The 57,671-nt window shown below is 42.7% G+C and carries 53 protein-coding genes and 1 tRNA gene (1 of these 54 cut by a window edge); 26 read left to right on the top strand and 28 right to left on the bottom strand.

What is annotated here, in order from left to right; genetic code table 11:
- Together V7K61_RS02050 and V7K61_RS02055 are read right to left on the bottom strand one after the other, a co-directional pair.
- On the bottom strand, nucleotides 1-1,019 hold the 5' portion of the coding sequence (locus V7K61_RS02050; RefSeq protein WP_335050496.1) for a WD40 repeat domain-containing protein. Its footprint begins 43 nt before the window's first position; only the first 1,019 of its 1,062 coding nucleotides appear in the window; its start codon is at nucleotides 1,017-1,019; the stop codon falls past the left edge of the window.
- Between the two features lie 78 nt (nucleotides 1,020-1,097).
- On the bottom strand, nucleotides 1,098-2,069 hold the full coding sequence (locus tag V7K61_RS02055; RefSeq protein WP_292810706.1) for a CobW family GTP-binding protein: 972 nt from the start codon (nucleotides 2,067-2,069) through the stop codon (nucleotides 1,098-1,100).
- A 369-nt stretch (nucleotides 2,070-2,438) separates the two neighbouring features.
- On the opposite strand from V7K61_RS02055, the gene V7K61_RS02060 reads away from it, so the two are divergent.
- Nucleotides 2,439-2,939, top strand: a complete 501-nt coding sequence (locus tag V7K61_RS02060) for a hypothetical protein (protein WP_335050498.1) — start codon at nucleotides 2,439-2,441, stop codon at nucleotides 2,937-2,939.
- 134 nt (nucleotides 2,940-3,073) lie between these two features.
- Here the strand turns inward: V7K61_RS02060 and V7K61_RS02065 are convergent, their stop codons facing one another.
- From V7K61_RS02065 to prfC, 7 genes are all read right to left on the bottom strand, one after another.
- On the bottom strand, nucleotides 3,074-3,988 hold the full coding sequence (locus tag V7K61_RS02065) for an alpha/beta fold hydrolase (protein ID WP_335050500.1): 915 nt from the start codon (nucleotides 3,986-3,988) through the stop codon (nucleotides 3,074-3,076).
- Nucleotides 3,989-4,163: 175 nt separating this feature from the next.
- Nucleotides 4,164-4,904: a DUF1963 domain-containing protein gene (locus tag V7K61_RS02070; protein ID WP_335050502.1), complete on the bottom strand. Its 741-nt coding sequence runs from the start codon at nucleotides 4,902-4,904 to the stop codon at nucleotides 4,164-4,166.
- Between the two features lie 199 nt (nucleotides 4,905-5,103).
- Complete coding sequence (locus V7K61_RS02075; RefSeq protein ID WP_335050504.1) at nucleotides 5,104-5,544, bottom strand: SufE family protein; 441 nt, start codon at nucleotides 5,542-5,544, stop codon at nucleotides 5,104-5,106.
- Between the two features lie 416 nt (nucleotides 5,545-5,960).
- Nucleotides 5,961-6,392, bottom strand: a complete 432-nt coding sequence (locus tag V7K61_RS02080) for a hypothetical protein (protein WP_335050506.1) — start codon at nucleotides 6,390-6,392, stop codon at nucleotides 5,961-5,963.
- A gap of 622 nt (nucleotides 6,393-7,014) precedes the next feature.
- Complete coding sequence (locus V7K61_RS02085) at nucleotides 7,015-7,527, bottom strand: RNA recognition motif domain-containing protein (RefSeq protein WP_335050508.1); 513 nt, start codon at nucleotides 7,525-7,527, stop codon at nucleotides 7,015-7,017.
- A 687-nt stretch (nucleotides 7,528-8,214) separates the two neighbouring features.
- A complete protein-coding gene (locus tag V7K61_RS02090; protein ID WP_335050510.1) occupies nucleotides 8,215-10,497 on the bottom strand; it encodes a M48 family metalloprotease in 2,283 nt (760 codons plus the stop codon).
- 211 nt (nucleotides 10,498-10,708) lie between these two features.
- A complete protein-coding gene (gene prfC / locus V7K61_RS02095; RefSeq protein WP_335050512.1) occupies nucleotides 10,709-12,337 on the bottom strand; it encodes a peptide chain release factor 3 in 1,629 nt (542 codons plus the stop codon).
- Between the two features lie 124 nt (nucleotides 12,338-12,461).
- Between prfC and V7K61_RS02100 the strand changes: the two genes are divergently transcribed.
- Complete coding sequence (locus tag V7K61_RS02100) at nucleotides 12,462-12,821, top strand: DUF4870 domain-containing protein (RefSeq protein ID WP_335050514.1); 360 nt, start codon at nucleotides 12,462-12,464, stop codon at nucleotides 12,819-12,821.
- 354 nt (nucleotides 12,822-13,175) lie between these two features.
- On the top strand, nucleotides 13,176-14,156 hold the full coding sequence (gene hemB, locus V7K61_RS02105; RefSeq protein WP_099100363.1) for a porphobilinogen synthase: 981 nt from the start codon (nucleotides 13,176-13,178) through the stop codon (nucleotides 14,154-14,156).
- Nucleotides 14,157-14,478: 322 nt separating this feature from the next.
- Here hemB and V7K61_RS02110 read toward each other — a convergent pair whose 3' ends face one another.
- Entirely contained in the window at nucleotides 14,479-14,769 is a 291-nt protein-coding gene (locus V7K61_RS02110; RefSeq protein WP_335050517.1) for a putative toxin-antitoxin system toxin component, PIN family, read from the bottom strand.
- Nucleotides 14,766-15,032, bottom strand: a complete 267-nt coding sequence (locus tag V7K61_RS02115; RefSeq protein WP_335050519.1) for a hypothetical protein — start codon at nucleotides 15,030-15,032, stop codon at nucleotides 14,766-14,768. Before V7K61_RS02115 ends, V7K61_RS02110 begins: the two co-directional genes overlap by 4 nt.
- A 61-nt stretch (nucleotides 15,033-15,093) precedes the next feature.
- Here V7K61_RS02115 and V7K61_RS02120 point away from each other — a divergent pair, with 61 nt between their 5' ends.
- The 6 genes from V7K61_RS02120 (at nucleotide 15,094) to V7K61_RS02145 (ending at nucleotide 20,333) form a co-directional block, all read left to right on the top strand.
- A complete protein-coding gene (locus V7K61_RS02120; RefSeq protein WP_335050521.1) occupies nucleotides 15,094-15,240 on the top strand; it encodes a hypothetical protein in 147 nt (48 codons plus the stop codon).
- Between the two features lie 170 nt (nucleotides 15,241-15,410).
- Nucleotides 15,411-16,394 carry an alpha-ketoacid dehydrogenase subunit beta gene (locus V7K61_RS02125; protein WP_099100369.1) on the top strand — a complete coding sequence of 328 codons (984 nt, stop codon included), beginning with the start codon at nucleotides 15,411-15,413 and terminating at the stop codon, nucleotides 16,392-16,394.
- A gap of 161 nt (nucleotides 16,395-16,555) precedes the next feature.
- Nucleotides 16,556-17,968 (top strand): protein translocase subunit SecD, encoded by a 1,413-nt coding sequence (gene secD / locus V7K61_RS02130; RefSeq protein ID WP_335050715.1) that lies wholly within the window; start codon nucleotides 16,556-16,558, stop codon nucleotides 17,966-17,968.
- Entirely contained in the window at nucleotides 17,965-18,954 is a 990-nt protein-coding gene (gene secF, locus V7K61_RS02135) for a protein translocase subunit SecF (RefSeq protein WP_335050523.1), read from the top strand. Before secD ends, secF begins: the two co-directional genes overlap by 4 nt.
- Before the next feature lie 318 nt (nucleotides 18,955-19,272).
- Nucleotides 19,273-19,686, top strand: coding sequence for a hypothetical protein (locus V7K61_RS02140; protein ID WP_335050525.1), 414 nt, complete (start codon nucleotides 19,273-19,275; stop codon nucleotides 19,684-19,686).
- Nucleotides 19,687-19,865: 179 nt separating this feature from the next.
- Nucleotides 19,866-20,333 (top strand): GNAT family N-acetyltransferase, encoded by a 468-nt coding sequence (locus V7K61_RS02145; RefSeq protein WP_335050527.1) that lies wholly within the window; start codon nucleotides 19,866-19,868, stop codon nucleotides 20,331-20,333.
- Nucleotides 20,334-20,466: 133 nt separating this feature from the next.
- Here V7K61_RS02145 and V7K61_RS02150 read toward each other — a convergent pair whose 3' ends face one another.
- The 6 genes from V7K61_RS02150 to V7K61_RS02175 all read right to left on the bottom strand — a co-directional run bounded on the left by V7K61_RS02150 (nucleotide 20,467) and on the right by V7K61_RS02175 (nucleotide 25,515).
- Nucleotides 20,467-21,402 carry a sensor histidine kinase gene (locus V7K61_RS02150; RefSeq protein ID WP_335050529.1) on the bottom strand — a complete coding sequence of 312 codons (936 nt, stop codon included), beginning with the start codon at nucleotides 21,400-21,402 and terminating at the stop codon, nucleotides 20,467-20,469.
- A gap of 97 nt (nucleotides 21,403-21,499) precedes the next feature.
- The gene (locus V7K61_RS02155; RefSeq protein ID WP_335050532.1) at nucleotides 21,500-22,105 is read right to left on the bottom strand and encodes an L-threonylcarbamoyladenylate synthase; all 606 of its coding nucleotides are present in this window, start codon (nucleotides 22,103-22,105) and stop codon (nucleotides 21,500-21,502) included.
- Nucleotides 22,106-22,175: 70 nt separating this feature from the next.
- Nucleotides 22,176-23,066, bottom strand: coding sequence for a peptide chain release factor N(5)-glutamine methyltransferase (gene prmC / locus V7K61_RS02160; protein ID WP_335050534.1), 891 nt, complete (start codon nucleotides 23,064-23,066; stop codon nucleotides 22,176-22,178).
- Between the two features lie 25 nt (nucleotides 23,067-23,091).
- Entirely contained in the window at nucleotides 23,092-23,910 is an 819-nt protein-coding gene (locus V7K61_RS02165; RefSeq protein WP_335050536.1) for a Tic22 family protein, read from the bottom strand.
- 671 nt (nucleotides 23,911-24,581) lie between these two features.
- A tRNA-Pro gene (locus tag V7K61_RS02170) sits at nucleotides 24,582-24,655 on the bottom strand.
- Nucleotides 24,656-24,963: 308 nt separating this feature from the next.
- Complete coding sequence (locus V7K61_RS02175) at nucleotides 24,964-25,515, bottom strand: GNAT family N-acetyltransferase (RefSeq protein WP_334842811.1); 552 nt, start codon at nucleotides 25,513-25,515, stop codon at nucleotides 24,964-24,966.
- Nucleotides 25,516-25,987: 472 nt separating this feature from the next.
- On the opposite strand from V7K61_RS02175, the gene V7K61_RS02180 reads away from it, so the two are divergent.
- Nucleotides 25,988-26,707 (top strand): hypothetical protein, encoded by a 720-nt coding sequence (locus V7K61_RS02180; protein ID WP_012410214.1) that lies wholly within the window; start codon nucleotides 25,988-25,990, stop codon nucleotides 26,705-26,707.
- 115 nt (nucleotides 26,708-26,822) lie between these two features.
- A complete protein-coding gene (locus V7K61_RS02185) occupies nucleotides 26,823-27,740 on the top strand; it encodes an alpha/beta fold hydrolase (RefSeq protein WP_335050539.1) in 918 nt (305 codons plus the stop codon).
- Nucleotides 27,741-27,803: 63 nt separating this feature from the next.
- On the opposite strand, the gene tsaD is transcribed toward V7K61_RS02185, so the two are convergent.
- Complete coding sequence (gene tsaD, locus V7K61_RS02190; RefSeq protein ID WP_335050541.1) at nucleotides 27,804-28,853, bottom strand: tRNA (adenosine(37)-N6)-threonylcarbamoyltransferase complex transferase subunit TsaD; 1,050 nt, start codon at nucleotides 28,851-28,853, stop codon at nucleotides 27,804-27,806.
- A gap of 280 nt (nucleotides 28,854-29,133) precedes the next feature.
- Here tsaD and V7K61_RS02195 point away from each other — a divergent pair, with 280 nt between their 5' ends.
- From V7K61_RS02195 to V7K61_RS02205, 3 genes are all read left to right on the top strand, one after another.
- Complete coding sequence (locus V7K61_RS02195) at nucleotides 29,134-29,628, top strand: Photosystem I reaction center subunit III (RefSeq protein WP_335050543.1); 495 nt, start codon at nucleotides 29,134-29,136, stop codon at nucleotides 29,626-29,628.
- Between the two features lie 39 nt (nucleotides 29,629-29,667).
- Nucleotides 29,668-29,817 (top strand): photosystem I reaction center subunit IX, encoded by a 150-nt coding sequence (gene psaJ, locus V7K61_RS02200; RefSeq protein ID WP_094339707.1) that lies wholly within the window; start codon nucleotides 29,668-29,670, stop codon nucleotides 29,815-29,817.
- A gap of 276 nt (nucleotides 29,818-30,093) precedes the next feature.
- Nucleotides 30,094-30,615 (top strand): photosystem I reaction center protein subunit XI, encoded by a 522-nt coding sequence (locus V7K61_RS02205; protein WP_292745206.1) that lies wholly within the window; start codon nucleotides 30,094-30,096, stop codon nucleotides 30,613-30,615.
- A gap of 80 nt (nucleotides 30,616-30,695) precedes the next feature.
- Here V7K61_RS02205 and gmk read toward each other — a convergent pair whose 3' ends face one another.
- The 6 genes from gmk to tyrS form a co-directional block, all read right to left on the bottom strand.
- A complete protein-coding gene (gene gmk, locus V7K61_RS02210) occupies nucleotides 30,696-31,295 on the bottom strand; it encodes a guanylate kinase (RefSeq protein ID WP_335050717.1) in 600 nt (199 codons plus the stop codon).
- Between the two features lie 166 nt (nucleotides 31,296-31,461).
- The gene (gene remA, locus V7K61_RS02215) at nucleotides 31,462-31,728 is read right to left on the bottom strand and encodes an extracellular matrix/biofilm regulator RemA (RefSeq protein ID WP_073639751.1); all 267 of its coding nucleotides are present in this window, start codon (nucleotides 31,726-31,728) and stop codon (nucleotides 31,462-31,464) included.
- Between the two features lie 256 nt (nucleotides 31,729-31,984).
- Complete coding sequence (locus V7K61_RS02220) at nucleotides 31,985-32,434, bottom strand: DUF29 domain-containing protein (RefSeq protein WP_335050547.1); 450 nt, start codon at nucleotides 32,432-32,434, stop codon at nucleotides 31,985-31,987.
- Nucleotides 32,435-32,476: 42 nt separating this feature from the next.
- On the bottom strand, nucleotides 32,477-33,157 hold the full coding sequence (locus V7K61_RS02225) for a hypothetical protein (protein WP_335050549.1): 681 nt from the start codon (nucleotides 33,155-33,157) through the stop codon (nucleotides 32,477-32,479).
- A complete protein-coding gene (gene pyrF / locus V7K61_RS02230) occupies nucleotides 33,154-33,885 on the bottom strand; it encodes an orotidine-5'-phosphate decarboxylase (RefSeq protein ID WP_335050551.1) in 732 nt (243 codons plus the stop codon). Before pyrF ends, V7K61_RS02225 begins: the two co-directional genes overlap by 4 nt.
- Nucleotides 33,886-33,899: 14 nt before the next feature.
- Nucleotides 33,900-35,090 carry a tyrosine--tRNA ligase gene (gene tyrS, locus V7K61_RS02235; protein WP_335050719.1) on the bottom strand — a complete coding sequence of 397 codons (1,191 nt, stop codon included), beginning with the start codon at nucleotides 35,088-35,090 and terminating at the stop codon, nucleotides 33,900-33,902.
- 173 nt (nucleotides 35,091-35,263) lie between these two features.
- Between tyrS and V7K61_RS02240 the strand changes: the two genes are divergently transcribed.
- Nucleotides 35,264-37,189 carry a transglycosylase domain-containing protein gene (locus V7K61_RS02240; RefSeq protein ID WP_335050554.1) on the top strand — a complete coding sequence of 642 codons (1,926 nt, stop codon included), beginning with the start codon at nucleotides 35,264-35,266 and terminating at the stop codon, nucleotides 37,187-37,189.
- A gap of 57 nt (nucleotides 37,190-37,246) precedes the next feature.
- On the opposite strand, the gene V7K61_RS02245 is transcribed toward V7K61_RS02240, so the two are convergent.
- Together V7K61_RS02245 and V7K61_RS02250 are read right to left on the bottom strand one after the other, a co-directional pair.
- Entirely contained in the window at nucleotides 37,247-37,570 is a 324-nt protein-coding gene (locus V7K61_RS02245) for a DUF1825 family protein (protein ID WP_094349476.1), read from the bottom strand.
- A gap of 126 nt (nucleotides 37,571-37,696) precedes the next feature.
- Nucleotides 37,697-38,629, bottom strand: a complete 933-nt coding sequence (locus V7K61_RS02250; protein ID WP_335050556.1) for a J domain-containing protein — start codon at nucleotides 38,627-38,629, stop codon at nucleotides 37,697-37,699.
- Nucleotides 38,630-38,855: 226 nt separating this feature from the next.
- On the opposite strand from V7K61_RS02250, the gene V7K61_RS02255 reads away from it, so the two are divergent.
- Complete coding sequence (locus V7K61_RS02255) at nucleotides 38,856-39,230, top strand: NINE protein (RefSeq protein WP_292724826.1); 375 nt, start codon at nucleotides 38,856-38,858, stop codon at nucleotides 39,228-39,230.
- 14 nt (nucleotides 39,231-39,244) lie between these two features.
- Entirely contained in the window at nucleotides 39,245-39,778 is a 534-nt protein-coding gene (locus tag V7K61_RS02260) for a ComEA family DNA-binding protein (protein WP_335050558.1), read from the top strand.
- A gap of 79 nt (nucleotides 39,779-39,857) precedes the next feature.
- Here V7K61_RS02260 and lepB read toward each other — a convergent pair whose 3' ends face one another.
- A complete protein-coding gene (gene lepB / locus V7K61_RS02265; protein WP_335050560.1) occupies nucleotides 39,858-40,430 on the bottom strand; it encodes a signal peptidase I in 573 nt (190 codons plus the stop codon).
- 1,589 nt (nucleotides 40,431-42,019) lie between these two features.
- Here lepB and V7K61_RS02270 point away from each other — a divergent pair.
- Nucleotides 42,020-42,925: a polysaccharide deacetylase family protein gene (locus tag V7K61_RS02270; protein ID WP_335050562.1), complete on the top strand. Its 906-nt coding sequence runs from the start codon at nucleotides 42,020-42,022 to the stop codon at nucleotides 42,923-42,925.
- A gap of 76 nt (nucleotides 42,926-43,001) precedes the next feature.
- Nucleotides 43,002-43,448, top strand: coding sequence for a hypothetical protein (locus V7K61_RS02275; protein WP_335050564.1), 447 nt, complete (start codon nucleotides 43,002-43,004; stop codon nucleotides 43,446-43,448).
- 295 nt (nucleotides 43,449-43,743) lie between these two features.
- Here the strand turns inward: V7K61_RS02275 and gltB are convergent, their stop codons facing one another.
- Nucleotides 43,744-48,456 (bottom strand): glutamate synthase large subunit, encoded by a 4,713-nt coding sequence (gltB, locus tag V7K61_RS02280; protein WP_335050566.1) that lies wholly within the window; start codon nucleotides 48,454-48,456, stop codon nucleotides 43,744-43,746.
- A 782-nt stretch (nucleotides 48,457-49,238) separates the two neighbouring features.
- On the opposite strand from gltB, the gene V7K61_RS02285 reads away from it, so the two are divergent.
- The 7 genes from V7K61_RS02285 (at nucleotide 49,239) to tuf (ending at nucleotide 57,631) form a co-directional block, all read left to right on the top strand.
- Nucleotides 49,239-51,296, top strand: a complete 2,058-nt coding sequence (locus V7K61_RS02285; RefSeq protein ID WP_442936286.1) for a phosphodiester glycosidase family protein — start codon at nucleotides 49,239-49,241, stop codon at nucleotides 51,294-51,296.
- Nucleotides 51,297-51,593: 297 nt separating this feature from the next.
- The gene (locus V7K61_RS02290; protein ID WP_099099760.1) at nucleotides 51,594-52,013 is read left to right on the top strand and encodes a cupin domain-containing protein; all 420 of its coding nucleotides are present in this window, start codon (nucleotides 51,594-51,596) and stop codon (nucleotides 52,011-52,013) included.
- Nucleotides 52,014-52,256: 243 nt separating this feature from the next.
- Complete coding sequence (locus V7K61_RS02295; RefSeq protein ID WP_335050721.1) at nucleotides 52,257-52,583, top strand: HesB/IscA family protein; 327 nt, start codon at nucleotides 52,257-52,259, stop codon at nucleotides 52,581-52,583.
- A gap of 132 nt (nucleotides 52,584-52,715) precedes the next feature.
- The gene (rpsL, locus tag V7K61_RS02300; protein ID WP_012410236.1) at nucleotides 52,716-53,099 is read left to right on the top strand and encodes a 30S ribosomal protein S12; all 384 of its coding nucleotides are present in this window, start codon (nucleotides 52,716-52,718) and stop codon (nucleotides 53,097-53,099) included.
- A gap of 593 nt (nucleotides 53,100-53,692) precedes the next feature.
- Nucleotides 53,693-54,163, top strand: coding sequence for a 30S ribosomal protein S7 (gene rpsG, locus V7K61_RS02305; RefSeq protein WP_069070112.1), 471 nt, complete (start codon nucleotides 53,693-53,695; stop codon nucleotides 54,161-54,163).
- A gap of 136 nt (nucleotides 54,164-54,299) precedes the next feature.
- Entirely contained in the window at nucleotides 54,300-56,378 is a 2,079-nt protein-coding gene (gene fusA / locus V7K61_RS02310) for an elongation factor G (RefSeq protein WP_335050570.1), read from the top strand.
- 23 nt (nucleotides 56,379-56,401) lie between these two features.
- Nucleotides 56,402-57,631 carry an elongation factor Tu gene (tuf, locus tag V7K61_RS02315; RefSeq protein ID WP_099099763.1) on the top strand — a complete coding sequence of 410 codons (1,230 nt, stop codon included), beginning with the start codon at nucleotides 56,402-56,404 and terminating at the stop codon, nucleotides 57,629-57,631.
- Nucleotides 57,632-57,671 lie beyond the last annotated feature (40 nt).

Raw genomic sequence — 57,671 nt, forward strand, 5'->3', positions numbered from 1 at the left:
ACAAGTAATTCGCCCTGTTCACCGCCTGCGGCCAATAACTTGCCTTGGGGATGCCAAGCGAGGGTGGAAAATCCTGCTGAGACACCTGTGATAATTTGGGATACTTCCTTGGCTTTGTTCCACAAACATAACCAACCGTCAGCCGCCGCAGAAGCGAGAAGGAAGCTTTTAGGTGCAAAGGCGATCGCATTGATCACACCCACATGATTTGTTAAAACTCGTGCTTCCCAACCTAAAGTATCATCCTCTAACTTTTCCCAAACTACAATACCTTCAACGCTAGAAGATGCCAGTATTGGCGCACCCACTTTAGTCATAGCTTCTGACCATGCCAATTGGCGAATTTTACCAGGGAAGCCACGCATTACCCAAGGATCGGGGTTGTTCCATTCCAAAACGGTGACGCTACGATCCATGTTGCCAGAAGCCAGAAATTTGCCATCGGGCGACCAAGCCATAGCTAAACTGACAGTAGTCATATCTAAGCTGTATGGTTCTTCATCCCAGTTTTGACTATGCCAAATCTTCACTCCTTTATAACCACTAATGGCTAAGTATTCCCCGTCAATGCGCCAATCTATACCCAATACTGAAGAGTTGTCGAAATTCAGTGTCACGACAATTTCACGAGTATCTGCATCCCAAACTTGGACGTAACGCCCTAAACTAAAAGCCAGTTGGTTACTGGTATAATTCCAAGCTAGCTTGTCAACCCATGCAGGGGCATTTTCTAACGTGGCGATTAATTCAGTGTCGCGCCAAATTTTCACCTGTCCATCTTGTCCACCAACGGCTAAAAATTTGCCATCAGGCGAAAAGGCGAGACAGTCTACTGATTTACCGTTAACAGTTTGTAAGCTTGTGAGTTCGCCATCATTCCACAAAACTACTTCCCCGGCGGCGGAAGTTGCTGCTAAAGTTTTACCTTGTGGCGACCAAGCGATCGCAGTTACATAATCTGAAAGTGTGCCGGAATAGTGTTGTTCAAATTCCTTAGATTTGCTGGTTGTGGTGTTCATATTTTCTATAGGAGTGAGGAGTTAGGAGTTAGGAGTTAGGAATTTTTAACTCATCACTCATAACTCCTAACCCGCTTTTTAAGCTAGACAAGCGAGAAAATCTTGCTTGAGTTGGACTGCATCAAGGTTACGACCGATGAAGACTAGTTCGTTTTTGGGGGTTTCACTTGCTTTCCAGGGGCGATCGGGTTTGCCATCGAATATCATGTGTACTCCTTGGAATACAAATCTATTCTCTTCTCCAGCAATATTTAAAATGCCTTTCATCCGAAAGATATCTGGGCCTTGGGTACGCAGTAACTCGGAAATCCAAGCGTTTAATTTTTCTCCATCGACTGCACCTGCTTCTACTAAAGCCACAGAAAAGACACTTTCATCGTGTACGTGGGCATCTTCGCCTAAAAAATCTGGATCAATTTCTAATGCACGATCTAAATCAAAGGCTTTTACACCCAACAAAGCATCCATTCCTAGTTCAGAATTTTGGGTACGGTAGATTTTAGCGATCGCATTCATCGCCCGAATCCGTTTTTCTAATTCATCCAACTCTTCTGGCGCTACCAAATCTGTTTTATTAAGTAAAATTACATCCGCAAAGGCAATCTGTTCTTGTGCTTCGTCTGCATCCCAGTGCTGCCAAATATGCTTCGCATCTACGACTGTCACCACTGCATCTAGAGACAGTTGGCTTTGCAAATCTTCATCAACAAAAAATGTCTGAATCACTGGTGCAGGATCGGCTAATCCAGTTGTTTCAATTACTAAATGGTCAAATTTATCGCGCCGCTTCATCAAATTGCCAATGATGCGAATTAAATCGCCGCGCACTGTACAACAGATACAGCCATTATTCATTTCAAAAATTTCTTCATCTGCATCGATAATCAATTGATTATCAATACCCACTTCCCCAAATTCATTGACAATCACAGCAACTTTTTTGCCGTGTTCGTAGGTGAGGATGTGATTGAGTAGAGTCGTTTTACCTGCTCCCAAATAGCCTGTAAGAACAGTAACGGGAACTGAATTGTTGATTACGTCAGCCACCATACTCTAAATTCCTCTTGTCTCACCTTATGGATAATCATTATCGCCCATGATAAATCTTTTTATATTTTTGTGCTAACTTGCTGTTATTTTAGGTTTCAGCAAAATAATCACATAATTTCATCACGAAATATTTTATTTTATGTATAGGAATCCTATTTGATTTTTGAAAAGAGTACGAGATCATACGGTTGAGTGTACAAGTGTAAAAGTAGACTCTGATAAACCAGCATCTACACAAACTGCAATACTAAGGGCGGAAGTGGCAACTAGTTTATTCGACACCTATCTTTGATTTTGACACTCTTGGAATGTACAAAGTTTTTTCAAAAATAAAATAGTAGTGCTGTAGCTTAACTAAAAGAGGAAAAAATGCTAAAACCTAAAACTTACGCTCAAAAATACGCTCAAGAATTGCTTGTAAAATGGTTGAGAAATGAAGCTGAATCGGCAGGAGACGATAGTTACGTCGAAAGTAGTCTATTACCACCAATTACTTGGCGTGTAAATAGAGGTGAACCGTTTTGGGGTATTTTCCCAGACTACCCAATTACAACAGAAGGTGACGGATGCAATGGTGTTGTATGGGATGAATACCGTTCAAATAACCAACTAACAAGACTAGATGGAATCCCGTCTTTAAAGGAACTGTGGGAATTTGGATTAAAACTGGAAACGGTTTTTGATATTGCGATTCAGCATAAAGGACATATAAAAAACGCTATTTTCTTAGATGAAGTCCCTGAACACGCTAAAAAATTCTTTAAATCTAACAGCAACTTTGAAGTAGTAATAGTCAAATCTAACGATGTCTTAAATCAGCCTTTAACACCTTGGGAAAACAATTCAATACCAATTGAAGTTTTTAAATAAGTACCTGCTTAATCAGAAAATTATCCTTTGATGCAGTGTGGTAGTTTTAAGAAAACACTGTCTGAACTGCCACAAGGTTTTATACTGGTGATCGCACCAAGGTGCAAAATCATTTTGCATTTTGGTGCGAGGATTTAATTTTCTGAAGATAACAAAAAATCTTGAACTGCTTCTAAAACAACTGCTGGGTATTCTTCATGCAATCCCAGAGAACCAGGAATAACAACGCTTCTCACTCCTGGTAAGGCTACTAAAGCGTTCATTTCTTCTCGTGATTTGGGAGGGCTAGATTCCCCAATTACTACCATGAGCGGTACGGTTAAAGACTGCACAAGTTTCAGAAAATCTGATTGTTCGTGTACAGCATCGAGATTACCAGTTACAAAGGCAGCAGATGCAAATCGCGCTCCTGGTTGTTGAGTCGTGTACCACTTCTTCTCAATGAAACTGGGTGTAATATTAGCTGCGTCAGTAAAGACATGACGGCGGTACATAAAACTTAAGAAAGATTGGGTAGTGTTGAGTTTGTAGAGAGCTTGGCCAAGTATAGGCGATCGCACCAATTCTCTCACAAAGCCAGCTATCTGTTGACTTGCTCCCATTGTCGGTAAAGGGCCACGCCAAGTAGGAGCTAACAATACAATCCGTGAAAAAGTAGCAGGTTGTTTCACAGCTAATTGTAAAACATAACTAGCAGCATGACCAGCCGCCACCACAGTAACAGAAGTATTAAAAACAGCTTTGACAAAATCTTCCAGAAATTGCTGATATATTTCCGGTCGATAATTCAAATTAGGGCGAGAAGATTCACCAAATCCAGGCCAGTCTAAGGCTACAACTTGAAAATTGGGAGCTAATAACTTGGCAAGTTCGCCGACTTCCAAACGCGTCGAAACACTGCTGAAAGATGGTAGTAGCAATAGCGGTGAACCTTTACCGAGGGTTTCATAAACAACGCGCAATTGCTGATTTTCAAAATTCCAGAGATATTCTTGAACTACTCCACCAAAGCCAATAGCAGCAGGGGTAGATAATAGATTGGTTGACATGAGACTAAATTTATTATTCGGAGTTAGGAGTTAGGAGTTAGGAGTTAGGAGTTAGGAGTTAGGAGTTAGGAGTTAGGAGTTAGGAGTAAAGCAGGGCTATTTCATTTTCATCTAGTCCGCTTGGGACTGCCTATGCAGCCGTAGATTAGCCACTGTCAGCCCTATTTACTGGCTATTAACCAGCGTCCGATCTTAGATTTGAAAAGTCGTGTTTTTTGAGTCGTTCAATCTCGATGAAGATCATGAGCTTATCACCATCGTGCCAATCCCAGGCTAATTCCTCATCCGAATTAGCTGTAAATAACGAAATCCACTCTGCTCCCGGAGTTGGATCGTATGCAAGGGTACAATGCGATGGATATCCGAGAAGATAGTCATTACTCTGGTGTAAAGCATTCCGAAGATCGCCATAAGATGCACATAGCTCATCTGTCTGAAATGGCCACTCGTCAACTTGATATTCGTCAAATGGGAGATCGAATGTCTGTCTAAATGTGATTGTGCAGCTAGAGCCTCTTGCAACCGAATCAGGCGGTACAGTAGGAACAAGTTTTGTTATGTCACTAAAGAATTCTGCATGAATATAGCCCGGATCTCCCCAAAAAAGCTCGTTTTCACAATCAGGATCGTCAGCTACGAAAAGGCTCAATAGTCCACGCTCAGGCAAACCAGCATTAACTTGTGGAATTTCTGCAAAGTTAAACTGGCCAAGGAAGCGGTAAAGTCCTAGATGGTGAGTTGGCCACTCGAACCTTTCTGGCAAATCAGGCGATCCACCATAATGACTTCCAGCTAAGTTAATACCAGAGTCAGATCGCATAATTTCTATCGCGGGGCGGAGAACACGACATAAATAGTCTTGGTGTAATGCTATCGGTGTTCGCTCAAACATCTGCAAGAAGTTTGTTACGTCCATCTTTATTCAATCAGTTCTGGAATTGTCCAGATAATAGCTCAGGTCAGCCACAAATATCCTAAATCTCCTAGTCAGCTTCGTGGCAAGCTTCATCTTTACACAAGACTTTGACAAAATAAGTTATGAAGCCTTGATGCATCGAGTACAACATACAAATGTTTTTGCTGAGGTAGAACCATAATTATTTGCATTTATCTGTTTAGCTAGGCAAATCTAACTTACATTCCAATGCTTTTTTTTGCATGGTTTTAAAAATGTTGTAAAACCCATTCGCACGGGAAGGTGTCAGGCTAACATTTAAACCTGTTTCTTGAATAAAATCTGGAGTAAGTTGGACAATCTCAGTTGGCGTTAGTCCATGTAATCCTTCAACCAGAAGCCCTACTAATCCTTTGGTTAACTGAGAATCGGAATCGCCCTGAAATACAACCTTACCGTCATCCAAGGCTGCGGTGATAAAAACTTGAGACACGCAACCAGGAACTTTATTTTCGGGTAATTTCTCAGCTTCTGGGAACTCATTGAGCTTCTGAGCATACCAGATTAGCTGTTCGTAGCGTCGCTTCGGTTCGGAAGCGCGTTGAAAGCGCTGGACAATTTTAGCGAGCGCAGGTGGCAAAGAATCTAGAGTTGAGGACATAAACAGAAGCTGAAAACGATCGGTATCTCTTTGAGTGTAGATTATCTTTAGAGCGATGCCTACGGCCAGCTACGCCTACGCGCCTCCGGTTCGCTTGGCATTATCAAGCTTGCCATTACTGACTATAATTTATCAAATCCAGATAATTACTGCGATCGCATTGATAAAGATCAGGTTTTTTATGTGTGTAATCAGGGGGTAATGAGCAATCGAACAGAAAGTTACGCTAAGGCTGTAACCCTTACTGGATAAGCATTATATCAATCAATATTTTTGGCACTTCTCAATGTACCAATTAAGCTATTATAAGCACTGCTGCAATTTTTTGTTTTCACGCCGTCTGCCATGATTGTTTTATATAACAAATCATGGCAGACTAGTATTTTAAAAAATATTTGCAACTAAGAAGCGTTGCATTAGACGAGACTTAGTATCCCAGTGGGACCTAAGACAAAAGCATAATTTCCAGGAGCGTTGACGGTAGTTTTATTTAGTTGAATACCAGCTGTGTTCAAATCTCCATCAAACCTAACATCAGCTATTATTGCTTGGTCTGTAAAGACTATTGAATTACCGGGTTTTAGTTGAAGGTCTTGCGAAATTGTATTACCAAAGCTTAAATCAAAATAGAGCGGAGAAGAAGTCCCATTGTATATGTCAAGTGAATTTTTCGATCCGTTTGGATTGGGATTGGGTGTGAGTGTTGGGTTGGCTGTGAGTGCAAAGGGTCCAGGGTTGGCTCCACCGCTAATAACTTGAGAGGTCTCGTTATCTAACTTTTTGATTAAACCTAGAGCTTCTAAATCTGTTTTATTGTCTGAACTAAATTGCGAGTGTTGAGAATTCATACCTAATACTCCAATTAAATGCAATATCCAATGCTAGGGATATATTTATTCATCCCATATTGTTTAGTACAATGCATTTTCTGATTTATGCACTCAATAGAAACATATCCCCACACCCCTCCCATTTGTCACAAGTTAAAAATAAGTGAATTTTGTCAATACATCTTTGAGCATAAATTTGTAGGGGATTGCGGTAGGGTTAGTGAGTGCGATCGCCCTCTAACACGGTATCACTACTCATTTGACTCCAATCACAAAAACTTAATTTTATTTTTTTATCAGCAAGCTTTAACCATAAGTCTACAGAAACTATAGGTGCATCAATATATACTTTTTTATTACGTAAGTATAATGAATTCGTGAAACTTATGTCTCGTTTGATTTGATTAAAATCCAGATAAATTTTATTGAGGTTGGGCGGTTTGCACGCTCCTAACTGCTAACTCTCAGGTACGCTTTAGTGTGACTAGTGGCGATGCGATACCTACGGCGGGCTGCGCCTACGTACCTACAAAATTAGCTGCAAGTTCATTAAACTAAGCAGCTAGATAATTATCAACAATTAAAAATTAAAAATCAAAAAAATTCTGATTTTTAATTTTTAATTTCTCTCCCTTGAGGATTAATTCGTAGTTTGTGCAGCTAGCATCTGCTTCAGCTTTTCTAATTCCGAAGCCCAACGAGGATCTGGACGAATAGCGTCCGAATCGGTGGTTGTAGTGCTGGTTTCGCGAGAACCTCCGCCACCGCTGCCACGACGAGGCTTCTTAGAGCTTTTCTCACGACGGCTACCTTCTCTGTTCGGGCTAGGAGTCGGGGTACTATTACTAGTACTAGCAAGAGTAACTGGTTTAGGAGCTTGCTCGTCGCCCTCTTCACCCTTTGTCCGAGGTAATGCCTTCTCTAGCTTAATGGGAGTGTCTTTGAACATCTGACCATTATACTTTTCAATAATTTCGTCAGCTTGTTCGTCATTGTTGACTGTAAGAAAACCGAAACCACGGCATTTGCCAGTTTTGCGGTCTTTAATTAATTTAGTAGTTACAGCATCACCTTCTGCTGCAAAAACGGCTTGCAGATCTTGACGATCTATTTCATCTTTAGGCAAATTACCTATATATAGGCGAACGGACATGAACTATACCTCCAGAGTTGAATGAACATGGCAAGGCAAGAAAACAATCACTTAGCTTTGGCTTTTAAATAGATGCTATTGACCAAGACTGCCATAAACCAATTTTTTTGCTAGAAACTGTCAACCTATACAACAATACAGTTTTTCGTCGGGATCAAGCTTGTTTAATCCAAAGGCTCACACTATGGTGAGCTAATAACACCTTAATTCTAAGAATTGTAAATTTAATAGCCTATTGCCTGCTAAAGTACACGCTTTCTTCTATGCCCTTTTTCGCAGAATCAAATACCATTCCTTACATTACCACGGTATTTTCTACGTAGCTAGTTTAGCGCATATCTTTTCGGCATTAGTATTACTGCATCGTAACATAAAACACATTTTTTTATTCAAGTGAGCATATTTTGAAACAAAAACCAGCCACTGGCTGGTTAATTTACTGCTGTGTTGGGAGGATAAAAAGGTATAGAGAGGGGAAAAAGCACCTAAATTTATAACTAAGCGGTGATACTGAGTTATGTCGGTTGCTATTGTTTGTGTAAATAAATGTAACACTTGTTAAGAAAACCTGCAACTTTTGTTTACATTCCGATTTGTCCTTTGTCTTTTGCTAATGACTAATGACCAATGACCAATGACCAATGACCAATGACCAATGACCAATGACCAATGACTAATGACCAATGACTAACCAGTTAGAAAGACGTATGCGCCCCAAGCCTGTGCTGCAACAGCTAAAAAAGTAGACCAAATGGGATGAGGGCTATGAATGGTTTTACCACTTTGAGTTTCTAGGGTTTGGATATCGATCCAAGGTGTTGCTCCTCGGCGAAACCAACCTGTGACGATAATTTGCCGCCCGATTAGATCCTGGTGATTGACTGACTGTCCTAGCCAAGAAATGTGGTGTAATTTCACCAAACCTGCGCTGGATTGCAAGATTAAATCTTGCGCTAGGGTGTTACTAGTGCCTTGACGACCTAATAATTTACCCACAAGACGCACGCTGACGCTATCAATAGGTAAGGCAGAAGGGTCAGCTAACAGGTTGGGTAAGCTGTCGTCAGTTTGCACAGTGGCAGGTTTAATATCGGGGAAGAAAGAATTAATCCGCATCACAGTACCGATGCTAAAGCCAATCAGAAGGCAGCCTGTAATGAAAGACCAATCTTCATATATCCACTTTAGATTTAAAAACTTGAGTGTGAATGCTAGTTGCCAGGTTAGCCAAACTAAAGCTGCAAACAGAACCCCTAAAGGAATTCCCAACCAGGGAGCGACTTGTAATAGAAAAGACTGACGCTTAACTTTTGATGGTTCGCTAGCAAAATGTAGTTCGGTGTCTAGATGCCAGTGACGAGCTATTTGGCAGAGGCGTTCGATGCGATCGCCCATTAAAGGATGGCTATTATTAATGGTAAACCATCGGCGATAGGGATTGGCAGTATCCCACTTCAAAAAGGATTCAAAAGATAAATTACTGGCAATAGTGCCCAAAGATAAACTCTGTTGGTAGCTGACTGGTGTTAAAAGATTTAAGCTTTCTAGTTGCCAACTGGTGTGTTCTTGTTTTTGGATATCAGCGGCAATGCCAATGGCAATTTTGAGTAAGGCACGAATCAGGGCATTGGGATTACCAGTAATTTCAGCGGCGACGCGATCGCTATAATAAAGCCGCAACCGCGACAACCACAATGCAGTTCCAGTCAGCAAACACCAAATTCCATAAATCAGACTCGCCAGAATTGTTACTGGCCAGCGCCAAATTTTCGCTGATATTTTGTCTCCCAACTCCGACACTTGCTGATATAGCTTATTAGTTGGTAGTGTCACCAGCAGCAACAAAGACATTACAGCAAAATCCCAGTGAGCAATATGTCCTAGTTGCGTGGCGTAAATAACGGCGATTTCATCATCTGCCAGCTGCTCTAATAGCCCTTGACTCACAACAATCCTGGCATTACGTGGTAAACTACCATAAGTCAGAATAATTGGTGCAGCCGTTGGTAAAATCCGCAGTTTGGGTAACGGCCAGTGCCGCTGTTGGCAACAACGTTGTAGCACCCGAACAGCTTCGCGGCTATGGGTATTCAATACATCTTTCGGAAATTCTCTCTGACCATACAAATTCGCCAGTAGCAGATCCAGCAACCAAGGTGATACTCCAATTAAAATCACCAATGCTACTAGCAACAGTTGAGTAGGATCTTGGTATAAAAACTGTATCGGCTCCAGATAAGGTAGTTTAACTAAAGTCTGGTTGATTAATCCCAATGCTAACTTGAGGATTTCTCGGATCACCCAAAACAGAGCGATAAATGTTCCGGCGGACAGTAGCCGCAAGGGAATTAATTTTGGTTTACGTAGTGGTTGCCATGCTCTGGCGCGTTGTGCTTGTCGCCAGTAAATAACACCGAATAATTTGGCTTGGGTGCGAGTAACAGAACCCATGAAGCCACTTAGGGATGCAGCCAGTGGTGGTGGCGGTGTCGCTAATGTAGCTTTGAGTCTAGCTAGTGGCACCATCGGCGGGATATCGTCGCTTTTGGTTTCTATTACTCGATCGTCGTTTGGCTTTTCCTCTGATGTGGGAGTTTCCGGGGGAGTAACTGGGGTTGAATCTGGTGTTGAATCTGGCGTTGAATTCTCAAAAGCAACAAATCCAGTTTCGACTTTTTTTGATTCTTGCTCGGTTTTTTTACGTTTTGTCAGGTGTTCGAGAGCGCGTGTTGCCCACTCTTGAACTTGCGGATTGTTACTCTCAATGAGATTCTGGGAAATAGCGATCGCTTTGGGAACTTCGCCAGTGCGAGCATAAGCCATCACTAAACCAACCTGAGCTTGTAAGCTAGCAGTCCCATTATTTTGGCTGCTAGCAATAGGTTCTAGTTGGGCGATCGCTGTTTGGTAATTTCCCTGCTTGAGGGCAACTAAACCAGCCTCCAAAGACGGTTTGGCATGTGAAGGCATACAAATTCTGGCACTCCAATCTCTTCTAAATGATCCACGTTTGTGCAAAAGCGCGAACCTCGGATGCCGTGGAAATCAACCGCGCTCAAGTTTTGTTTGTCAAGTGAACGATAAAGGCTGAATTCAGAAGTCAGGAGTCAGGAGTCAGAATTCAGTTAGCTCTTTTGTAGGACTAATTCTGAATTCTGGATTCTGAATTCTGTATTCTTCTTCACTCCTCCACTGGTTGTTGACTAGAAAATACTGGAGCGATCGCGCTTAATTTTAACTCTGGATGGTCGCCCAGTAACTGTTGACAATTCCATTCATTGCGGAATAGCAACACTGGTCGTCCCATACTGTCTTTAACTGTAGTGGTATTGAATATTCGTCCCACTTTTTCTAATGCTTCCCAACCACCCTCAACCCAACGGGCGACACTGTAGGGCAATAAATCTAATATGGTTTCTACACCATACTCATTTTGTAAGCGAAACTGTACTACCTCGAATTGCAACTGACCCACCGCCGCCAAAATTGGATCGCGCTTGGCTTCATCAGTTGAATACATAATTTGCACAGCACCTTCTTCTCGCAATTCCGCAACGCCTTTTTGGAATTGTTTAGACTTCGAGGGGTTGGGATTCCTCAAAGATGCGAACAGTTCCGGCGAGAAATACGGAATCCCCTCATATTCGAGCTTTTGTCCCGTGTAAATTGTATCCCCGATCGCAAAAACACCGGGATTATTCAAACCGATCACATCGCCAGGATAAGCCACATCAATCGATTCTCGCTCTTGAGCAAAGAGTTTTTGCGGGCGAGATAGACGGATGAGTTTACCAATGCGAGCGTGATTCACCATCATATCTTTTTCAAACTTACCAGTGCAAACCCGGATAAATGCGACGCGATCGCGGTGTTTCGGGTCCATATTCGCTTGCAGTTTAAAGACAAACCCCGAAAACTCTGGGTATGTAGGGGGAACTTCGCCAACACTGCTGATATGAGAACCGGGTTTGAGGGCATAGTCGAGGAAATACTTGAGGAATAACTCTACCCCAAAGTTAGTCATGGCGCTACCAAAGAACACAGGCGTCATTTTGCCTTCGTGTATCAGCGGTAAATCTAGCTCTGGCCCAACTCCTTCTAACAGTTCTAGATCGTTTTTCAGTTGGTAGTACAGGCTTTGTTCTAGCTGTTCTTCAATTCTCGGATCGCCTAATTCCACTATTGTATCGCGGGCTTCTCGGCTACCGTGGGCGCTGCGTTCAAACAAGTGTATTTGTTGCTTGTGTCGGTCAAAAACACCTTTAAAGCGATCGCCCATACCAATCGGCCAGTTGACTGCATAAGTTTGCAATCCCAATTCTTGCTCAATTTCATCCAACAGTTCCAGAGGTTCCCTTCCGGGGCGATCGAGCTTGTTGATAAATGTAAAAATCGGGATACCGCGCAACTTACATACTTCAAACAATTTGCGCGTTTGGGGTTCCAAACCTTTTGCCGCATCAATCAGCATCACGGCATTATCGGCGGCAGCAAGGGTACGATAAGTATCTTCACTGAAGTCTTGGTGTCCGGGAGTGTCTAATAAATTGATTTGACAATTCCGGTATTCAAATTGCAACACTGTGGAGGTAATGGAAATACCCCGTTGTTGCTCCATCGCCATCCAGTCAGAAGTTGCTTTACGCTGTGCCCGTCGCGCCTTAACTGCCCCAGCTTCGTGAATCGCACCCCCGTACAGGAGTAGCTTTTCAGTTAGTGTAGTTTTACCTGCATCGGGGTGAGATATAATCGCAAAGTTGCGGCGAAGTTCAACTGCTTGAATAAGTTCAGACTGAAGTTCAGTAGACATAAATGTATTTGTTTGTTAGCTAGCTTAATTTTTTTTGACTCTGGCAAGTCTTTTAATCTTAAGACAACGATGCTCATGATAGGGTCGTAGTGTAATCAACAATCTGACTAAATAGGAGAAAGCAATGTACGACACAGACAAGCGAAAGCTTCTATCTGCCTTGTCTCATGGAGCGATTTTTTTCAGCACAACATTGGTATCTGTCGGTGTACCTATCGCCATACTGCTTGTATCTGACGATCCTGTTGTTAAAGAAAACGCCAAAGAATCCATCAATTTCCACTTTAATGTCTGGCTTTACGGAGGAATTCTGGGAGCATTGTTTTTTATATTCGGTTGGTTAGTATTACCTCTATTATTGCTGGGGCCACTAGCCGGTCTGGGATATCTATTACACTGGGGATTAACAATTTGGGCGCTCATTGGAGTTTTCAGCAATCCTGATATACCCTTCCGTTATCCCTATATTTTTCGAGTTTTTTAACACAAATTTATGGGATTAGGCATAGAGCATTGGTAATTGTCAGTTCTTTACTACCAAGCACAACATTTCATTAAACTTAGTAGCAAATTCTTTGCGTGCCTCTGCGTTTACCTTTGCGCCACTTTGCGTTTAAATTTTTGAATTTTGAATTTCTTCATAATGTTGTTTTTTTTCCAGTCCGTCGGATAGGTGCAACCAAGCTGTAGAATACAAAATTGCCCCACAACTTGATTAAGAGTAGGGCAAAGGCAGTTAAGCACTGTTTGTAGTCTGTCTGACGGCAGGAAAATTTTAGCCTGCTTCTGTGACGCTTTGTTTTGTGTCTATTTGGGTTGTTTTTCTTCATAAAATTTTATGTTTCCTACACATCGCCCCCGTCGTCTGCGTACTCATCCTCAACTGCGTCGGATGGTTCGTGAAACTGTTTTAACAACAAGTGATTTAATCTACCCATTATTTGCTGTACCGGGTGAGGGAATCGCTAATGAGGTGAAATCGATGCCCGGAGTCTACCAACTTTCGGTAGATAAAATTGTTGAAGAAGCAAAAGAAGTTTACGACTTAGGAATTCCTTCTATTATTCTATTTGGTATTCCAGCTGATAAAGATGTGGATGCGACTGGCGCTTGGCATGATTGCGGAATTGTCCAAAAAGCGGCGACGGCGGTAAAAGCAGCAGTGCCAGATTTGGTTGTAATTGCTGATACTTGTTTATGTGAATATACCAGTCACGGTCATTGTGGTTATTTACAAACTGGTGATTTAACAGGACGAGTTTTAAATGACCCAACTCTGGAATTGTTGAAGAAAACAGCGGTTTCTCAAGCAAAAGCTGGTGCTGATATTATCGCGCCTTCGGGAATGATGGATGGTTTTGTACAGGCAATTCGTCAGGGCTTGGATGAAGCAGGATTTCAAGATACGCCGATTTTATCTTATGCTGCTAAGTATGCTTCGGGTTATTATGGCCCATTTCGGGATGCAGCAGACTCGACACCACAATTTGGGGACAGAAGAACTTACCAAATGGACCCAGGTAACGCCCGCGAAGCGATTAAAGAGATTGAATTAGATATCGCTGAAGGTGCTGATATGCTCATGGTTAAGCCAGCCTTGGCATACATGGATATTATTTGGCGCGTCAAGGAAGCAAGTAACTTGCCAGTTGCAGCTTACAATGTTTCTGGTGAGTATGCGATGGTGAAAGCTGCGGCTCTCAATGGTTGGATTGATGAAGAGCGGGTGGTTATGGAAACTTTAACTGGGTTTAAACGCGCTGGTGCAGATTTGATTTTGACTTATCATGCCAAAGATGCGGCGCGATGGTTAAAGTAGGCTAGGCATATTGAATACTAATTTAGTGGGAAATCTCACGCAGAGGCGCGAAGACGCAGAGTTGTGTTTTGGTGTTTGGGCGTGAGATTCTTTGTTTATGGCTAGTGCGATGTCTATGGCGGCTACGCCTAGACCAGCAATTATGACATGGTTATTAAGGTACCATTTTACTAGCTTGATGAACTTCTAATTATGAATTTGAGAAATAACGACTTAAAAAATCTTGCGGAGTTAAAATGGGAATTCCGTTAAATTCTATCAACACCAATAAATCTAAATCACCAGTAACAATTGCTTCGGCATTTGCCGCAACAGCCGCACCTCAAACTACAGTATCTTTTGGATCGCGTAATTGAGGAGCATCTACAGAGATAGTTGGACAAAACTCTAATACATCTTTTGTGGCATTAATAACATCTTCCAAATTTAAATTTAAAGACTGTATTTTGGACTGAAACTTTGGGCGACGTAAAGTAGTTTCTAGTTCCAGAAATAAAGCATCAGAAGCAAATATAGTTATTGTCTGTTCTTGTGCCAGTATCACAACTTTATCTGGCACTCCTCCCCACAGTAATGCTGAAATCCAAATATTGACATCAACTACAATCCTCATTTGTCAGTCCAAAGTTCTTGTCTAACTTCTTTGACTATTTGGCTGATTTCTTCAAGCGTTGGTTGATTTGGATCTGAACCAGCCTCTTTCACTCGCTGTCTTAATTCTTTTAGTGTTAATTGTTTATAAGTTTTTTTGAAAACTATCTCATTTTCTGTAATCGAGACTTCATATTCAGTAGAGGGCTGAAGCTGTGCTAACACTTCTGGAGGAATTTCTAGCTTTCCATCAGCCGTTACTTTGGCAATAATAGCTGTTTTCATAATTTTCATATTTGAGTCTGATTCAATTTTATCCTTTTATCCCTCTCCTAAGAAACAGTATTTGCTTGGGGCTGAGGAGAGGGATATCGCAGGAATTGCCTCAGCTTATAGTCCAATTGCATTAGGCGAACCTCAAAAGGCATTAGATTACTATAATCAAGGGCTATTGCTCGTGCGTCAAACGGGCGATCGCTTATCAAGCTCATAAAACCTCTAAAATCGAAATTAACTAGCTTTGATATAGTTATGGCAATCACTCGCTCTATGCTAGGGGCCGTTTATTTAAAAAACCTAAACTCTAACTAGTGCGATCGCTCACTGTATTTGCGACAGCAGCACGATAAAATTCTAAAACCATAATCGTACTAAAAGGTCTAAATGGCAGAAACACTATTCTTCAACGCCTTACGGGAAGCCATTGATGAAGAAATGGCGCGTGATTCCAGCGTATTCGTTCTCGGTGAAGATGTTGGACACTACGGCGGTTCCTATAAAGTTACCAAAGACCTGTACCAAAAATATGGCGAACTCCGCATTCTAGATACCCCCATCGCTGAAAATAGCTTTACTGGGATGGCTGTGGGAGCCGCAATGACTGGGTTACGTCCGATCATTGAAGGCATGAACATGGGCTTTTTACTGCTTGCCTTTAATCAAATATCCAACAACGCTGGGATGCTCCGCTATACTTCTGGCGGTAACTTTAAAATTCCAATGGTAATTCGCGGCCCTGGAGGTGTAGGACGGCAGCTAGGCGCAGAACATTCCCAACGACTAGAAACTTACTTCCAAGCTGTGCCAGGGTTGAAGATTGTTGCCTGCTCCACACCAAGAAACGCTAAAGGACTGCTGAAATCCGCTATCCGCGATGATAATCCAGTGTTGTTCTTTGAACACGTTTTGCTTTACAACTTGAAAGAAGATTTACCAGAAGAAGAATACTTGCTTCCCCTAGATAAAGCAGAAATTGTGCGTGAAGGGAAAGATGTAACCATTATTACTTACTCGCGGATGCGCCATCATGTGCTGCAAGCGGTAAAAACTCTTGAAAAACAAGGATACGATCCAGAAGTTATCGATTTAATATCCCTCAAACCATTAGATTTTGATACCATTGGTGCATCAATACGTAAAACCCATAAAGTCATTGTTGTGGAAGAATCGATGCGCACTGCGGGTATTGGAGCAGAAGTCATCGCCTCAATAAACGATCGCTTATTCGATGAATTGGATGCGCCAGTACTCCGCCTTTCTTCCCAAGATATTCCCACACCTTACAACGGTAATCTGGAACGGCTAACAATCATCCAACCAGAGCAAATCGTAGAAGCTGTGGAAAAAATGGTGGCGTTGCGAGTCTAAAAGTTAGGAGTTAAAAGTTAGGAGTGAGGAGTTAAGAATTCAATATTGAATTTACAACTCCTAACTTCTAACTCTCAACTACTAACTCCTAACTCTCAACTACTAACTCATAACTCCTCAAAAGAACGCTATTATAGCGTTTGTCAGTTGCGAGTTATGGTATGCAAAGACAGCGATCGCTATTAGTTTTGATTTTAGTCCTGATAATCGCCGCTATTACGGTGATTGCCACAATTCCGATACCTCTTGGGCTGGACTTGCGCGGAGGTTCACAGCTCACAATTCAGGTGAAACCATCAGCGGATATTCCCAAAATCACCGAACGAGAATTAGAAGGTGTGAAGAAAGTTGTCGAAGGCCGGATTAATGGTTTAGGTGTTTCTGAACCAGTAATCCAAACAGTCGGCGCAGATAAAATATTGGTGCAACTACCAGGAGTCAACGATCCAGAACAAGCTGAACGGGTGCTAGGGGGTACAGCACAGTTAGAATTTCGTACCCAAAAGGCGAATACAGAAACTCAACTGCTTGCTTTTCAAGCATCAAGAGCCGAATTGAAATTTAAGCAAGAAGAATTAAGAAAGAGTACCGACAAAGCGGCAATTGTCAAGAATCAAGAAGACTTACAAAAAAATAATCAAGCGATCGCAGAATTGTTTGAAAGCACTGATCCACCGCTAATTGGCAAATACCTCAAGGATGCCTATGGTGAACCCACTCAAGGTAACAACTGGAATGTTGCTATTCGCTTCGACCAAAAGGGTGGTGAACTGTTTGCCAATTTGACGAAAAATCTCGCCGGTACTGGGCGTAGCATTGGTGTTTTTCTGGACAATGAACTAATCAGCGCTCCCACCGTAGGTATAGAATTTGCCGCTACTGGTATTACTGGTGGTTCTGCCGTGATTACAGGACGTTTTACCGCCCAACAAGCCAATGACTTAGGCGTGCAGTTACGCGGTGGCGCATTACCCGTACCTGTAGAAATCGCAGAAAGGCGGACAGTCGGGGCAACTTTGGGTAAAGATAGCATTCAAAGTAGTATTTATGCTGGAGTCGGTGGTTTGACTTTAGTATTAATATTCATGGTGGTTTACTATCGACTACCAGGATTGATTGCGGATGTATCACTAGTGATCTACTCCCTCTTAACTTGGGCAACCTTTGCTTTGTTGGGCGTTACCCTGACTTTGCCAGGAATTGCTGGTTTTATTCTCAGTATTGGGATGGCAGTTGATGCCAATGTGCTAATTTTTGAACGGACGCGGGAAGAATTGCGGGCGGGTAAATCTTTGTATCGTTCCGTGGAATCTGGTTTCTATCGGGCATTTTCTAGTATTTTAGATAGCAACGTCACTACATGGATTGCTTGCGCTGCCCTGTTTTGGCTGGGGTCTGGTTTAGTCAAAGGCTTTGCTCTAACCTTAGCTTTGGGGGTAGCTGTGAGTATGTTTACCGCAATTACCTGTAGTCGGACATTGCTATTTTTGGCAATTTCAATTCACTCCTTGCGCAAGACAGAACTTTTCTGTCCAAACCTGCCAGCATCAAATAAGGCAGAGGTGACTCCATGAAACTAAGTATTAATAAATCGCGATCGCTTTGGTGGAGTATTTCTGCTGCTATCATCATCGCCGGTATCATCTCAATGGTGATTTCTTGGCAACAACCCAGTATTCGTTCCCCCTTACGCCCCGGTTTAGATTTTATCGGTGGTACGCGGTTGCAGTTTGTCCGAGATTGCACCAAACCCGGTAACTGCGATAAACCAATTGATATCAATGCTGTTCGGGAAGTAGCAAAAGCACAGGGACTAGGTGATAGCAGTATCCAACTTGTCTCAGAAAATGGTGTAGAAAATGGTGTACTAATTCGGTCAAAAGATTTGGGTGTCGATCAGCGTACCAAATTACAAAACGCTTTGAGCGAAGAAATCGGCGTTTTTGACCCACAAAAGAACCAGATTGACTCCGTTGGCCCCACATTAGGAAAAGAACTGTTTACATCTGGGATGTTAGCTCTGATAGTTTCCTTCATCGGTATTACTATCTACATGAGCTTCCGCTTCCAGTTAGATTATGCTGTGTTTGCGATCGTTGCCCTATTCCACGATATCTTGATCACAGTTGGGGCTTTTTCATTTTTGGGTTTGGTGGCGGGCATCGAAGTAGATAGCCTGTTTATCGTTGCCTTACTTACGATCACAGGTTTCTCTGTCAACGACACAGTGGTAATTTACGATCGCATTCGGGAAACCCTTAAAATCCATCCCGACCAGCCGATTGCCGAAATTGTAGATGATGCGGTTAACCAAACATTGACAAGATCCATCAACACTACCTTAACCGTATTACTGACATTATCTGCAATCTTTCTATTTGGCGGGGAAACACTGAAATACTTTTCCCTTGCTTTGATTGTTGGCTTCACAATGGGAGCTTATTCGAGTATTTTCATCGCCAGTACTCTTCTAACTTGGTGGCGAGAGCGTAAAGGGGAATCTCAGGTGTTAGACAACCCTGATTCGATTGATACATCTCCCAGTTCCCAGGATAGTTAAACTTGTGTATATTTCACAATTGGGTGAAAGCATTTTGAATTGCTCACCCACGCCTTGCAATTTTATAAGAAGAATTCAGAACTCAGGAGCGCAGCCGGAGACGCTCCGCCTCCGGTCAGAATTTAGTATGAATTCTGTATGACTGGGTAATGAATATTGGTTTAAAACCAAGCCGAATTGTGGGCGAAAGCAAATTCAAACATTATCGCCTTAAAACTCTATCCCTTCATGGGTCGAGTATTCAGAATTCTGTTAGCGCAGCGGGGCGTAGCCCATTCTGAATTCTGACTCCTGAACCCTGACTCCATTTATTCCCCTATGGATCAACCAGAAGAACCATTAAATTCTGTCCCAGACTCGGAGAAATCTGACCCATCGTTTGCTCAACAAGTACAAAGGCTACATCAGCTAACAGTATATGGCAGGTGGCTATTTGTGGGCTGTTTATGGCTGACCATTGCGCCTATCTCTTTGTGGGGTCTACGTGGAGAAATTGCTCTGTGGCAACAATATTTTACCTGGGTGGCAGTGAGATTTGGATTATTTTACCATCCGCTGTCTACCTTCGGTCTAGCCTTTTGTTTGGGGATGACTGCCGCTGTTTTAGTTTGGCAAAGTCGGAATATTCTACTCGGACTACCACAGCAGGAAAAACAACGTTTAGAAAAACAAGTTTATCGGATACGTCAACAGGGAGCAACTCATCCTCTATGGAAGTGGGTTTGTCATTAAATTTTCTTTCTCTACACGTACAGTAATTTATAGCAAAATATGACTTAACCATACTAGACATCTGCTGAAAAAGAATGTAGAGACTTAGCACTACTAAGTCTCTACAAGATTTCTGGATCATGCATATTTAATTTCACCAAATGTCTGCTCAAAGATACTGCTAAAAGTGGATGCCATACATGAACGATCTTCAGATTCAATTTAGCGAACGCAAGTCTGAAATTGACCTTTATCAACTCCAAGAACTGTTAAATGTTTCCGCTTTCTGGGCAAAGGGACGCAGTATTGAAGATTTAGGTATAGCCATTGCCAATAGTGAGCCAGTAATTTCTGTTTGCGATCGCGATCGACTCATTGGCTTTGCAAGAGCAACATCTGATGGCATCTATCGCGCCACAATTTGGGATGTTGTGATTCATCCAGAGTATCAACATAGTGGCTTGGGAAGCAATTTAGTAGAAACTGTTTTGAGACATCCCCGCATGAGGTCGGTTGAGCGTGTTTATCTGATGACTACTCACCAACAGGGTTTCTACGAAAAGATTGGTTTTCAAACCAACAGCACCACTACGATGGTGCTACACAATCAAGCTAATCGTGCTTTCGTTTCTGCTACAGAAGTTCAGCTGCAAGAATCATCGAAATAGTTCCGAGTGCTGAGTGCTGAGTATAAGAACTGTTGTAGTAGTAGGATAGTCAAAAAGCAAGATTTCGTCTCTACTACTCAGCACTACTCACTCAGCACTCAGCACTCAGCACTCAGCACTCAGCACTCAGCACTCAGCACTCAGCACTACTCACTAGGGGGATAGAGATTTGTAGTCTGGTAAGCTGCTGAAGTGGTTCCTTCACAGTAGTCGAGGGCAAGATTTCTAACTTTCCTCCCATAACTTCCACCAGAGTCTGATTCATTAATAGCCTCATTCCTGGGGAAAGAACAGCGTTCGTTTGCTCAATCTGGGCCAACCGATCTTCAAATTTGAGCAAATCAATCGGTTCGCTCCAGGGTAGAGCATGGGTTGGTAAATCTAGCCAAATGTTTACAAAATTATTTGTAGGTAGGGTGCTACTGGAAATACAAATGCTGCCTTCCTCCATCTGAGTAATGGCAGTATCTATTAAACTTATCAATACTTGGCGGAGCCAGAGGTAATCTGTCAAAACATAAATTTCTGAGTCGGCGGGTAATAATTGTAAGGGAAAATTGCGATTTGCCGCCAGCATATAAGTTAAGTCATGAACCTCATCTAAAATTTGGGCTAAGGGTCTGGGCTGAATATCTAATTTATTAGTGCCGTGTTCCGCTCTAGCAACGTTGAGAATTTCATCCATTAGCTTCAGCAACTTCAGTGTTCGCTCGTGAGCTTGGGCAATAAATTCTCGCTCTTCAGCTGGATTTTCACACAAATCTGACAAAATTAATTGATGTAAGCCAATCAAACCATTAAAAGGCGATCGCAATTCATGGGTAGTCCGCGCCAAAAAACCAGCTTTAAACTGGCTCATTTCCCTTGCCATCAGATATGCCAGCTGTGTTTGCTGTAGCTGTTGTGATATTAGTGACATATCCTGTTGAGCTAATGGCGCTACTGGGGATGAGCTAGATGAAACATTTGGCGATGCCTGCTTTGGACGTAGCCACCGCCCAAATAACTGACGGAAAACCATACCTAGTGCTATTCCTGCTCCTAGATATATCCAGTTGCTCCAATTCATATCTGGCAATTATTAATTTGCTAATTAAGTACAACAGCGCAAACTAAAGTTTCAGATTTCTCTGTTGTTAACACCACGAAAACAACATTATAGCTACCTATACTTGGTTATCACTCGAAATCTCTAACTCGATCGCACCTTGTCGCAAAATTTGCCAATTTCTCCCTGTCCATTTCGCAACGGTGGAAGGTACACCTATCCCCTGCATTTCACCCTGGTATTCTGTCGTTGCTATCAGAACCTGGGGAAACTGAGTCTCAATTTCTGTCATTGTTTGCAAAGGCGGCTGACCAGAAAAATTGGCGCTAGTGGTGGCAAGAGGGCCTGTTTGCGCCAAAATAGTTTGAGCGATCGCACTGTTTGGTACTCGAATCCCAATTGTTGTTGGATCGATGGGATTCATCACTTTTGGTAAGCGTTGACTCGCTGGCAAAACTAATGTCAGCCCTCCTGGCCAATATTTATCTGCTACTTCTTGCCAAACTTTATATTCATTCTCACTACCTTTGACATACGGCCACAAATCTTCAGCACTAGCGGCCATCAAAATCAAAGGTTTGTCTTGACTGCGTTGTTTCGCCGCAAAAATTAATGCTGCTTTTTCTGGTATCGCTGCAAGTGCCGGAACAGTATCCGTCGGAAAGCTTACCAAAAGACCAGCGCGTGCGCCAGCTATTAAATTTGTTAGAGAAACTTGGGTCATGTTTACAAAGTTAGGAGTTAGAAGTTAGGAGTGAGGAATTTCATAACTCATAACTCATCACTCATCACTCCTAACTTTTGTAGGCCAAGGCAAAGCGTTCAATTCCAGCTAAATCAGCGTGAATTTGAATTTTACAATAGCTACCTTGATTTTGCAAAAGTTCTCGCACCACATCCGCTTGTCCAGCCATCATCTCAATTAGCCACACGCCACCCGATTGCAAATAACTAGGGGAGACTTCGATCAAATGACGAATGCAATCTAAGCCATCAGCCCCACCATCCAAAGCCAGATGTGGTTCGTGGTTAACTACTTCTGGTTGTAAAGTCGGTAAGGTGCTGGTGGGAATGTAAGGAGGGTTGGACACCATACCACTGAACTGACCTTTTAACAATGCCAGTGGCTCCCACCAAGAACCTTGATAAAATTGAATCCGGTCAGCAAGACCCAAATTATCAGCGTTGGTTCGAGCGATCGCTAGAGCTTCTAAACTGTAATCAACAGCATGAATTGTGGCTTTTGGCAAGACATCTGCTAATCCGATGGCGATCGCACCACTCCCAGTACCCAAATCTGCCCAGTGTCCTGAAGCATTGCTAGTAGATGCTTCAGCTAAATCGATTAAACACTCTGTCTCTGGTCTAGGAATCAAAACCGCACTCGACACCGCAATTTTAAACTGACGCCAAGTTGTAGCTCCCGCAATATATTGCACTGGTAAGCGGTCATTTAATCGCCTCTGCCACAACTGTTCTAACTCTTCTAGCGGCAATTGCAGTTGAATTTGCGGCCAGTTTTTAAAAGACTCCAAACGTAGTGCCAAACGGTCTAACCCAGCAACTTCCAGGAGCAACCAATCTATCTCCATTGGTGGGACATCAGTGGCGATCGCTGCTTCAAGAGCCGCATTCCGCCACTGCCAAAGTTGTAAACCAGAAACTATCAGATGTTTCTCCCCCATAGCTCAACCTTGGAGCGCATATCCGTTATTTTTTCGGAGCGGGGGCAGCAGCTGGCTTGGTTGCTGGTGATTGATTTGGCGCCAGGGAGCGAATAAAATTGATCGACTCCCGTGATGGATACAGAACAATTTTATTGATACTAGGGTCGCTGCTGCTATTGAGAGCTTCCATAACACCGTACAAATCTACCACCTGAATTTCAGTATTGGCTCCTTCCTTTGGCACGGCTTTTTTGAATTCCTCTAACAGAGCAACTGCTTGTTCTTTCTCAAAAAAGAAAGGGATGTATCGCTCATTACCTTTAGCAAGGGGAATAGTCAAATAGCTATTATCTTTCTTAAATTTTGGTACAAATAAGGGAATACCATTGAATTGCTCTCCCTTTTTACCATTTTGATTGAGCATACTTGTTGCCGAAGCCACTTGCTGTTGCGTCGGGACTAAAGTATAAATCACAGAATCTGATTTCTTTTTGCTTTCTTGGACTATTTTATAGTAGTCTGCCAAGGACAAAGGTCTAACCTGTAGAGTGCTTGCCAACTGGGGATTTTCTTTTTTGAGCCGATTGTCAAGGAATTTTTGAGCATCTTGCTTGCTAATAAAAAATCCTACTTGTGATACAGGCTTGGATGCGTTGTTTCTCGAAAGAACTACGAATTCGCCTTTAGGATTGGTGAGCGTGAATACAGGTACTTCTTGGAGCTTTTTCACGATTTGATCTTGTGGCAGAGCGATCGCCTCTAGATTGCCCATTCCTGGTAGATTGCCTATTCCTGAAAGCCCTGTTAAAAATACACTGCCAGCTATACCTAATGTTGCGCCTAAGCGAATAAATGATTTCATGACTGCTCCTCGCATCAATAGTCCAATTAAATTAACAAATGGTTGGATTTGCACAGCACCAACTAGCTTTAGTTATATAGCAATCTATTTCAGTTGTGAAAAATTCATTGTGCGCGTTGAGGTTGAGTGTTAAGCGTGAGGCAGCCCGGTCTTGTTGTTCCAACAAAGAGGGACTGCCGTTAGCGCAAGCGGTAGCGACGCAGGAGCGTCACCCGGAGGGTCAACGGTCAAAATCCAATGTTCCCTAACTATTTAGAGTTGCTGTAGTATCGTTGTCACAAATTGGCTGTGCTAACGTTGTGTTTTTCTAGGTTTCGCTTCACTATTGACCGCGAAATGCCGTAGATGCTTATTATATGTCTTCTCAAACAGCAAAAAGTCTCTCCATCTCTCCAAGCTTGGAGATGATAAATGCCATTTTATCGGCTTTTTCTAAAATTAGTTGACGCTAATAGTTAATTAATCGTTCCATCTGCGATTGCTTTAATATCTTCTCAAATCTATAGAAAGCTCAGTGTTAAAAATCACCTTACTACTTAATCACGAAATTTACCTGTTAAACTCTAACAGCACAAGAGCTTAATTAGTCTTCTCCATAAAAATAGCTGATTAAATTGCGATGTTAGTAAATAGAAACCTAACTGCCCTAACTGTTAACTATATTAATCAAATCGGGATGACAGGATTTGAACCTGCGGCATCCTGCTCCCAAAGCAGGCGCGCTACCAAGCTGCGCTACATCCCGTTATACTCATCCGCTTTTTTGGGTTTAGTTTTAACTTCCCATCAAAGCGATCGCGCTTTCACAAAAGCGTTAAGGCAATCATATCACATAACATCGCTCATGCCTAATATATTTATATCTTCTGCAAATACTAGCTAGATTAGATATTTGGACTGATAAAGGTTAAAGGTTTGTCTGCCGACTTAGTTTTACAAGAGATATTACTTGTGCGTTCGTCGGCTAAACCTTGTCAAACCAAATTGAAATAATAGATTTGTACTACTATACCTGATTTTATTGTGCGAATCGGGTTTTATTTGGATTGAGCATTAGTGAGGATACCAGAACATACCTTTGATGCCTTCTGGATCGGCCATAAACCCCATAGTTCGGTAGAAATCTACAACATGGGGGTCAGCGAAGAGAGTGACATTACTAATTTCTTCACTCCTAAGTTTTTTGAGAACGTATTTCATCAGCGCCTTACCCAGTCCTTGACTTTGAAAGTCTGGATGAACCACTACGTCCCAGATAGTGGCATTAAACGCGTGATCTGAGGTAGCACGGGCAAAACCAATGAGCCGCTTTTGGTTTCCTCTCACTTGCCACATTGAGGCAACGAGAAAACTATGCTCAATAGCTTTTTTTACTTTTCTTAGAGGACGACGCGACCAACCAACTGCATCACAGAGTTCTTCTAGCTCATATAGGTCAATATCTCGTTCCGTACTGAAGACGATCCGAGCCTCCTTTGAAGCAGCTTCGCTAATACTACTGGGGCTGGAGTTGCCCGCAGTTTCCGCTGTATGCTCTTCAAAGGGGTTTGTCCTAGTTGTCCCTACAGATTCAGGAGTACTAAACCAAGTTTTCCAAAAACCCATGCCAACGCGGTTCGGGTAGTATAACTGAATTGGTTTCCACTCTCAGGAGTGTTGATTCACTTTTAACATCGCTACCCCCATTTATTACCCTTTACACTCAAAGTTTTTCGGTTGTTTTCGGGATTTGCAATGGTAGCAGCCAGTTAGAGCGTGTTTCACACCAATCATTTTCAACTTTAGCATTTTGTTGTAGAGGCTAGGAGAAATTCACCAAAACGGTAAGGATATAAACAATTCAAAATTTAAAATTCATAATGGAAAAACCTAATCTTGGCAATTGCTCGTATAGAGCTTAAATGCACGTTAGCTTAGGAATGAATTGTATACACGGGATTGGGCATTGGGTATCGAGAACACTCTTCTGTTGTCCCCTTGTCCTCTCAGTCCCCAATCCTCAGTCCCCAGTCCTTAACACCCAACCCCCAACACCCAGCCCCCAGATGACGAAAGCAAGCGAGTTTTACCCTTAACAATGGCTTCTGGTTTAAAATCTTCGACACTGGAACTCCTAAAGCGCTTTAACCGAGCGTTTCCCCAGTTTTATGAGCAATTCGTCAGTAGTGAAATTCAACTGCAAAATTTGCGGTTAGCCTACCGTCTCTATAAAACTAGACGCGCTGTTATTGAGCTGAAACCGGAAGGTAGCAAAAGCGCCCTGCATTTTGCTTACCGCAACCAGTCTTTTCTCCTCAGCGATATTTTTGGTGTACTAGCAGCTTATGGGTTGACTATCCACGGTTTAAGTCTATACGGCCAAATCCGTCCGCCAATGTTAGTTTTTATCAAACTGTTGGTATCTCGTGGTAGTAAAGCCTTAACGGAGAAAACCGCAGAAAATGTTTGTCGCGCCATTCGCGAGGCTTTAGGAGGTCGGTTTGAGGTAGAAGAGATGCTGGCAGTAGAATTCAATCTTGACACTGGCTTAGAGCAGGTACAAACTGAGTTCTATGTCGATCCGGTCTTTCATCTTCCTGCCTTAGTGATTGAAGCTGATAATCAACCAGGATTATTCTACAAAGTGATGTACGCCATCTGGCAGGAAGACCTGCTGGTAGTGAATGCCAATTTACTGGTTTGGCGCGGACGTACACGGCTAATTCTCTACTTGTTAGGGCCAAATGAAAGCCTGATTCCTGAATATCTGGGTCACAAAATTGCTGAAGGGGTGCGACAGAGGTTGCTGGGTAAATGAAAAAAGTGAGAAGTTATGAGTTATGAGTTATGAGTTAAAAATTTCTCACTCCTAACTTCTAACTCTTTACACTTTAGTATTTAGTCGCACCCGTCCTTAAGGGTACGATACAAGTATGGCAACTATCGAAATCTTGGGCGTTCCACACGCATACGAGCTAACGGCTCCCACTTCCTGCCCCCATGCTTTAGTATTTATCCACGGTTGGCTCAATAGCCGTGGATATTGGCAACCTGTGATTTCCCGCCTATCAGATGATTTGCAGTGCCTGTCCTATGATTTGCGGGGTTTTGGTGAATCCCAATCCCAGGTAAAAACCGATTTTAGTCGAGCACAAACGTCTTTGAGTCTGACGCCCATCTCCAGTAGTGCGGCTGACTCATCTTTCGATTCTCTTTATACTCCTGCTGCGTATACTCAGGATTTAGCAGCTCTCCTGAAACAGCTAAATATTACGAGTGCTTGGCTAATTGGTCACTCATTAGGCGGGACGATCGCTCTTTGGGGAGCAGATCAAATACCTGAGTGTGTTAAGGGAGTTATCTGTATCAACGCTGGCGGTGGTATTTACCTCAAAGAAGCCTTTGAGCAGTTTCGCTCGGCGGGTCAGAAATTTTTGCAAGTCCGTCCGCGCTGGCTGTCCCAAGTGCCTTTAATTGATTTGCTGTTTACCAGAGCTAGTGTGGCTCGTCCTTTAGAGCGCTATTGGGCACGTCAGCGAGTAATAGATTTCGTCGTGGCTGATCCAGAAGCGGCTCTGGGAACTTTGTTAGACTCCACAACGGAAGAAGAAATCAATCGTTTACCTGAGCTAGTATCCCAACTGAAGCAGCCAGTTTATTTTTTGGCTGGCGCGGAAGACAAGGTTATGGAACCCAAGTATGTGCGCCATTTAGCCAGCTTTCACAGGCTTTTTCAATATTGTGGTGACAATGTTCTGGAAATTCCTAATTGCGGCCACCTGGCTATGTTGGAACAGCCGGATGCAGTGGCCGATCACATCCGGGCGATAGTCAATAGTCATAGGGCATAGGGTATTGGTAGTTACAAATGACCAATGACCAATGACAAATGACAAATGACAAATGACAAATGACTACTCAATAGGTTGATACAACTTCATTACCTGAGTAAGCCCTAGCCTAGACTCAACACCTAGTGTAAGGGGGGATGTATGACCACGGGATAGATGGTCAGCAGCGGCACAGCCAATCATGGCGGCGTTATCGGTACAGAATTTTAGAGGTGGGAATAGGACGCGTAGGTTATGTTTAACGGCGGCGGCTTGGAGGTTTTTTCTCAACCCGCTATTTGCTGCTACACCACCACCGATGGCGATTGTATCTAGACTATAGTCAAGGGCACAGGCGATCGCTCTTTTGGTTAGCGATCGCGCTACCGTATCCTGAAAGCTAGCTGCGACATCTGCCACCGGTACTTGTCCACTATCTTTCTCTAACTGCTGCACTAAACGTAATACAGCCGTTTTTAACCCACTAAAACTCGCATCATAACGATGAAACCCCCCACCGGGTAGAGAAACTCTTCCTTCTGGTAAAGCAAAGGCTTGAGGATTTCCCTGTTGTGCCAACTTGTCAATCACTGGCCCACCGGGATAACCCAGCTTTAATAATCGCGCCACTTTATCAAAGGCTTCACCCGCAGCATCATCACGGGTTTGTCCCAAGGTTTCGTAAATACCACAATCTTTGACATAAATCAAGCTTGTATGTCCGCCTGAAACCAGTAAGCTAAGAAAAGGGGGATTTAAAGTTGATTCGCTCAAGTAAGTTGCGTAGATGTGACCTTCGAGGTGATGAACTCCCAAAAATGGCTTGTTGTGTACCATCGCTAGAGTTTTGGCAGCAGTTAACCCCACCAATAGCGCTCCTACGAGTCCAGGGGCACAAGTGGCGGCAATTGCGTCAATTTGTCCCCAATCTAGTTGGGCTTGCTCTAAGGCTTGTGCGATCGCTTCATTGATAGTTTCCAGGTGCTGGCGAGATGCTACTTCTGGCACTACCCCGCCATACTGCTGGTGAACTGGAATTTGCGAGGCTACGATACTACTGCAAACTTTACGATTGTTAACAATTGCGACGGCTGTTTCATCACAACTGGTTTCTATTGCTAAAACGGTTGTCATTGAGAGTGCTGAGTCCTGAGTGCTGAGTCCTGAGTCCTGAATAGTAGAGAGAAAATCTTGCTTCTTTACTAACCTACAACAACAATTCTTATACTCGGCACTCGGAACTCAGCACTCAGCACTAATTTTGGTTGAGAAGCTTTAACTTTTATTGACTTAAACTTTACTCGGTTCCCACCCAAGAGTATGATGACTTCCTAGTTATGCAAATAAACAACTGTACAAGCCGCTTCGTTTTGTACAAAGAACTTCTTGTTTTGTAATAAAAGGAAACAACTCTATGCGACGATTGTTTGCTTTGATGTTAGCGATTAGTCTTTGGTTCAACTTTGCCCCCCCAGCACAAGCTTTAGGGGCTAATTTGACACCGTGTAAAGACAATGCCGCTTTTCAAGAGCTAGCAGCTAATGCCCGTAACACCACTGCCGATCCCCAATCAGGGAAAAAGCGGTTTGAGCGTTATTCTCAGGAGCTGTGCGGTCCTGAAGGATACCCCCACTTGATTGTTGATGGTAGTCTAAATCATGCTGGTGACTTTTTGATCCCTAGCATTTTGTTTCTATATATTGCTGGTTGGATTGGTTGGGTAGGTCGTGCCTATCTGCAAGCAATTAAAAAGGAATCTGACACTGAACTGAAAGAAATCCAAATCGACATTGGTTTGGCACTACCCATAATAGCTTCAGGCTTTGCTTGGCCAGTAGCAGCAGTCCAAGAATTGCTCTCTGGAAAATTAGCAGCTAAGGATTCAGAAATCCCTATTTCTCCACGCTAAATCAGCTTAACTAATTCATTCGTTTTGGAGACTAAATTCATGGCAGACAAAGGCGATCAATCAGCTTATTTGATTAAATTCATTTCCACGGCGCCCGTGGCAGCTACCATCTGGCTGACCATCACAGCAGGTATCTTGATTGAATTCAACCGCTTTTTCCCCGACCTACTTTTCCACCCACTGCCATAAGTGTCAAATGGGATTTAGGACTGTTGAATCAATGTCTTGTTTTTTGCTTAATATTGTGTCGTTGATGTATTCAGCTTAGTTAGGCAGAATTATCACCAAAATATGCAGCAAAAATAGTTTTTTGAAACTCGTGATACTGTTTACAGATCGCGAGTTTCACGGTTTTAAAATCAGCTAAATTAATTTTTCTAAACTTATTAAACAAAATGCTTCTTTAGCGACAATTATTATTAATATAAAAATGCCACCATTTTAATTTAGAGGCGAACATAAAATATGGCACAAGCAGTAGATGCATCAAAGAATCTTCCCAGCGATCCCAGAAATCGGGAAGTTGTTTTTCCCGCATTTGGCGATCCACAGCTAGGCAATCTAGAAACCCCGGTTAATTCTTCTCCCTTGATCAAGGGGTTCATTAATAATTTACCTGCTTATCGCCCAGGTCTGGCTCCTGCTAGACGCGGTTTAGAAGTTGGTATGGCTCATGGTTACTGGCTATTTGGCCCCTTTGCCAAATTAGGCCCACTGCGGGACACAGATAATGCTAACTTAGCTGGGTTACTGGGAGGTATCGGTCTGGTTGTTGTTCTTACTGGCGCCCTATCGCTGTATGCCAATAGCAATCCACCCAAAGCACTTCCTAGTGTTACAGTACCTAAGCCACCAGCAGATGCTTTTAACTCTAAAGAAAGCTGGAACAACTTCGCCAGTTCTTTCTTGATTGGTGGCATTGGTGGTGCAGTAGTTGCTTACTTTTTGACTAGTAATTTGGCACTAATTCAAGGTCTATTTGGTTAATTACTAGAAGTTAGGAGTTAGGAGTTAGGAGTTAGGAGTTAGGAGTTTAAATTCATTACTTCTAACTCTTAACTCCTAACTTATTTAAACAAAACAGCTTCAATATCATTTAAAGCAGTTTCAAAATCGTCATTAACGATTTTAATATCAAATTCATCTGCGGCTTGAATTTCTTCTTGGGCGCGGAGCAGACGACGGGCGATCGCTTCTTCAGAGTCTTGGGCACGAGAGCGTATTCGTTTCTCTAATTCATCAAAGGAAGGCGGTAAAATAAAAATGCTGAGGGCACTGGGGAAAGAAGCACGAATTTGTCTTGCCCCTTCTAGTTCAATTTCCAGCACCACCAACTTACCGGAATGAATTTGGTTAAGTACAGCTTCACGGGGTGTGCCGTAATAGTTACCAGCAAATTCTGCCCATTCTAAAAATTCACCTTCAGCAACTAATTGTTCAAACTTACTGCGGCTGATGAAGTAATAACTTTTGCCATCGATTTCCCCTGGACGGGGAGAACGAGTTGTCACGGATACGGAATAATAGAGTTCTGGATGACGTTCTAGGAGCGATCGCATTAAAGTGCCTTTACCGACCCCACTGGGGCCAGTTAAAACAATTAATCTGCCTAAATGTAAGCATTCTTCGGTAGTCGCACTATTCTGGATGGGTAAAACTGGCATCATCCCTTCAACCTGTGAATCAATCAATACATATTATTCATTAGTCTTGTGTTCCTGGTCTAGTCCACTAGTAACTAAAGAATTTGTAGCAAGGGTGACAGAAAATTTGTCTAATTCACATACTACTACCGATATGGTGCAAAGAGGAGTGGGTTTTTCCCACTGCTAGTCAATTATCTACAGTTTGATGATCGCGAGAAATCACAAAGCGATTCGCTACCGTTTCCGGCTGAATCGCTGACAAAATTACGTGGCTGGAATCGGTGATAATTACAGCCCTAGTCCGACGACCGTAAGTTGCATCAATCAGTTGACCTCTGTCTCGTGCATCGGTAATAATCCGCTTAATCGGGGCAGACTCTGGACTGACAATGGCAACTACTCGGTTGGCAGACACGATGTTACCAAAGCCGATGTTGATTAACTGAATGTCCATAAAAAAACTGACGCTAAACGCGGTTTGATAAAGCTTGAAATAAACTTCTTTCCATGTTATCGCCAAAAAACGGGAGTTACAACGCTTAAATTCAAGCCAGTCTACGTTTTTAAATAATGTCTGCTACTTTTAGCTATTTATTAGCTATTTTTCCTCAAAATCTTCCCAAAGACATAGGCGAAATTACACTGATCCAAGCTAGTTCAATGATGTATTTTTATCTTTATGTAAAGGGACTAGTACCGCAAGCCGGAATTCAAAATTCAAATGGTGGTAAATAATCCACATCTAAAATTTTCTCAATGCTATAAGGACAAGTTTGCGGAAAACAATTCAATCCACTTTTCTTTTTTGCTTGTCGTAGCGCATCAATGTAGACTTCCTCAAGCACTGTGAGGAGATAGTTGTAGAGGTTTTTAGATTTAGTTAATTTCCTGAGTTCCACCCGAAAATTATCAATTTCCACTTCCCAATGATTTTTACATTCAGGGAGACTCCAATGTTGATACAAAAGCAAATGTTTGAGAAGTTGCAGTAAATAACTTTCGAGCTTGTGCTTCTGTTCATTACCCAATTTTTCAATTTCCTCAATCAAATGATCCCAATCAAGATGCTCTAAATCTCTTTCTTGCAATTGTTTCAATGTAGTTTCTAACCACAAGTGATAATCCTGTTTATAGAGAATTTGAGTGAGTATTTTAGACATTATTTAATATTCTCCTAATTTACGAAGATAGGGAATTAGCTTTTATTGACGTAAACTTCCAGCTTCACAATCGCGCAACCAAGCTTTAACCCCTTGGGCAACAGTACCGTTACTACTATCGCGTGGTGGAGATAGTGGCTGCTGTTCTGAATGGGAACCAGCTTGAGAAAACATCATTACTAGTTGCCAACCAGTTTGAGTTTTAGTCAATAACAGCCAGTGAAATTGTTGCAATTCTACAACTTTCTTACCTATGTACTGCCGCTCCAAGGTAGTAAAGAAAACTTGCTCAACTCCTGATGCTGCGCTTTTAGATGCATCTGCACTATATTCTTCAAGGTTAAGGGGCAGAGGAATAAACTCAGGTCTTCCTGCCACTAACATATAACTGTAAACCTGACTGCTTCTACTGAGGCGGCGGGCGCGTTGAGTAGCGCGATTGGTATAACTAGGTAATTTTTGCAGTAGCTGTATAGTTAATGTTTCTAAATTTTGCTCAGAACACAAAGACCTCGCGCCACTGTTGACATTTTGCCTTTCTGCTAGCGCCGAGGGTTTGGGGGTGGGGTTTATCGAGAAGGCTGGGTAAGCAAAGCTATTTGAGACTACAACCCAGAAGCCACAAGCAAACAGGAAACTATAATTTTTCTGACTGAGCGAAGAGGCAGGATTGCTCTCCCCTACACCCTGCACTCTGAGTTGCTCACTAACTCTTAGCTTCATGCCACCGTGGTTAACTCCTCAGAAATCCTCTTCCAGGCTAGCTCAGGTTCAGTAGCAGTGGTGATGGGACGCCCAATCACTAGATAATCTGCACCGGCAATAATTGCTTGGGCTGGAGTGAGCGATCGCTTTTGATCGCCAATATCAGCCCAAGTTGGTCTAACCCCCGGACAAACTAGCAAAAAGTCATCTCCACAAGTTTGTCGTAGCTGTGCCACTTCTTGAGGCGAACAAACTACCCCATCTAAACCAGATTCTTGAGCCAGCAAGGCCATTTCTAAAGCGTATTCTGGCAACTCTAGGGGAATCTTTAAATCAAATGCCAACTGCCGAGCAGAAATGCTCGTTAGCAGAGTAATCGCAATTAACTTTGGTGGTTGTACACCTGCTTTTGCAGCCCCTTCCTGTGCCGCCTCAGTTGCGGCTTTCAGGGCATCTCTACCAGCAGTAGCATGAATTGTCAGTAAATCCACTCCGTATCTAGCTGCACTCCGGCAAGCACCAGCAACGGTATTGGGGATATCATCAAACTTTAAATCCAAGAAAATGTGCTTTTGCCGAGACTTTAACACTTCCAGAATTTTCGGGCCAGTGCTAGTAAATAACTCTAAACCGACTTTCCAGAAAGTAACTTGCGGTAGCTGATCAATAAGAGCGATCGCACTTTGTTCATCCGGCACATCCAAAGCCACAATAACTCGTTGTTCTAACTGTTCCCTATTCCCCATTCCCCACTCCCCATTTAAGGTACTAAGCGCACAAACTTATTTTTCCCAACTTGTAAAACTTTACCTTGTAATTCACCAGGAGCATCGAAAGTGGTATCAGCATCGGTAATGCGATCGCCATCTAAACGCACTCCACCTTCTTGAATTTTCCGCTTTCCTTCTCCCGTACTTTTGCACAAGCCAGTGACATTGAGAATATACGCTAACTTAGTAGGGAACTGCTGCACGCCAGTTAGAGAGAATTCTGGAACAGCACCTTCCTTACCGCCGCTTTGCGCTGCTTCTTTCGCTTCTTGGGCTGCGGTTTCGCCGTGATACTGTTTAACAACTTCCCATGCTAAAAGTGTTTGGCGATCGCGGGGATTTTCTGGCAGTTTGTCCAAGGGTAAATCCGTCAACAGTTCAAAATACTGTTCTAGGAGATTATCGGGAACTCCTTGCAACTTTTGATACTTTTGTCCTGGGTGTTCTGACAATCCGATATAATTACCTAAAGACTTAGACATTTTTTGCACGCCATCCGTGCCAATCAAAATTGGCAGCAGCATACCAAATTGGGGCTTTTGACCAAAATGGCGTTGCAAATCTCTGCCTACAGCAATATTAAATTTCTGATCGGTGCCGCCTAATTCCACATCTGCCTCAACTGCAACCGAATCAAAACCTTGCATTAACGGGTACAGGAACTCATGGATAAAAATTGGATTCTCTTTTTTATAGCGATCGGCAAATCCTTCTTTCGCTAACATCTGCCCCACCGTCATCGTGGAGAGTAACTCCAAAATTTTCTCTAAGTTGAGCTTAGAGAGCCATTCGGAGTTATAGCGCACCTCTAACCTTCCTGGTGTGTCAAAATCCAAGATAGGACGTACTTGATCTAAATAAGTCTGAGCATTTTGAGCTACATCTGCTTCTGTAAGCTGACGACGCACTTCAGATTTACCAGTTGGATCGCCAATACGCGCTGTAAAATCGCCAATAATTAAAACTGCTGTATGACCTGCATTTTGAAAACCTCGCAGTTTTCGTACTGGTATGCTATGACCTAGATGAATATCAGTACCAGTAGGGTCAATCCCGAATTTTACCCTCAAGGGTTGGTTTGTAGTTAGTAAGAGCCTTTCTAGACTTTCGCTGTTAACATCAACTGATTGTGGGAATACTTCTACTACACCACGACGCAACCAAGCAAAATCTTGCGTCATGCTAAGAGATTCATTATTAGCTATGTTTTGCACACTAGAAGTTAAGTTGGTTATAAACACTTGCAATTTATCCACTTTCTCATCTGCCAAACTACTATAATTGCAAAAAACTAACCGCCTTGCTTCACCCAATCAATTACAGTTAAATTTACAAGTGAGGAAGTGAAATAGCCGTGTCGTCGTCTAGGACTTTTGAAGATAAACAGCCACAGCGTCGGGCTTCATCAGGTTTTGAGTTTTTGAAAGGAGTCGGTCAGGTAACTGGCGGTACTCTCCTCTCAATCACCATGCTGGCAAGTTCCATTGTAGCCGGAGGACTGGTTGGTTTAGCCATCAGTTTCCGTAATTTGCCAGATGTGAGACAGCTACGTAACTTCTTTCCCTCAGAAACGACTTACATTTATGACGTTAAGGGCAAACTCTTAACCAGTATTCACGGAGAAGCCAACCGGGAAGTCGTACCCCTAGATAGAATTTCCCCGAATTTAAAACGGGCAGTGTTGGCAAGTGAAGATAGCCACTTCTACGATCACCACGGTATCAACCCTACTGGTGTTGGCCGGGCTGTAGTAGTTAACGCTGTAGCCGGTGGAGTCAAAGAGGGTGGCTCTACTGTTACTATGCAATTGGTAAAAAACCTATTTTTGTCTCGTAAGCGCGCCTTTACTCGGAAGTTAGCGGAAGGAGTGCTAGCAATCCGGTTAGAGCAAATTCTTACTAAAGACCAAATATTAGAAATGTACCTCAATCAAGTTTATTGGGGTCATAACAATTATGGTGTACAAACGGCAGCCCGCAGTTACTTTAATAAATCATCAGAATATTTAAGCTTGGGTGAGTCAGCAATGATGGCGGGTTTGATCCAAGCACCAGAAGAATTCAGCCCGTTTGTGAGCATGAAGCTGGCAAAACAGAAACAAAAAGAAGTGCTAGGACGGATGCTGGAATTGAACTGGATCAACCAGTCAGAATACGACAATGCCCTCAAGCAAGAAATCAAACTTGGGAGAATCAAATCCTTTCAAGGTAGTGCCCTACCTTATATAACCAATACAGTAGCTCAAGAGTTGGCTAAGAAGTTTGGGCGGGAGACATTACTCAAAGGTGGGATGCGCGTCCAAACTACAGTTGATGCCAACTTCCAAATCATGGCTGAGGAAACCGTTACTAAGTGGCATAAAACACTTCTGGGGCAAGGATTATCTAAGAATCAAATGGCCCTAGTGTCAATTGATCCGCGCACACATTTTATCAAAGCACTAGTGGGTGGTATAGATCCTAAGACCAGTGAATTCAATCGTGCAACTCAATCTCAACGCCAGCCAGGTTCTTCTTTTAAACCCTTTGTATACTATACAGCTTTTGCTACTGGTAAATATACGCCAGACTCAACAGTAGATGATTCTCCAGTCAGCTATCGAGATGGTAACGGTTGGTACTTTCCCAGAAATTATGATAATAGTTTTAGGGGATCGATGCCAATCCGCACAGCTTTAGCCCAGTCACGAAATATTCCCGTGATCAAGATTGGTAAGGCTGTGGGGATGAATAGAGTTATAGAAACTTGTCGTACCTTGGGGATTATGAGTCCAATGGAACCTGTGAGTTCCTTGCCACTTGGGGCAATTGGTGTCACACCTTTGGAAATGGCTAGTGCTTATGCTACCTTTGCTAATTACGGCTGGCAATCTCCACCAACTGTAATTGCCCGTGTCACTGATAGTAGTGGTAACGTATTGCTAGACAATACCCCTAAACCACAGCTAGTTCTCGATCCTTGGGCATCGGCAGCAATTCTTGATGTGATGCGATCGGTAATCTCTGAAGGTACAGGTAAAGGTGCTGCGATCGGTCGTCCAGCTGCGGGTAAGACGGGAACAACATCATCAGAAAAAGATATTTGGTTTGTTGGTACTGTGCCACAGTTGACAACTGCGGTTTGGGTAGGAAGAGACGACAACAGACAACTAGCTGACCATGCAACAGGTGGTGTTATGGTCGCTCCCATCTGGAAAGATTTTATGGAGAAGGCGCTTAAAAACACACCAGTAGAAAACTTCAAGCCACCTTCCCAGTTTTCTCGCCCCAAGTCACAATAATTTGAGATTTGAGATTTTGGATTAATTGCCAATCCAAAATCCAAAATCCAAAATTGACTAGGGCTGTTTTTCTAGCTCGGCTTTCATCCGTTCTAAAGTGAGGTGCATTTGGTCAAACATTTGTTGCGGGGTGACACCGAACTGACCTAATTGCGTTTTCAGTTGTTCTACTGTCATTTGTGCCATGAAATCTTCTGATAGCTCGAAGCGCTTCATAAAGATGCGGTACCGATCCATCATGGTTTCCATTTGCTCAATAAACAGCTTTTTACCATCGCGGTCAAATTTGCCGTAGCTGTTGCCAAGCTTGATCAGCGCTTGATAATCCTCAAACAGCTGTTTTGCTTCTTGCTGAACTATTTCAGAATCGAAGAATCCCATATTGCTTATATTAAACTGAGCGCCCAGACTCAGTAGCTTAATAGTTTTACTTCTATTTATTATTTTAGTCTAGGGGAGTAATCTAGTCACGAAGCTTCGGTTTTGGTACGGTTTGTTACCGAAATTTCAACACTTGACTTGAGAATGTTTCCCCTTGTTAAATCGACTTAATAAAGCCGCAATACTCAGAGCTTTAGCCATTGATTTCGGATTGGTATTTTCACCCGGTTCAATTTTCAGTCTGGTAGCGTATTTCAAAGCTAGTGAATCTTGCGGGTTAAGTTTTAATGCTTGACGGATGTAAACCCTGGCCATGCCGATAAATTTCTGTTTGAGATGTACTAAACCTAATAAGGCATAATAGTCGCTATTATTTGGCTCTAACTTGATGGCATCGCGCAGTTCTTGCACGGCTAGGGCCCAATTGGCTAGCCTGACGTACTCAATAGCTCGCTGGTAGTGACGTTGAGCGTAGTTTGTCAAAACTGGTTCGACATTAGTTTTTTCATTTAATGTCAATTCAACTGGCTTGACTTCTATTTCAGGGGTGATGGGAACAGCTTTTTGCGGTAGAAACAGGTCAGGTTTATGCAACTTTAAATAAACCAAGTTCAGTATACTAATTTGTTGTGTAACTTGATAGAACTGATGGAGTGATTTGTATTGAGCTTCTGCATAGGAGGCGATCGCTTCTTCGTAAAACAATTCTGCTTGGGGTGCAGACATTTCTATAATTTCCTTAGCTATGGCACTTTTCCCACACAAAGCTTGCTGCTGTAATACTCTTGCGTCCGATCGCAGCATGGCTATAGCAATCAAACGCTTGTGTCGATTTTTGAGTTGTTCATAAGCTGGATTGATTAAATAGCTCAGTATTGCCGTTGCTAATTCTTGGTCTGGATTGCAGCTTTTAGCATAGCGATCGGGATGTAGCAGTTTCGCTAAAGTGTGATAGCGTTTAAAAATCTGGCGATCGTCAGCACTCACAGAAATTCCTAGCACAGCGTAAGGATCGCAAAGCTGTTTAAACCATTCTGGCGGTAGGAAGGTCTGTGACATTGCAGTAATCTGATCCGTTAAAAACTTAAAATTAACATCAAAGCTCAATGCACAGTCATGTGAAACTTACTCAAATTTCTTTAAATATTAATTTGTGGGACTTACCACCTAGAAGTCGGCAGGGCAAAACAGGGTAATTGACTAAAATGAGTGAGTTTTGAATTGTTTCTGTGCCTTTTGGCTGTCTTATTGTAAGAACTATGGTATTCGTATATTTATTAGAAATATGTTGACTAAGCGCAAAAGCCGAAGTGTTGCCGCTGTTTTAGCTTTTTCTGGCACGCTAACAATTTCAGGATTACATAAATTCTACCTGGGACAGCCGTTGTGGGGTGTTTTGTATGTGTTGCTTTCCTGGACACCTATCCCCAAGGTAGCTAGTGCGATTGAGGGAGTTTGGTATTTAGCTCAAGACGAAGAAGCTTTTGATCGCAATTTTAATCTAGGGAAGTCAGCAGCAAGGAACTCACAAAAGGTGATTAATCAGGTAGGAGCGATCGCTGACGCAATGCGGGAATTAGATGCTCTGCGCCAGGATGGACTGATTTCAGAGTATGAATTTGAGCAAAAGCGCCGCCAATTGCTAGACCAGATTTCTTGAGGTAAGCGACAATCATGAATAACTGGCTACCTTTAAATTCTAGGCTGCAAAAACTCCGCGCCAAGCTCCTCAACGATCCCTACTATCGCCTACAATCTGGGGAAGAAATTCAGATAGCGGCCCAATTAGGTATCCGCATTGATGCTAATCAAGCGACTGTAGATGATTGGTTACGCCTACCAGGTTTGTCAATTCACCAAGCGCGATCGCTTGTAGAACTTTCACATTCGGGTGTTAAATTTTACTGTATTGAAGATATCGCTGCGGCTTTGGGTATACCAGCGCCGCGTCTGGAGCCATTAAAGCCTCTGCTGAATTTTATTTACTATGACCACGAATCTTTAGAAAAGCCTACCCATTTACTCAACCCGAACACAGCAACCGTTGAAAAATTAGCACAAATTCCATTTATAGATTTGTCTCTAGCGCAAACAGTGGTGCAAAACCGACAATCAGCCGGGCCTTATCGTAACCTGGCTGATTTCCAGCGACGCCTGGAGTTAACTGGTGATGCGATCGCCCAGATAATGTATTATTTGAGGTTTTAAGTTAGAAGTTAGAAGTCTTAAAATAACTCCTAACTCTGGCAATTTTGGATTGAAAGAAAAATCTAAAATCCAAAACTGATTAAATGAACCCAATGCGATCGAGAGGCCAAAAGCGAAACGTTGCCCGACCGATGACATTTTTTCTGGGTAAAAAGCCCCAATAGCGAGAGTCATTACTATCGTTGCGATTATCTCCCATAACAAAAAATTCGTCTTCTGGGACTTTTACTGCTTGGTATGGCTGATTTGGAGGTTCCGCGATGTAGTCTTCTGCCAAGGGTTGACCGTTGAGGTAGACTTTGCCAGAAGCAACACTAATTACCTCACCAGGCTGGCCAATAACTCGCTTGATAAACGCTTGGTCTTTGGGATATCCTCGACGTTGTAGTTCTGCGGGTGGCTGAAAAACAATAATATCCCCAGTTATGGGAGGGTGAAAATGGTAGGAGATTTTTTCAACTACCAAGCGATCGCCTGTATGTAAGGTGGGTAACATCGAGTCAGAAGGTATATAGCGGGGTTCGGCGATAAAAGTCCTGATTAAGAATGCCAAACACAGTGCGATCGCAATTAAAATCAGATTTTCTTGCCAACTACGCCATACTTTTAACGACGCACGCTCTTCTTTTGCATCACTTTCGTGAGGAATCATAAAAGTTTCTAGCCAGTTTCAGAAGTGAGACAAATACTTTGATTATTTTGACTCAAAAGGTATATTAATAGGAAAACAGGGTTTAGGGTCAACCTATACAGACATTAAATAATACACTTATCCATTTACCAAATATAAGCAAAAGTACTGTAAATCAACTATGACTTGTCTAAGGTAATATAAGCTAATAATTAGGATTGCTAAATAGATTATTAAAAATAAAAATTCTAATTGCTGTAATTATAAGGCAAGTTATGAGAGAATTATAAGTCTTGTTTTTTACTGCAAAAAAAGCTAGTTACAGACTGCTAGAGCGATACAAGCAGTAGGTTTTTTCTTTAAACAGAAAATCGGTCGTAGAGTTGCAAAATAGAGATACCTCATGTTTGACAGTATCTACCTCACTTTACTGAAAAAAGGCAGAGGCAGTCTTGCTGGAGGTTGAGTTGCAAGAAAATATATTGTAGTCTGTATTTTTAAGTGATATTACATAAATTTAGCCCAAATATAAATGTATGTTTGAATGCACAAATTTGGTTAAAGTAAGCATTTTTAGTAAAAAATACTACTTTTAAAGATGAAATATAGACTTTATTGCTTCAATAGATAGATGCCATGCTATTGTAATTTTAATCACTTGCCTATATGTACGAAATTAATTTCCGTAATTACACGGTGACAGTGCATATTAAACTGTACTATTAATTAAGATATAAACATACTTAATGATCGAGAAAAACATTCACAGATAAAAAGCTACTAGCAATATCGGCTAAAGTATCAGCATCCGAAAGAGAAGTAAGCCGCTGATAGAATTATTTTTGTTGAATGAGTCAAAGGTGACTAGATTTAAAGAATAAATGCCCCTTGGCAATAAGAAACTATATTGAATCAATTTTCGTCTGCTCTATTTCATAGAAGGTACAAGGTAACATTCTGTCAGTTGAAAATTTAACTTTTTCTTAAAAAGGAAACAATGGCAACAGGCAGTAAAATATATCCTATCAAGAATAGAACTAATAGTTTACCAGACTCTTTTTTAAAGAGATACCTCCCTTTTAAGTAGTTTTGTCTGTTAATCAAACAATTCACTTAAGTTGTAAATTATACAGTTTTACTGTCAGAAAGTCTGGCTAAAAGTGCAAATTATAGGTATGACAACTGAGTTCATCTTATTTTAAAAGCTATAAAACTTGAAAAGATAATGCTGCCTTAGCGGTGAACAGAAAAACAGCAACTAATTCAGAACTCCTATTTAAGAGGATTTTGAGGTGTGGTTAATTATCTGATTGTGTTCCTCTCCTTCTTAGAGCTAGCGGTAAGAATGTGGAAGCGCAGAGCTTACCTTTTTTGACTGGGTTGAAATTAAACAGTACCAAGTATTGTATATTCAACGCTGTCCAAATCTAGAGCAGATAGATTTCAGTTAAAGCAATATAGTCTCTCTTATCAATTCTGAATTCTCGTTAGTACCAATTCCAATTTTCATGATTACCAGAAAGCAACTGGTATCTAAATATTTAATAAAAATGTGCTATAACGTACCGTCATAAGTGTGGTGATGGTTCGATCTTTGAAGGAGCTTTGAGGTGGAAAACAATAAGTCGTTTCTGTGGCCAGAAGGAATATTAATTGCGCTACTTGCTTTAGGTGGTGTTTTTAGTCTTGCTTTTATGATGCTTCTAAGACCAAATGCTTCGGATGCTCAGAGTAGACCTATAAATATCAAGGATGTATCTGCAAACGTAGGAACTCAGCAGCGCATTGAGAAATTAAAAGCGGCGATGCTTACAAGTTGGCAGCAAGAAGCACAAACAAAGGGTCTAGCCTACCCCATACCATCACGTTTTCAAGGGGAAATTATTAAGGCTGCAAAACTTTCTCAGGGTGAAAAAGTGATTGCTCTCACCTTTGATGATGGCCCTTGGCCTGAGACTACAGAGCAAGTATTAAATATTCTGAAATCAAATAATATCAAAGGGACGTTTTTTGTAGTCGGGCAGAACCTCAAAAATTATCCAGAGTTAGGAAAGCAGATTGTCGCTCAAGGTCACGTTATTGCCAACCATACTTGGCATCACTGGTATCACTTCTTTAATCAACAAGCAGCTGCTTTTGAAATTGAGCGCACAACAGACTTAATTTATCAAGTTACAGGTGTTAAAACAAATCTATTCCGGCCGCCTGGTGGCAACCTACACAATGGATTAGCTGGTTATGCTAAAGGACAAAAGTATGCTGTGGTGATGTGGTCGGCTGACTCCACAGACTACAAGTTACCAACTGTACCAAAATTGATCGATAATGTGATTAAAGATTCTAAACCAGGTGGGATTGTGCTAATGCATGATGGTGGTGGGAATCGTTCTAGAACTGTGCAAGCTTTACCAGAAATTATTAGCAACTTTAGAAAGCAAGGCTATCGCTTTGTTACTATTCCAGAACTTTTAGAAATCGAAGATACTGACCAAAAGTTGCTTGCTAACAAAAAGTAATAACTATTAATTATCGGTAATTAGTCAATAGTAATTCGCTAAAAACTAAAACTCATTATTATGAATAATTGAGATTATGTGGCAACCAGAGGATATTACATTATCAATACTTCCCACAATATTTTTTGGATCGCCTTTTCCTGAACCACCAAGCACTCTAGAGTTATTAATATTTTTTGCAATAATATTTGGATTTCCTTTTTTTGGAGGAGCATTTGCTGGAATAGTTACTCTAATTATCACAAAGAAAACCAATTTCTTTATTGAAGTATTTAGACTATTAATGGGGACTATAGGAGGGTATGAAGGTCTAGTAATCAGGAATGTTTTTCTTCTTAAAGATTCACTGAAAAATCTAAATGAAATACTTAAAAAAATTATTGATTCTCATTATGAAATACTTGAAGTAATTATTAACTTTCATAAAATTCATTTTGAATTCTTTATTCCGGGTATGTTAGGGGCAATAGGTGCAAGTATAGCTATATTTATGATGAGAAAAAAATTTCGCTGGCGTTCATAAATTTCTGAACTATAATGCAATACGGTTCAGTTAAAGACAAAAATTAAAACCAGCATAGGTTGGGTTTCGCTCCTCAATCCAACCTACAACTTATCGCTAAAATTAGATTTTTATTGAGAATAAATAACGAACAAATAAGGTTTATAAAAAATACGAGAACCATTGTCACAGAAAACAGAGTTTAGCGTTATTGAATGAATATTACGAAAGTTTTTTGGCGCTGAAAACCTTGTTTTATTGAAAAGCAGGCCTTTTGGCCTGCCTCACAAGATTGAATTTATTTGTTGTCAGTCTCTTAATGACTGCTGACTAAACTGAACTCAGTTGTTTTTTCAGGATTTGCTTCTGGACTATCAGCTTCAGAAGGCGGAACTAACTGCCAGAATTTCGGCAAAAATTCTTGCCAGTTTTGCAGAATTTTCTTCGCCTTTGGTGAACCAGTGCGTTCTGCATGATTTTGGATTAATTCTTGCAGTTGCTTTGCACCTACTTCGGTAATCACCCGCTGAATTTTGACAATTTCTGGGTTGACTAACTCACGAAATGAGTCGTCTTCATCCAAGAAGTATGCCAGTCCTCCAGTCATTCCAGCGGCTACGTTACGTCCTACTTTGCCGAGGACGACAATCACACCACCTGTCATGTATTCACAGCAGTGATCCCCAGCGCCTTCAATCACTGCGATGCCTTTGGAGTTTCTCACAGCAAAGCGCTCTCCTGCTAGTCCGTTGGCAAATAATATGCCACCAGTAGCACCATAGAGGCAGGTATTGCCAACTATCACGTTTTGTGATGCGTTATAGGTAGCATCAGTTGGAGGTTTGATGATGATTTCACCACCATGCATCCCTTTACCTACATAGTCGTTTGCTTCTCCTTCTAGGCTTAGAATTATGCCTGGGAGGTTGAAAGCACCAAAGCTTTGCCCAACACTACCTGTAAAGTTGAGATTAATTTGTCCTTCAAAGCCACTGTCACCGTATTGAGAAGCGATCGCACCCGCTAATCTTGTGCCCACTGTTCTGTCAGTATTGATAATTGGGTAAGTCTTGGTGACAGTAGATTGATCCCTAATAGCAGCCTGAATGTCAGGATCGGCAAGGAACTTGTCATCTAAAACCACGCCGTTGCTGTGAACTTCTTCATGCACCAACCAGCTACGATTGTCTTTGCTATTTGGTAGCTGAAGTAAACAGTCAAGATTTAGCGATCGCGTTTTGGTGAGATTTACCTCTGGGCGCAGTTTTAACAAATCTGCACGTCCAATGATTTCTGACAAAGAACGGTAGCCAAGTCGGGCTAACAAACTCCGCACTTCTTCGGCAATGAAGTAGAAGAAATTGACAACTTGTTCGGGTATTCCCGTAAACCGCTTGCGGAGTTCTTCTTTCTGGGAGGCAACACCGACGGGGCAATTATTTGTATGACAGATCCGCGCCATGATACAGCCTTCGGCAATCATGGCAATGGAGCCGAAACCAAATTCTTCACCGCCCATCAATGCACCTATTACCACATCCCAACCACTCTTGAGTCCGCCATCTACGCGTAAAATCACGCGATCGCGCAAGCCATTTTCCATCAAGACGCGATGCACCTCACTTAAACCCAGTTCCCACGGTGAGCCAGCGTGTTTAATAGAACTAAGTGGCGATGCACCTGTACCACCATCATGACCAGAAATCTGGATAATATCAGCGTTTGCCTTAGCTACACCAGCTGCGATCGTGCCAATGCCAACTTCTGAAACTAGCTTCACCGACACCTTTGCTTTGGGGTTAATTTGGTGTAGATCAAAAATCAGTTGTGCTAGGTCTTCAATCGAATAAATATCGTGGTGCGGTGGTGGCGATATCAGCGTCACACCTGGCTTGGAGCGCCTTAACATCGCAATGTATTGGCTCACCTTGGGCCCTGGCAGTTGTCCACCTTCCCCAGGCTTGGCACCTTGGGCAATTTTGATTTCAATTTGTTTGGCATTGACTAGATACTCTGGGGTGACACCAAAGCGTCCTGATGCAACTTGCTTAATCGCACTATAAGCTCGATCGCCATTCCGCAACCCTTTTAAATGAGGTAGGGTTGGCGAGTGACCAGACTCGTCTACATCATCTAGAACTGTGTAGCGCACTGGATCTTCGCCACCTTCTCCAGAATTTGATTTACCACCAATACGGTTCATGGCGATCGCTAAAGTTTCGTGGGCTTCTCTTGACAAAGCCCCTAAAGACATCCCCCCAGTGCAGAAACGTTTGACTATTTCATATACCGATTCCACTTCTTCTAGAGGAACCGACGGGGCATCGCCTTGGAAGTCTAGTAAATCCCGCAACGCCGTTACTGGTCTGCCTTGGAGGTGCTTTTTGTAAACTTCGTAGTGGTCGTAGTTTTTGCCATCTAGAGCCTTATGCAGCGCCTTGACCATTTCTGGGCTATTCATGTGGTACTCGCCGTTAGGACGGTATTGCACAAAACCCAGGTTTTCTAACTTATTAGTCGCTAGTTCTGGGAAAGCCTTGCTGTGGAAGGAAAGCACTTCATTAGCGAGTTCGGTAACACTCAAACCACCGATGCGGGAAGTCGTACCACGAAATCCCAGGTCGATTAAATCTCCACCGATGCCAATAGCTTCAAAGATTTGGGCTGCTTGATAGCTGGAGAGCAAAGAAATTCCCATTTTGGAGAGAATTTTGAGCAAACCTGACTCTACTGCTTTGCGATAGTTTCCTAAAGCTTGTTCTAGGGTGAGGGTGGGAATTTTTTGCACACCCATTAACTTTTGAGTTTTGGGATCAGACCACCAATCACGCACCGTATCTAAAGCCATGTACGGGCAAACTGCGCCAGCACCATAACCAATCAGACAAGCAAAGTGATGAGTACTCCAGCATTGAGCTGTATTGACAATCAGGGATGTTTTCATTCGCAACCCTTCCCGAATCAGGTGATGATGCACCGCACCCACTGCTAATAAGGGAGGAATGTAGGTATATTCTGTGTTGATACTGTCATTGACCTGATTCCGATCGCTTAATATTAAAATCTTTGCACCTGCCCGAACTGACTCAGCTGCTTGTGCTTGCAAAGATTGCACTGCGGCTTTCAATCCTTCTGGGCCGCTGGCGATCGCAAATAGGGTTGACAACTCAGCTGTGACAAATCCTGACAGCTTAATCGCCTCTAATTCACCATCCGTCAACACTGGCGACTCAAGTTTCAATCTCCGAGCATATTCTGGCTTAGGTTCTAATAAGTTACCCCGTTCACCCAGTTCGACTTTCAGAGACATCACTAGCTTTTCCCGCAGGGGATCGATCGCCGGGTTCGTCACCTGAGCAAAGCGCTGTTTAAAATAGTCATAAAGCAGGTGGGGTTTTTGTGACAGCACCGCTAAGGGAATATCATCACCCATACAGAAAGTCGGCTCTGAACCTGCGATCGCCATTTCTTTAATCACCATGTCTACATCTTCTGTGGTGTAGCCAAAGGCAGTTTGACGCTGAAGCAAGGTTTGCTCGTTAATTTTGTCAGTTGTACTATGCCCATTACCATTTTCAGCAGCCAGATGTCCATTTCCATTTCCATTTCCATTAACATTTGACGACTGGCTACTGACAATTTGTTTAAGTTCTTGACGGTGCTGTTGCAGCCATTTTCCATAAGGGTGCTGCTTGGCAATGCGCTCCTTTATATCCCAATTCTTCAGCACTTCATGATTTTCTAAATCCACGGCAATCATTTGCCCTGGGCCGAGTCTACCTTTCTCGATAATATCGGCTTCTGGGAAGTCTACCACACCAGCTTCCGAAGCTACAACAATGTAATCATCTTTGGTGATCAGGTAGCGAGCTGGTCTTAAACCATTACGATCTAGAGTTGCACCAACTTTTTTGCCATCGCTAAATACTAAAAGTGCTGGCCCGTCCCAAGCTTCTTGCAAACCACTGTAATATTCGTAGAAATCAACAATTTCTGGAGATTCACGTAAAGAAGGCTGATTTTGGTAAGCCTCTGGAACCATAATCATTAAGGCTTCCAAGGGGGTGCGTCCAGAACAAACCAGCAATTCCACTACGTTGTCTAGGGTAGCTGAGTCGCTATTATCAATATGAACTAATGGCTTGAGTTCCTGGATGCGATCGCCCCATACAGGATGATTCAGGCTAGCTTCTCGTGCCATCATCCAGTTGATGTTACCCAATAAGGTATTGATTTCGCCGTTGTGACCCAAAAGCCGCATCGGTTGGGCTAGGGGCCATTTGGGCATGGTATTGGTACTAAAGCGGCGATGATAAACAGCAAAGGCGCTTTTGTAAGCTGGATTTTTTAAATCGTCATAAAAGTTGCCTAAGACAGCGGAACGCACCATGCCTTTGTAGACAATTGTGCGACTTGACAAGGAGCAGATATAAAATTCTTCTGAGATGTTAGTTGCAGCTTTACTAATTCGGCGGCGGGTAATATACAACTGCCGTTCTAATTCATCACCGCTTTTGTCAACGGAAGCTAACAAAACTTGTTCAATTTGGGGCTGATTTTCTCTTGCTTGTACCCCCAGCAAATCAGATTGCACTGGCACTACTCGCCAACCCAATACAATTAATTTCTCTTCAGCAGCTACTTGCTCGACAGTCACCCTCGCTTTTTGTGCAGCTTGCTGGTCTTGTGGTAAAAATATCATTCCCACAGCTATGCGATCGCTAGATGGAAATTCCTTCCCCCTTTGGGCAAAGTCTTGTTGGAACAACTCCCAAGGAATTGCTGTCAATACTCCAGCACCATCACCAGAGTCGCGATCGGCGCTACAACCTCCTCGGTGTTCTAAGCAGGTTAAAGCAGCTAAGGCTTTTTCGACAATTTCATGGCTGGTATGATTTTGGCGATGAGCAATAAAACCGACACCACAGGCATCTCGTTCCTCTACTAACCACTTTTGCCCCTGATAGGTATCTCTTGAGTTGATATCCGCTGTGATTTTCTGGTCTTGATTCATCGGTTTATTATTCATACCCTGTTCCTGAAGTATTGAGTTACCAATTTTGCCACTACATTGCGAGAAAAAATTTCTAAATTCAGCGATGGAGAAATATATAGGCACCGAAATTTAGGGAAAAAAAATTTTAACTTCGGTTTTACTTTCTTAGTTCACCCGTGTTAAAATAGTTGCGTGTTTTTTATGTGTTTATGCGGTGTTAGACAAGTTACCTCCGCCAAGACATTATTTTTGCCCTGACAGTTTCTTTTTTATATTTTGAAGTTAAGTATTTTCTCAATCCCTTTTTTCCAGATGCACACTAGCTATTCATAGAGCCTATTTTTTGGCTCACCTGAAACAAACAAAACTAAAACTGAACGCTGTACTATGTTCTAAAGCCAAAGTTATCCCGATCCAGCAATAAAATCAGCGTATTACAATATATACCCATTTGACAATTCCCAAATATTGTTGTTGTCTAGAATTTTGCCGCTTACCACTTGCCGCATGTATTACTATTAACTAGACATTACTTAAGTAATAACAGTAGCAACGTTCAGTTAGGATTAAATATTTTAATCCAATTTTGATAACCAAAACTACCGTATATAGTGTGGTTAGAATTAGTGAGAGTTAAAAAGCTTGATTGCAGTGGCTTTAGCGTCTAAATAAATTAGTGCGTGTCTAAAAGAGATAACTAGCCAATATATAGACTACCATATTTATTCAAAAATAAAGTCATGTTTCCTTTATATTTCCAAATAATTGGTTAGTTTAAACCTTGGGTAATAGTTTTCCAGAGTACCTAGTAAATTATGGTAAAAATGCCGAATTGTTGCCAATCAGAGATTAGCGATGGCTCTGCGATCGCCCTTGGCGTTTGCAGATTTTTCCGGGCTACTGTGTCACCAATACTTTTAACAGTACTGTGCTTAACGACTACTTGTGCTACCAACGCCCAAGAGTCCCCGAAAACCACCAAATTTATACCCAGGTTAATCTCACAGTCACCTGCACCTCCTTTAACAGGTGTAGCATCCTCTGGTAATCAAATTTCCCTCAATGGTCGTACTTTACCAGGAACTTGGTTACAGCGACCTGGAAAATCTGGACAGGTGACAACCAATATTAGTGATGGGGCATTTAGGCAATTAATTGGAGTAAATTTCTTAAACAGTACTAATTCAGCGAAGCAACCAATACAGTGGTTTTCATCGGTGACAAAACCACTGGTATTAGCCACCAGCCTACTAGGAGCATATCGCTATCTGGATATCACTAACTTTGCTCAAACATCTGGCTGGCAAATTCAAGCTAATGGCAACATTTTGGTAATTGCTACCCCAAAAACACAAATCACAAATATTGTTCAGAGTCAGGAACCTCCAGAAGCGAGTACCCCTTTGCAACAGGCTCGGATTCTTGTCGATTTAGATCGTCCCACTCCCTGGCAAGTTGCACAAGGGTCAGCGATAGCCAAACCGCAAACTCCTTCTTCCGATCCAGATACGCCAACTCCCAAATCCACTGTACCGCCAAATAGACAGTGGACAATTACCCTGGATGGAATAGCCGATCCCGTTTTGATAGAACGCTATACCCCCCAGCCACCAGCAGCACCACCAACATTGCTGCCAAACCTACTCAAACAATTATCACCAGCTACACCAACAGAACCAATACCACCAGCCCCTGAACCACTGATTCAAAAAGTGGAGGTGGTGAAAAACCAAACGATTATTAGTCTGAGCGTTCCCTTTGGTCTATCGCCTCAAGTTACTACTGTAGCTAACCCGAATCGCCTGAGTATCAATATTCGACCCGATCCTCTAGAAGAACGAGATATTACTTGGGCCCCAGGATTGCGTTGGCGACAGCATTATGTCAACTTAGGCACAGAGCGTTTTCCAGTGGTCTGGTTAGAAGTTAATCCCCGCAAATTTGGGCTAACCTTAAAACCTATGTGGGCTAGTCCTGATGGACTTGCGGGTACTGCTCCCATAATTCAAACAGCACAACGTTACTTAGCTGTAGCTGGAATTAATGGTGGTTATTTTAACCGTAATAATAAATTGCCATTGGGTGCGATTCGTCGAGATAGTCAGTGGTTATCAGGCCCGATTCTGAACCGAGGTGCGATCGCTTGGAATAATTCAGGCCAATTTTACTTCGGTCGTCTCACCTTAGAAGAAACTTTAATTGCAGCAAATGACCAACGCCTACCAATTTTGTTTCTCAACAGCGGCTACGTCCAGAGTGGGATTGCTCGTTATACCTCAGCTTGGGGATCAACTTACACACCCCTGACAGATAACGAAATTATCTTAGTAGTAGAAAAAGACCAAATTACTAATCAGTTACCAGGCGGCAAAGTTGGTGCGACAGCGGTTCCGATTCCCCAGAATGGCTACCTGCTAACTTTACGCGCTAACGCTACGACTGCTGCTTCCCAGCTACCTATTGGAAGCACAGTAAGTATTTCCAGCGCCACTACTCCAGCTGATTTTAGTCGTTATCCCCACATTATCGGGGCTGGGCCGCTATTAGTCCAAAATCGTCAAGTTGTCCTTGATGCCAAAGGCGAAAAATTCAGCAATGCCTTTATTGCCGAAAAAGCTATTCGTAGCGGTATTTGCACAACGGCAACAGGCACACTGATGATTACTGCCACACATAATCGTGTCGGCGGTTATGGGCCTAATTTGGCAGAACACGCCCAATTAATGCAACTCATGGGCTGTGTAGATGCCCTAAATTTGGACGGCGGTAGTTCTACCAGCCTTTATTTAGGAGGGCAACTACTCGATCGATCGCCTAGTACCGCTGCTCGTGTTCACAACGGAATTGGTATTTTCCTACAACCACGAAAATGAGGTAATAGAAAAAACTCAATCCCCAATCCCCATTACCCCTTATCCCCAGAGGGGGCCCCACCTTCCCCAATCCCCAGTCACTTTTTAAAGTTTAGAACAAGCTGCCATTTTGCTTGATGAAGACTTGGTGTAAACATCAGAATTTTAGTAGTGATACTTTACACCACAAGGTTTGATTTTGCTATGTTTATCAAAGTGCGACAAAATTGCTGATTTTCAAGGTTGCAAGATAGCGCCAGATTTTTTATCAATAATTAAGAGTACCAACGGTTTGTTATGTCTTCAAATGAGGTAACTATGGCTCGATATCAAGAAACTACACAGACTGAAACTCTACACCTCCCTCCAACCATAACTTCCAGGGGCGTTGCTGCAACTGAATTACGTCCTTGGGGTGCTTTTACAGTTTTGGAAGAAGGGCGCGGATACAAAATTAAGCGCATCGAAGTTAAGCCTGGACACCGCCTCAGTCTACAAATGCACCATCACCGCAGTGAACATTGGATTGTTGTCTCTGGTACAGCTAGAGTAGTTTGTGGCGAGAAAGAAGTACTACTGAGCAATAATGAGTCAACTTATGTACCCCAATGTACATCTCATCGTTTAGAGAATCCTGGCGTGATCCCCTTGGTATTGATTGAAGTGCAAAATGGCGAATACTTGGGAGAAGATGATATTATCCGCTACCAAGATGACTATGCCCGTACCAAAGATTAAAACCAAAAGAACGCTATTAAAGCTTTAATCCCAAAGCTAATTCGTGTAAACCGTCTTTGTAAACGAACTACTACACCCCAGAAGTCCCTACCTAGTTAAGGTGGGGACTGAAATATGTTAGTGTTATAAATGTAGTAATAGCGATCGCGCTCATGCCTTTGGTGATTTGGAATTTTGCACAAGCAAAGGTCAACCTATCTGTAAAATGGAAGATGGGGTATTCAATTGCAAAAAACGAATTCCATGATTCATCTGAGTCAAGCAGCCGTAAGTGAGATTGGGCGTATAAAAAAGTCCAAGCAGCCAAATGTATTGTTTCGATTGGCAGTAAAACCAGGTGGTTGTTCCGGGTTCTTTTATGATATGTCCTTCGATGAAGCAATAAAAGTAGACGACCAGGTTTTCGACTTGGATGAGATTCAAGTGGTCATAGATGCCGCAAGCTTAAATTACCTCAACGGTTTGAGAGTTGATTATTCAGAAGACTTAATGGGTGGTGGTTTTCGGTTCCACAATCCCCAGGCGATCGCTAGCTGTGGCTGTGGCAATTCCTTCTCCTTGAGTCCTTAGTGATTGAGCATTAGTCAAAAAACAGATGTTCGATCGCTAAGGAAAAATGACAATTGACATCAAGCCGTAAAAAAAGATATAATCAGGATTTGTTAAAACTTAGACCATAAGCAGCTTTACGCGCTGTAACTCATGCCAACAATACAGCAGCTAATACGAAATGAGCGCGAACAAGCGCGTCAGAAAACCAAGTCCCCTGCTCTGAAACAATGTCCCCAACGCCGGGGAGTTTGTACCAGAGTATACACGACCACACCAAAAAAGCCTAACTCAGCCCTACGTAAAGTAGCAAGAGTCAGACTTACTTCTGGATTTGAAGTCACAGCTTACATTCCAGGCATTGGTCACAACTTACAAGAACACTCAGTTGTGATGATTCGTGGCGGTCGGGTTAAGGATCTACCAGGCGTGAGATACCACATTATCCGTGGCACCCTAGATACAGCCGGAGTCAAAGACCGCAAGCAAGGCCGTTCCAAGTATGGAACCAAGCGTCCTAAAGAAGCGAAAAAATAGGATTATGACGATTAATCGCATCGAACACGATTAATCGTCTACCTTAAAAAAGCTGAAGGGCAAAAGAAGGATCGCCGTCTTTGTTCTAACAGTAGTTTTGAAGGCTGCTAAAGTCTGTTTCAAAAAATCAAGCTACATCTACACTAAGCGAGCAAGTGTAGAAGTTCTGAGGAGAAAGCTGTAACTGACAGCGAATTTCTCATCTGAACATTAAAGTTTATAATCTTGTCGCCTTGAGTATTTAGTTGCAGGTAGCAAGTCAAACAATTTTAGATTTTAGACTTCGGCTCCTTTCGACTTCGCTCAAGGCAAGTCGCTCAGTCGAACGATTTGCGATTTTGGATTGGTCAAACCCACAAGGGAATTAGGCTTACAGACTTTTGATTTGTTCAGATCCTTGCGATCGGAATATATACCAAAAACTTTTAATCCAAAATCACAAATCAAAAATCAAAAATTGGCAGTAAATTAAGTCAGCCTTGCTGCAACGGTCGAAAAAATTGAGGAAGTCTGAGGGTTGGGTTCTACCGCTTTTAGTTTCCGGTGTCTGATAGCATATAATTTCGTTGCCAATTCCGAATTAAAGGTGAAGTATGTCTCGTCGTGGTGTTATTCAAAGGCGCCCAGTTCCGTCTGACTCCGTATATAACAGTCGCCTTGTGAGCATGATTATCAGACGGATCATGCGTCATGGCAAAAAATCACTTGCCGCACGCATTGTTTATGATGCATTAAAAACTATTGAAGAACGCACTGGTGCTGGTGCCTTAGAAACCTTTGAAAGAGCAGTGCGAAATGCCACGCCTTTAGTAGAAGTAAAGGCTCGGCGAGTTGGTGGAGCAACCTACCAAGTACCAATGGAAGTGCGTACAGAACGGGGCACTACTTTAGCACTGCGTTGGTTAGTGCAATATTCCCGCTCTAGACCAGGGCGCACAATGGCCAGCAAACTGGCAAATGAGTTAATGGATGCTGCCAACGAAACTGGCAATGCCATTCGCAAACGCGAAGAAACACACCGGATGGCGGAAGCTAACAAAGCATTCGCACACTATCGTTACTAAGTAAAAAAGCGATATATCGCCTTGCCGAAGCGGTGTATCGTGGATTTACAAAAAAGACGGTTTTCCGTAAAAGTATAGAATCTTAACAAAGAGTAATATACAAGATATCATGAGGCAAAAACTATAGGAGGTAGCTGTGGCACGCACGATCCCGCTAGAGAAAGTACGCAACATTGGTATTGCGGCGCATATAGATGCGGGCAAAACAACAACAACAGAGAGAATATTATTTTACTCTGGGATAATTCATAAAATTGGCGAAGTTCACGAAGGAACTGCTGTCACAGACTGGATGGAGCAAGAGCGGGAGCGGGGAATTACCATTACTGCTGCTGCGATCAGTACCAGTTGGAAAGATCATCAAATTAACATTATCGATACTCCTGGTCACGTAGACTTCACAATTGAAGTTGAGCGTTCCATGCGCGTGTTGGATGGTGTAATCGCAGTATTTTGTTCTGTGGGTGGCGTGCAACCGCAGTCTGAGACAGTGTGGCGTCAAGCAGAACGCTACAAAGTTCCTCGGATAGCCTTTATTAACAAGATGGATCGCACCGGAGCGAACTTTTATAAAGTTCACGAGCAAATTCGCGATCGCCTGCGGGCGAATGCGATCGCCATTCAACTACCAATTGGTAGTGAAAACGACTTCCGAGGTATCGTTGACCTAGTAGGGCAACGTGCGTATATTTACGCTAATGACCAAGGAACTGATATTCAGGAAACTGATATCCCAGAAGAACTACAAGCGCAGGTAGACGAATTCCGTACCAAACTAATAGAAGCCGCGGCAGAAACCGATGATGCTCTGATGGCTAAGTACTTCGACGGCGAAGAACTTACAGAACAGGAAGTTCGGACTGCCCTGCGTAAAGGCACAATTGCGGGGACAATTGTACCAGTACTTTGCGGTTCGGCATTCAAAAACAAAGGCGTACAGTTGATGCTGGATGCCGTTGTTGATTACCTGCCAGCGCCAAGTGAAGTACCGCCAATTCAAGGCTTACTGCCCAATGGCGATACTGTTGAGCGGCGGGCTGATGACAACGAACCCCTAGCAGCTCTGGCATTCAAGATTATGGCTGACCCTTACGGTCGCCTGACATTTGTTCGCGTTTATTCTGGTGTTCTGAAGAAGGGCAGCTACGTTCTCAACGCTAGTAAGAATAAAAAAGAACGGATTTCCCGCTTAGTTCTAATGAAGGCAGACGATCGGCAAGATGTCGATGAACTGCGAGCGGGTGATTTGGGAGCAGCTTTGGGATTGAAAGACACCTTGACAGGCGACACGCTTTGTGATGATGCATCGCCAGTAATTCTGGAATCCCTATTCATTCCTGAGCCTGTAATCTCGGTGGCGGTTGAACCCAAAACTAAGAACGACATGGACAAGTTGTCCAAGGCTCTGCAATCTCTCTCAGAAGAAGACCCCACTTTTCGTGTCCGCGTCGATCCCGAAACAAACCAAACCGTGATCGCGGGAATGGGAGAACTACACCTAGAAATTCTAGTAGACCGGATGTTACGAGAATTCAAGGTGGAAGCGAATGTAGGTGCCCCACAAGTAGCTTACCGAGAAACAATTCGGAAAGCTGTAAACAAAGTTGAGGGCAAATTCATCCGCCAAAGTGGTGGTAAAGGTCAATACGGTCACGTTGTGATCAATTTGGAGCCTGGAGAACCCGGTAGTGGCTTTGAATTCGTTTCCAAAATTGCTGGCGGTACAGTACCTAAAGAGTACGTTGGCCCCGCAGAACAAGGGATGAAAGAAAGCTGCGAATCCGGTGTTCTAGCTGGATATCCATTGATTGACGTTAAAGCGACGCTAATTGATGGGTCATACCACGATGTAGACTCTTCAGAAATGGCTTTCAAAATCGCTGGCTCAATGGCGATGAAAGAGGCTGTGCTGAAAGCTTCACCTGTCATCTTAGAGCCTATGATGAAAGTTGAAGTTGAAGTTCCTGAAGACTATATGGGGAACGTCATTGGCGACCTCAACACCCGCCGAGGGCAGATTGAAAGCCAAAGCACCGAAAAGGGACTCGCTAAGGTAACATCTAAAGTTCCACTGGCGAGTATGTTTGGCTACGCCACTGATATCCGGTCAAAAACGCAAGGTCGGGGTACCTTCACGATGGAATTCAGCCACTACGAAGAGGTGCCTCGCAGCGTAGCTGAAACTATCATTGCAAAAAGCAAAGGGAACGCTTAGTTAAAATAAGGAAATGAGCATTCATGGCACGCGCAAAGTTTGAAAGGAATAAACCCCACATTAATATCGGTACAGTTGGCCACGTTGACCACGGTAAAACTACCTTGACAGCAGCCATCACCATGACCTTGGCCGCTATGGGTCAGGCTGTAGCTAAAGGCTACGACCAAATTGATAATGCCCCAGAAGAAAAGGCACGGGGTATTACCATCAATACAGCTCACGTAGAGTATGAAACTGCAAGTCGGCACTATGCTCACGTAGACTGTCCAGGACACGCTGACTATGTGAAGAACATGATCACCGGTGCTGCCCAGATGGACGGAGGTATCCTCGTCGTTGCTGCTACCGATGGTCCTATGCCCCAAACCCGCGAACACATTCTGTTGGCAAAACAGGTTGGTGTTCCTAGTCTGGTTGTCTTCTTGAACAAAGAAGATTTGATGGATGACCCAGAACTCCTGGAACTAGTGGAACTAGAACTGAGAGAACTGTTAAGCAGCTATGATTTCCCTGGCGATGATATCCCTATTATCAAAGGTTCTGGTCTGCAAGCTCTGGAAGCAATGACCAAGAATCCCAAAACCCAACGCGGTGAAAATCCTTGGGTAGACAAAATCTATGAACTGATGGATGCTGTAGATTCTTACATCCCCACTCCTGAGCGGGATGTTGATAAACCCTTCCTGATGGCTGTAGAAGACGTGTTCTCAATCACAGGTCGTGGTACTGTAGCCACTGGTCGGATTGAACGGGGTGTAGTCAAAGTTGGCGATAACGTTGAACTAGTGGGTATCAGAGATACTCGTGCTACTACCGTGACTGGGATTGAAATGTTCAAGAAGAGTCTTGAGCAAGGTATGGCTGGAGATAACGCTGGCGTACTACTCCGGGGTATCCAGAAGGCTGATATTGAACGGGGTATGGTCATCGCTAAACCTGGTTCGATTAAACCTCACAATGAATTTGAAGGTGAGGTGTATGTCCTCACAGAAAAAGAAGGTGGTCGTAAGACTCCATTTTTCGCTGGCTACCGTCCCCAGTTCTACGTGCGGACAACTGATGTAACTGGTACCATCAAAGCCTACACTTCTGATGAAGGCAAAGAAGTAGAAATGGTGATGCCAGGCGATCGCATCAAGATGACAGTAGAATTGATCAACGCGATCGCGATTGAACAAGGAATGCGCTTCGCTATCCGCGAAGGTGGTCGCACCATCGGTGCTGGTGTCGTTTCCAAAATTATCAAGTAGCACCTTTTTGCTCATAACAAAGGAGCAGAGATGGTATTTA

The sequence above is a fragment of the Nostoc sp. genome (genome assembly GCF_036918015.1).
Lineage (GTDB): Bacteria > Cyanobacteriota > Cyanobacteriia > Cyanobacteriales > Nostocaceae > Nostoc.

What these genes read in the sequence shown, in the direction of transcription:
- V7K61_RS02055 (WP_292810706.1), bottom strand. Translation starts at nt 2,069, where the DNA reads ATGGTGGCTGACGTAATCAACAATTCAGTTCCCGTTACTGTTCTTACA.
- V7K61_RS02060 (WP_335050498.1), top strand. Translation starts at nt 2,439, where the DNA reads ATGCTAAAACCTAAAACTTACGCTCAAAAATACGCTCAAGAATTGCTT.
- V7K61_RS02065 (WP_335050500.1), bottom strand. Translation starts at nt 3,988, where the DNA reads ATGTCAACCAATCTATTATCTACCCCTGCTGCTATTGGCTTTGGTGGA.
- V7K61_RS02070 (WP_335050502.1), bottom strand. Translation starts at nt 4,904, where the DNA reads ATGGACGTAACAAACTTCTTGCAGATGTTTGAGCGAACACCGATAGCA.
- V7K61_RS02075 (WP_335050504.1), bottom strand. Translation starts at nt 5,544, where the DNA reads ATGTCCTCAACTCTAGATTCTTTGCCACCTGCGCTCGCTAAAATTGTC.
- V7K61_RS02080 (WP_335050506.1), bottom strand. Translation starts at nt 6,392, where the DNA reads ATGAATTCTCAACACTCGCAATTTAGTTCAGACAATAAAACAGATTTA.
- V7K61_RS02085 (WP_335050508.1), bottom strand. Translation starts at nt 7,527, where the DNA reads ATGTCCGTTCGCCTATATATAGGTAATTTGCCTAAAGATGAAATAGAT.
- V7K61_RS02090 (WP_335050510.1), bottom strand. Translation starts at nt 10,497, where the DNA reads ATGCCTTCACATGCCAAACCGTCTTTGGAGGCTGGTTTAGTTGCCCTC.
- prfC (WP_335050512.1), bottom strand. Translation starts at nt 12,337, where the DNA reads ATGTCTACTGAACTTCAGTCTGAACTTATTCAAGCAGTTGAACTTCGC.
- V7K61_RS02100 (WP_335050514.1), top strand. Translation starts at nt 12,462, where the DNA reads ATGTACGACACAGACAAGCGAAAGCTTCTATCTGCCTTGTCTCATGGA.
- hemB (WP_099100363.1), top strand. Translation starts at nt 13,176, where the DNA reads ATGTTTCCTACACATCGCCCCCGTCGTCTGCGTACTCATCCTCAACTG.
- V7K61_RS02110 (WP_335050517.1), bottom strand. Translation starts at nt 14,769, where the DNA reads ATGAGGATTGTAGTTGATGTCAATATTTGGATTTCAGCATTACTGTGG.
- V7K61_RS02115 (WP_335050519.1), bottom strand. Translation starts at nt 15,032, where the DNA reads ATGAAAACAGCTATTATTGCCAAAGTAACGGCTGATGGAAAGCTAGAA.
- V7K61_RS02125 (WP_099100369.1), top strand. Translation starts at nt 15,411, where the DNA reads ATGGCAGAAACACTATTCTTCAACGCCTTACGGGAAGCCATTGATGAA.
- secD (WP_335050715.1), top strand. Translation starts at nt 16,556, where the DNA reads ATGCAAAGACAGCGATCGCTATTAGTTTTGATTTTAGTCCTGATAATC.
- secF (WP_335050523.1), top strand. Translation starts at nt 17,965, where the DNA reads ATGAAACTAAGTATTAATAAATCGCGATCGCTTTGGTGGAGTATTTCT.
- V7K61_RS02140 (WP_335050525.1), top strand. Translation starts at nt 19,273, where the DNA reads ATGGATCAACCAGAAGAACCATTAAATTCTGTCCCAGACTCGGAGAAA.
- V7K61_RS02145 (WP_335050527.1), top strand. Translation starts at nt 19,866, where the DNA reads ATGAACGATCTTCAGATTCAATTTAGCGAACGCAAGTCTGAAATTGAC.
- V7K61_RS02150 (WP_335050529.1), bottom strand. Translation starts at nt 21,402, where the DNA reads ATGAATTGGAGCAACTGGATATATCTAGGAGCAGGAATAGCACTAGGT.
- V7K61_RS02155 (WP_335050532.1), bottom strand. Translation starts at nt 22,105, where the DNA reads ATGACCCAAGTTTCTCTAACAAATTTAATAGCTGGCGCACGCGCTGGT.
- prmC (WP_335050534.1), bottom strand. Translation starts at nt 23,066, where the DNA reads ATGGGGGAGAAACATCTGATAGTTTCTGGTTTACAACTTTGGCAGTGG.
- V7K61_RS02165 (WP_335050536.1), bottom strand. Translation starts at nt 23,910, where the DNA reads ATGAAATCATTTATTCGCTTAGGCGCAACATTAGGTATAGCTGGCAGT.
- V7K61_RS02175 (WP_334842811.1), bottom strand. Translation starts at nt 25,515, where the DNA reads ATGGGTTTTTGGAAAACTTGGTTTAGTACTCCTGAATCTGTAGGGACA.
- V7K61_RS02180 (WP_012410214.1), top strand. Translation starts at nt 25,988, where the DNA reads ATGGCTTCTGGTTTAAAATCTTCGACACTGGAACTCCTAAAGCGCTTT.
- V7K61_RS02185 (WP_335050539.1), top strand. Translation starts at nt 26,823, where the DNA reads ATGGCAACTATCGAAATCTTGGGCGTTCCACACGCATACGAGCTAACG.
- tsaD (WP_335050541.1), bottom strand. Translation starts at nt 28,853, where the DNA reads ATGACAACCGTTTTAGCAATAGAAACCAGTTGTGATGAAACAGCCGTC.
- V7K61_RS02195 (WP_335050543.1), top strand. Translation starts at nt 29,134, where the DNA reads ATGCGACGATTGTTTGCTTTGATGTTAGCGATTAGTCTTTGGTTCAAC.
- psaJ (WP_094339707.1), top strand. Translation starts at nt 29,668, where the DNA reads ATGGCAGACAAAGGCGATCAATCAGCTTATTTGATTAAATTCATTTCC.
- V7K61_RS02205 (WP_292745206.1), top strand. Translation starts at nt 30,094, where the DNA reads ATGGCACAAGCAGTAGATGCATCAAAGAATCTTCCCAGCGATCCCAGA.
- gmk (WP_335050717.1), bottom strand. Translation starts at nt 31,295, where the DNA reads ATGATGCCAGTTTTACCCATCCAGAATAGTGCGACTACCGAAGAATGC.
- remA (WP_073639751.1), bottom strand. Translation starts at nt 31,728, where the DNA reads ATGGACATTCAGTTAATCAACATCGGCTTTGGTAACATCGTGTCTGCC.
- V7K61_RS02220 (WP_335050547.1), bottom strand. Translation starts at nt 32,434, where the DNA reads ATGTCTAAAATACTCACTCAAATTCTCTATAAACAGGATTATCACTTG.
- V7K61_RS02225 (WP_335050549.1), bottom strand. Translation starts at nt 33,157, where the DNA reads ATGAAGCTAAGAGTTAGTGAGCAACTCAGAGTGCAGGGTGTAGGGGAG.
- pyrF (WP_335050551.1), bottom strand. Translation starts at nt 33,885, where the DNA reads ATGGGGAATAGGGAACAGTTAGAACAACGAGTTATTGTGGCTTTGGAT.
- tyrS (WP_335050719.1), bottom strand. Translation starts at nt 35,090, where the DNA reads ATGACGCAAGATTTTGCTTGGTTGCGTCGTGGTGTAGTAGAAGTATTC.
- V7K61_RS02245 (WP_094349476.1), bottom strand. Translation starts at nt 37,570, where the DNA reads ATGGGATTCTTCGATTCTGAAATAGTTCAGCAAGAAGCAAAACAGCTG.
- V7K61_RS02250 (WP_335050556.1), bottom strand. Translation starts at nt 38,629, where the DNA reads ATGTCACAGACCTTCCTACCGCCAGAATGGTTTAAACAGCTTTGCGAT.
- V7K61_RS02255 (WP_292724826.1), top strand. Translation starts at nt 38,856, where the DNA reads ATGTTGACTAAGCGCAAAAGCCGAAGTGTTGCCGCTGTTTTAGCTTTT.
- V7K61_RS02260 (WP_335050558.1), top strand. Translation starts at nt 39,245, where the DNA reads ATGAATAACTGGCTACCTTTAAATTCTAGGCTGCAAAAACTCCGCGCC.
- lepB (WP_335050560.1), bottom strand. Translation starts at nt 40,430, where the DNA reads ATGATTCCTCACGAAAGTGATGCAAAAGAAGAGCGTGCGTCGTTAAAA.
- V7K61_RS02275 (WP_335050564.1), top strand. Translation starts at nt 43,002, where the DNA reads ATGTGGCAACCAGAGGATATTACATTATCAATACTTCCCACAATATTT.
- gltB (WP_335050566.1), bottom strand. Translation starts at nt 48,456, where the DNA reads ATGAATAATAAACCGATGAATCAAGACCAGAAAATCACAGCGGATATC.
- V7K61_RS02285 (WP_442936286.1), top strand. Translation starts at nt 49,239, where the DNA reads ATGGTAAAAATGCCGAATTGTTGCCAATCAGAGATTAGCGATGGCTCT.
- V7K61_RS02290 (WP_099099760.1), top strand. Translation starts at nt 51,594, where the DNA reads ATGGCTCGATATCAAGAAACTACACAGACTGAAACTCTACACCTCCCT.
- V7K61_RS02295 (WP_335050721.1), top strand. Translation starts at nt 52,257, where the DNA reads ATGATTCATCTGAGTCAAGCAGCCGTAAGTGAGATTGGGCGTATAAAA.
- rpsL (WP_012410236.1), top strand. Translation starts at nt 52,716, where the DNA reads ATGCCAACAATACAGCAGCTAATACGAAATGAGCGCGAACAAGCGCGT.
- rpsG (WP_069070112.1), top strand. Translation starts at nt 53,693, where the DNA reads ATGTCTCGTCGTGGTGTTATTCAAAGGCGCCCAGTTCCGTCTGACTCC.
- tuf (WP_099099763.1), top strand. Translation starts at nt 56,402, where the DNA reads ATGGCACGCGCAAAGTTTGAAAGGAATAAACCCCACATTAATATCGGT.